The 56133-nt window shown below is 61.3% G+C and carries 54 protein-coding genes; 29 read left to right on the top strand and 25 right to left on the bottom strand.

Annotation, left to right across the window (positions count from 1 at the left end; translation table 11 throughout):
* Window position 1 precedes the first annotated feature (1 nt).
* A complete protein-coding gene (metE, locus tag BW43_RS07450) occupies window positions 2-2290 on the top strand; it encodes a 5-methyltetrahydropteroyltriglutamate--homocysteine S-methyltransferase (RefSeq protein ID WP_032889497.1) in 2289 nt (762 codons plus the stop codon).
* A gap of 708 nt (window positions 2291-2998) precedes the next feature.
* Here metE and BW43_RS07455 read toward each other — a convergent pair.
* On the bottom strand, window positions 2999-4153 hold the full coding sequence (locus BW43_RS07455) for a DUF1624 domain-containing protein (protein ID WP_032889495.1): 1155 nt from the start codon (window positions 4151-4153) through the stop codon (window positions 2999-3001).
* A 134-nt stretch (window positions 4154-4287) separates the two neighbouring features.
* Between BW43_RS07455 and BW43_RS07460 the strand changes: the two genes are divergently transcribed.
* The 4 genes from BW43_RS07460 (at window position 4288) to yfcF (ending at window position 9131) form a co-directional block, all read left to right on the top strand.
* A complete protein-coding gene (locus tag BW43_RS07460; protein WP_032890004.1) occupies window positions 4288-4791 on the top strand; it encodes a sigma-70 family RNA polymerase sigma factor in 504 nt (167 codons plus the stop codon).
* Window positions 4788-5741 (top strand): FecR domain-containing protein, encoded by a 954-nt coding sequence (locus BW43_RS07465; RefSeq protein ID WP_032889493.1) that lies wholly within the window; start codon window positions 4788-4790, stop codon window positions 5739-5741. The genes BW43_RS07460 and BW43_RS07465 overlap by 4 nt, the downstream gene beginning before the upstream one ends.
* 89 nt (window positions 5742-5830) lie before the next feature.
* Entirely contained in the window at window positions 5831-8266 is a 2436-nt protein-coding gene (locus BW43_RS07470) for a TonB-dependent receptor (RefSeq protein ID WP_032889491.1), read from the top strand.
* 232 nt (window positions 8267-8498) lie between these two features.
* Complete coding sequence (gene yfcF / locus BW43_RS07475) at window positions 8499-9131, top strand: glutathione transferase (protein ID WP_032889489.1); 633 nt, start codon at window positions 8499-8501, stop codon at window positions 9129-9131.
* Here yfcF and BW43_RS07480 read toward each other — a convergent pair.
* A complete protein-coding gene (locus tag BW43_RS07480; RefSeq protein ID WP_032889487.1) occupies window positions 9106-9378 on the bottom strand; it encodes a hypothetical protein in 273 nt (90 codons plus the stop codon). The genes yfcF and BW43_RS07480 overlap by 26 nt on opposite strands.
* Window positions 9379-9508: 130 nt before the next feature.
* On the opposite strand from BW43_RS07480, the gene BW43_RS07485 reads away from it, so the two are divergent.
* Window positions 9509-10153, top strand: coding sequence for a hypothetical protein (locus tag BW43_RS07485; RefSeq protein WP_032889485.1), 645 nt, complete (start codon window positions 9509-9511; stop codon window positions 10151-10153).
* A 34-nt stretch (window positions 10154-10187) separates the two neighbouring features.
* Entirely contained in the window at window positions 10188-10520 is a 333-nt protein-coding gene (locus BW43_RS07490) for a lipoprotein (protein WP_032890002.1), read from the top strand.
* 100 nt (window positions 10521-10620) lie between these two features.
* Here the strand turns inward: BW43_RS07490 and BW43_RS07495 are convergent, their stop codons facing one another.
* Both BW43_RS07495 and BW43_RS07500 read right to left on the bottom strand, forming a co-directional pair.
* Window positions 10621-11367, bottom strand: a complete 747-nt coding sequence (locus tag BW43_RS07495) for a creatininase family protein (protein ID WP_032889483.1) — start codon at window positions 11365-11367, stop codon at window positions 10621-10623.
* Between the two features lie 30 nt (window positions 11368-11397).
* Window positions 11398-12108: a murein L,D-transpeptidase catalytic domain family protein gene (locus tag BW43_RS07500; protein WP_032889480.1), complete on the bottom strand. Its 711-nt coding sequence runs from the start codon at window positions 12106-12108 to the stop codon at window positions 11398-11400.
* 40 nt (window positions 12109-12148) lie between these two features.
* Between BW43_RS07500 and BW43_RS07505 the strand changes: the two genes are divergently transcribed.
* Window positions 12149-13750, top strand: a complete 1602-nt coding sequence (locus BW43_RS07505; RefSeq protein ID WP_032889478.1) for a murein L,D-transpeptidase — start codon at window positions 12149-12151, stop codon at window positions 13748-13750.
* Window positions 13751-13757: 7 nt separating this feature from the next.
* Here the strand turns inward: BW43_RS07505 and BW43_RS07510 are convergent, their stop codons facing one another.
* The 6 genes from BW43_RS07510 to BW43_RS07535 form a co-directional block, all read right to left on the bottom strand.
* Entirely contained in the window at window positions 13758-15494 is a 1737-nt protein-coding gene (locus BW43_RS07510; RefSeq protein ID WP_081797793.1) for an ABC transporter ATP-binding protein/permease, read from the bottom strand.
* Window positions 15491-18247, bottom strand: a complete 2757-nt coding sequence (locus BW43_RS07515; RefSeq protein WP_032889475.1) for a M16 family metallopeptidase — start codon at window positions 18245-18247, stop codon at window positions 15491-15493. The genes BW43_RS07510 and BW43_RS07515 overlap by 4 nt, the downstream gene beginning before the upstream one ends.
* Window positions 18248-18276: 29 nt before the next feature.
* Window positions 18277-21096 carry a TonB-dependent receptor gene (locus tag BW43_RS07520; protein ID WP_081797791.1) on the bottom strand — a complete coding sequence of 940 codons (2820 nt, stop codon included), beginning with the start codon at window positions 21094-21096 and terminating at the stop codon, window positions 18277-18279.
* Window positions 21097-21235: 139 nt separating this feature from the next.
* Window positions 21236-22195, bottom strand: a complete 960-nt coding sequence (locus BW43_RS07525) for a FecR domain-containing protein (protein WP_032889996.1) — start codon at window positions 22193-22195, stop codon at window positions 21236-21238.
* 109 nt (window positions 22196-22304) lie between these two features.
* The gene (locus tag BW43_RS07530; protein WP_032889474.1) at window positions 22305-22808 is read right to left on the bottom strand and encodes a sigma-70 family RNA polymerase sigma factor; all 504 of its coding nucleotides are present in this window, start codon (window positions 22806-22808) and stop codon (window positions 22305-22307) included.
* Window positions 22809-22929: 121 nt separating this feature from the next.
* Window positions 22930-23421 (bottom strand): AAA family ATPase, encoded by a 492-nt coding sequence (locus BW43_RS07535; protein ID WP_032889472.1) that lies wholly within the window; start codon window positions 23419-23421, stop codon window positions 22930-22932.
* Window positions 23422-23500: 79 nt separating this feature from the next.
* On the opposite strand from BW43_RS07535, the gene dapF reads away from it, so the two are divergent.
* Complete coding sequence (gene dapF, locus BW43_RS07540) at window positions 23501-24304, top strand: diaminopimelate epimerase (RefSeq protein ID WP_032889470.1); 804 nt, start codon at window positions 23501-23503, stop codon at window positions 24302-24304.
* Here dapF and BW43_RS07545 read toward each other — a convergent pair.
* Window positions 24292-25434 (bottom strand): PAS domain-containing sensor histidine kinase, encoded by a 1143-nt coding sequence (locus BW43_RS07545; RefSeq protein ID WP_032889468.1) that lies wholly within the window; start codon window positions 25432-25434, stop codon window positions 24292-24294. The two genes, dapF and BW43_RS07545, sit on opposite strands and share 13 nt — an antisense overlap.
* Window positions 25424-26239, bottom strand: a complete 816-nt coding sequence (locus BW43_RS07550; RefSeq protein WP_032889467.1) for an alpha/beta fold hydrolase — start codon at window positions 26237-26239, stop codon at window positions 25424-25426. The genes BW43_RS07545 and BW43_RS07550 overlap by 11 nt, the downstream gene beginning before the upstream one ends.
* 128 nt (window positions 26240-26367) lie before the next feature.
* On the opposite strand from BW43_RS07550, the gene BW43_RS07555 reads away from it, so the two are divergent.
* Complete coding sequence (locus tag BW43_RS07555; RefSeq protein WP_032889465.1) at window positions 26368-27582, top strand: YgcG family protein; 1215 nt, start codon at window positions 26368-26370, stop codon at window positions 27580-27582.
* A 20-nt stretch (window positions 27583-27602) separates the two neighbouring features.
* Here BW43_RS07555 and BW43_RS07560 read toward each other — a convergent pair whose 3' ends face one another.
* From BW43_RS07560 to BW43_RS07570, 3 genes are all read right to left on the bottom strand, one after another.
* Complete coding sequence (locus tag BW43_RS07560; protein ID WP_032889463.1) at window positions 27603-28028, bottom strand: GNAT family N-acetyltransferase; 426 nt, start codon at window positions 28026-28028, stop codon at window positions 27603-27605.
* 46 nt (window positions 28029-28074) lie between these two features.
* Window positions 28075-29274 carry a hypothetical protein gene (locus tag BW43_RS07565; protein WP_032889461.1) on the bottom strand — a complete coding sequence of 400 codons (1200 nt, stop codon included), beginning with the start codon at window positions 29272-29274 and terminating at the stop codon, window positions 28075-28077.
* A 62-nt stretch (window positions 29275-29336) separates the two neighbouring features.
* The gene (locus tag BW43_RS07570) at window positions 29337-29828 is read right to left on the bottom strand and encodes a GNAT family N-acetyltransferase (protein ID WP_032889459.1); all 492 of its coding nucleotides are present in this window, start codon (window positions 29826-29828) and stop codon (window positions 29337-29339) included.
* A gap of 206 nt (window positions 29829-30034) precedes the next feature.
* Between BW43_RS07570 and BW43_RS07575 the strand changes: the two genes are divergently transcribed.
* Window positions 30035-30502, top strand: a complete 468-nt coding sequence (locus tag BW43_RS07575; protein ID WP_032889457.1) for a GNAT family N-acetyltransferase — start codon at window positions 30035-30037, stop codon at window positions 30500-30502.
* 80 nt (window positions 30503-30582) lie between these two features.
* Here BW43_RS07575 and BW43_RS07580 read toward each other — a convergent pair whose 3' ends face one another.
* The gene (locus BW43_RS07580; RefSeq protein WP_032889455.1) at window positions 30583-31068 is read right to left on the bottom strand and encodes a hydrolase; all 486 of its coding nucleotides are present in this window, start codon (window positions 31066-31068) and stop codon (window positions 30583-30585) included.
* Window positions 31069-31208: 140 nt separating this feature from the next.
* Between BW43_RS07580 and BW43_RS07585 the strand changes: the two genes are divergently transcribed.
* A complete protein-coding gene (locus tag BW43_RS07585) occupies window positions 31209-31538 on the top strand; it encodes a DHCW motif cupin fold protein (protein WP_032889453.1) in 330 nt (109 codons plus the stop codon).
* 10 nt (window positions 31539-31548) lie between these two features.
* Here the strand turns inward: BW43_RS07585 and BW43_RS07590 are convergent, their stop codons facing one another.
* Together BW43_RS07590 and BW43_RS07595 are read right to left on the bottom strand one after the other, a co-directional pair.
* Window positions 31549-32031, bottom strand: coding sequence for a copper chaperone PCu(A)C (locus BW43_RS07590; RefSeq protein WP_032889451.1), 483 nt, complete (start codon window positions 32029-32031; stop codon window positions 31549-31551).
* On the bottom strand, window positions 32031-32636 hold the full coding sequence (locus BW43_RS07595; RefSeq protein WP_032889449.1) for an SCO family protein: 606 nt from the start codon (window positions 32634-32636) through the stop codon (window positions 32031-32033). Before BW43_RS07595 ends, BW43_RS07590 begins: the two co-directional genes overlap by 1 nt.
* A gap of 181 nt (window positions 32637-32817) precedes the next feature.
* On the opposite strand from BW43_RS07595, the gene BW43_RS07600 reads away from it, so the two are divergent.
* Both BW43_RS07600 and BW43_RS07605 read left to right on the top strand, forming a co-directional pair.
* The gene (locus BW43_RS07600; protein ID WP_032889447.1) at window positions 32818-33201 is read left to right on the top strand and encodes a DUF2946 domain-containing protein; all 384 of its coding nucleotides are present in this window, start codon (window positions 32818-32820) and stop codon (window positions 33199-33201) included.
* 62 nt (window positions 33202-33263) lie between these two features.
* Entirely contained in the window at window positions 33264-33809 is a 546-nt protein-coding gene (locus BW43_RS07605) for a putative natural product biosynthesis protein (protein WP_032889445.1), read from the top strand.
* Between the two features lie 124 nt (window positions 33810-33933).
* Here the strand turns inward: BW43_RS07605 and BW43_RS07610 are convergent, their stop codons facing one another.
* Together BW43_RS07610 and BW43_RS07615 are read right to left on the bottom strand one after the other, a co-directional pair.
* Window positions 33934-34215 (bottom strand): hypothetical protein, encoded by a 282-nt coding sequence (locus tag BW43_RS07610; RefSeq protein ID WP_032889443.1) that lies wholly within the window; start codon window positions 34213-34215, stop codon window positions 33934-33936.
* A gap of 61 nt (window positions 34216-34276) precedes the next feature.
* Window positions 34277-34753, bottom strand: a complete 477-nt coding sequence (locus tag BW43_RS07615) for a hemerythrin domain-containing protein (protein WP_032889441.1) — start codon at window positions 34751-34753, stop codon at window positions 34277-34279.
* Window positions 34754-35077: 324 nt separating this feature from the next.
* Here BW43_RS07615 and BW43_RS07620 point away from each other — a divergent pair, with 324 nt between their 5' ends.
* Window positions 35078-35284 carry a PLDc N-terminal domain-containing protein gene (locus tag BW43_RS07620; RefSeq protein ID WP_032889439.1) on the top strand — a complete coding sequence of 69 codons (207 nt, stop codon included), beginning with the start codon at window positions 35078-35080 and terminating at the stop codon, window positions 35282-35284.
* A gap of 62 nt (window positions 35285-35346) precedes the next feature.
* Here BW43_RS07620 and BW43_RS07625 read toward each other — a convergent pair whose 3' ends face one another.
* Window positions 35347-35907 (bottom strand): type 1 glutamine amidotransferase domain-containing protein, encoded by a 561-nt coding sequence (locus BW43_RS07625; RefSeq protein WP_032889437.1) that lies wholly within the window; start codon window positions 35905-35907, stop codon window positions 35347-35349.
* 340 nt (window positions 35908-36247) lie between these two features.
* Between BW43_RS07625 and BW43_RS07630 the strand changes: the two genes are divergently transcribed.
* Entirely contained in the window at window positions 36248-36679 is a 432-nt protein-coding gene (locus BW43_RS07630; protein ID WP_032889435.1) for a hypothetical protein, read from the top strand.
* Entirely contained in the window at window positions 36676-37413 is a 738-nt protein-coding gene (locus BW43_RS07635) for a DUF72 domain-containing protein (RefSeq protein WP_032889434.1), read from the top strand. The genes BW43_RS07630 and BW43_RS07635 overlap by 4 nt, the downstream gene beginning before the upstream one ends.
* Here the strand turns inward: BW43_RS07635 and BW43_RS07640 are convergent.
* Window positions 37378-38163: a DeoR/GlpR family DNA-binding transcription regulator gene (locus tag BW43_RS07640; protein WP_032889432.1), complete on the bottom strand. Its 786-nt coding sequence runs from the start codon at window positions 38161-38163 to the stop codon at window positions 37378-37380. The genes BW43_RS07635 and BW43_RS07640 overlap by 36 nt on opposite strands.
* A gap of 121 nt (window positions 38164-38284) precedes the next feature.
* On the opposite strand from BW43_RS07640, the gene BW43_RS07645 reads away from it, so the two are divergent.
* The gene (locus BW43_RS07645) at window positions 38285-39445 is read left to right on the top strand and encodes an alpha-hydroxy acid oxidase (protein WP_032889430.1); all 1161 of its coding nucleotides are present in this window, start codon (window positions 38285-38287) and stop codon (window positions 39443-39445) included.
* 192 nt (window positions 39446-39637) lie between these two features.
* Here the strand turns inward: BW43_RS07645 and BW43_RS07650 are convergent, their stop codons facing one another.
* Complete coding sequence (locus BW43_RS07650; RefSeq protein WP_032889428.1) at window positions 39638-40564, bottom strand: alpha/beta hydrolase; 927 nt, start codon at window positions 40562-40564, stop codon at window positions 39638-39640.
* 162 nt (window positions 40565-40726) lie between these two features.
* Here BW43_RS07650 and BW43_RS07655 point away from each other — a divergent pair, with 162 nt between their 5' ends.
* From BW43_RS07655 to BW43_RS07680, 6 genes are all read left to right on the top strand, one after another.
* Entirely contained in the window at window positions 40727-41572 is an 846-nt protein-coding gene (locus tag BW43_RS07655; RefSeq protein WP_032889425.1) for an SDR family NAD(P)-dependent oxidoreductase, read from the top strand.
* Window positions 41573-41607: 35 nt separating this feature from the next.
* Complete coding sequence (locus BW43_RS07660) at window positions 41608-42195, top strand: NUDIX domain-containing protein (RefSeq protein WP_032889423.1); 588 nt, start codon at window positions 41608-41610, stop codon at window positions 42193-42195.
* A gap of 88 nt (window positions 42196-42283) precedes the next feature.
* Window positions 42284-42874, top strand: coding sequence for an antibiotic biosynthesis monooxygenase (locus BW43_RS07665; protein ID WP_032889421.1), 591 nt, complete (start codon window positions 42284-42286; stop codon window positions 42872-42874).
* Window positions 42871-44709, top strand: coding sequence for an amidohydrolase (locus BW43_RS07670; protein WP_032889419.1), 1839 nt, complete (start codon window positions 42871-42873; stop codon window positions 44707-44709). Before BW43_RS07665 ends, BW43_RS07670 begins: the two co-directional genes overlap by 4 nt.
* A gap of 20 nt (window positions 44710-44729) precedes the next feature.
* Window positions 44730-45347, top strand: a complete 618-nt coding sequence (gene ycaC, locus BW43_RS07675) for an isochorismate family cysteine hydrolase YcaC (protein WP_032889415.1) — start codon at window positions 44730-44732, stop codon at window positions 45345-45347.
* A 179-nt stretch (window positions 45348-45526) separates the two neighbouring features.
* Window positions 45527-46408, top strand: coding sequence for a LysR family transcriptional regulator (locus tag BW43_RS07680; protein ID WP_032889413.1), 882 nt, complete (start codon window positions 45527-45529; stop codon window positions 46406-46408).
* Here the strand turns inward: BW43_RS07680 and BW43_RS07685 are convergent.
* Both BW43_RS07685 and BW43_RS07690 read right to left on the bottom strand, forming a co-directional pair.
* The gene (locus BW43_RS07685; protein WP_032889410.1) at window positions 46395-47432 is read right to left on the bottom strand and encodes an AraC family transcriptional regulator; all 1038 of its coding nucleotides are present in this window, start codon (window positions 47430-47432) and stop codon (window positions 46395-46397) included. The genes BW43_RS07680 and BW43_RS07685 overlap by 14 nt on opposite strands.
* A 1-nt stretch (window position 47433) precedes the next feature.
* A complete protein-coding gene (locus BW43_RS07690; RefSeq protein WP_032889407.1) occupies window positions 47434-48348 on the bottom strand; it encodes a GGDEF domain-containing protein in 915 nt (304 codons plus the stop codon).
* A 382-nt stretch (window positions 48349-48730) separates the two neighbouring features.
* Here BW43_RS07690 and BW43_RS07695 point away from each other — a divergent pair, with 382 nt between their 5' ends.
* From BW43_RS07695 to BW43_RS07715, 5 genes are all read left to right on the top strand, one after another.
* Window positions 48731-51244, top strand: a complete 2514-nt coding sequence (locus tag BW43_RS07695; RefSeq protein ID WP_032889405.1) for a TonB-dependent receptor — start codon at window positions 48731-48733, stop codon at window positions 51242-51244.
* Window positions 51245-51388: 144 nt separating this feature from the next.
* Window positions 51389-53254, top strand: a complete 1866-nt coding sequence (locus BW43_RS07700) for a phytase (RefSeq protein WP_032889402.1) — start codon at window positions 51389-51391, stop codon at window positions 53252-53254.
* Between the two features lie 46 nt (window positions 53255-53300).
* A complete protein-coding gene (tolQ, locus tag BW43_RS07705) occupies window positions 53301-53993 on the top strand; it encodes a protein TolQ (protein WP_032889400.1) in 693 nt (230 codons plus the stop codon).
* A gap of 14 nt (window positions 53994-54007) precedes the next feature.
* Window positions 54008-54454 carry a protein TolR gene (gene tolR, locus BW43_RS07710; RefSeq protein WP_032889397.1) on the top strand — a complete coding sequence of 149 codons (447 nt, stop codon included), beginning with the start codon at window positions 54008-54010 and terminating at the stop codon, window positions 54452-54454.
* Window positions 54451-55224: an energy transducer TonB gene (locus tag BW43_RS07715; RefSeq protein ID WP_032889394.1), complete on the top strand. Its 774-nt coding sequence runs from the start codon at window positions 54451-54453 to the stop codon at window positions 55222-55224. Before tolR ends, BW43_RS07715 begins: the two co-directional genes overlap by 4 nt.
* Window positions 55225-56133: the final 909 nt, after the last annotated feature.

Here is a 56133-nt window from a genome sequence, read left to right as displayed (position 1 = left end):
CATGGCTGTCGCTCATTCCCTGGGATTTCCGCGCATTGGACGCGATCGTGAACTGAAAAAAGCGCAGGAAGCGTTCTGGAAGGGTGAGCTCGACGAGGACGGCCTGCGCGCCGTTGGCCGTGACCTGCGCAAGACCCATTGGGCGTTGCAGAAGCAGGCCGGTATTGAGTTGCTGCCCGCTGGCGATTTCGCCTGGTACGACCAGGTGCTGACTCACTCGCTGATGTTCGGCGTGATCCCTGAGCGCTTTCGCCCGGCGGATGGCAAGGCCACCCTGCAAACCCTGTTCGGTATGGCGCGGGGTGTCAGCGACAACTGCTGCGGCGGTGCCCACGCCCAGGAAATGACCAAGTGGTTCGATACCAACTACCACTACTTGGTGCCTGAATTCAGCGTCGACCAGCACTTCCATCTGGGCTGGGATCAACTCTTCGAAGAAGTGCAGGAAGCTCTCGAACTGGGCCACAACGTCAAGCCGGTGGTGATTGGCCCGTTGACGTACCTGTGGCTGGGCAAGGCCAAGGGCGGCGACTTCGACAAGCTTGATCTGCTGGAGCGCCTGCTGCCGTTGTATGGCCAAATCTTCCAACGCCTGGCGGACCTGGGCGTGGAATGGGTACAGATCGACGAGCCGATCCTGGTGCTCGACCTGCCACAAGAGTGGAAAAACGCTTTCGAACGCGCCTATAACCTGATCCAGCGCGACCCACTGAAAAAGTTGGTGGCGACCTACTTCGGTGGTCTGGAAGAGAACCTCGGCCTGGCCGCGAACCTGCCAGTGGATGGCCTGCACATCGACCTGATACGGGCGCCGGAACAGTACCCGACCATCCTCGACCGTCTGCCGGCGTACAAGGTGCTGTCCCTGGGGGTAGTGAACGGACGCAACGTCTGGCGCTGCGACCTGGAAAACGCCCTGGCGACCTTGCAGCATGCTCATGAAAAACTCGGTGATCGCCTTTGGGTGGCGCCGTCCTGCTCGCTGCTGCACAGCCCGGTGGACCTGGGCCGTGAAGACAAGCTGGATGCCGAGTTGAAAAGCTGGCTGGCCTTCGCTGTGCAGAAGTGCGCTGAAGTGGCGGTGCTGGCCCAGGCGGTCAACCAACCTGAAGCGCCCAACGTGCTTGCTGCTCTGACGCACAGCCGCACCGTGCAGGCCGCACGCGCTGCTTCGCCAAGAATCCACAAACCGGCCGTCCAGGCACGTGTTGCCGCTATTACTGCCAAGGACAGCCAGCGCCACTCGCTGTTTGCCCAGCGTATCGAGCAACAGCGCGCTGGCCTCAAACTGCCGTTGTTCCCGACCACCACCATCGGTTCGTTCCCGCAAACAGCCTCGATCCGCCTGGCGCGCCAGTCATACAAGGCCGGCAAGTTGAGCGAGGCTGAATACGTCGAAGCGATGCACAGCGAAATTAGGCACGCCGTCGAAGTGCAGGAAAACCTCGGCCTGGATGTGCTGGTGCATGGTGAAGCTGAACGTAACGACATGGTCGAGTACTTCGCCGAGCAACTGGATGGCTACGTGTTCACGCGCTTCGGCTGGGTCCAGAGCTACGGTTCGCGTTGCGTGAAACCAGCCGTAATTTTCGGCGACCTGAGCCGTCCGAAGGCGATGACCGTGGAGTGGATCCGCTATGCCCAAGGCCTGACCCACAAGGTCATGAAAGGCATGCTGACCGGTCCGGTGACCATGCTGATGTGGTCGTTCCCCCGCGAAGACGTGAGCCGTGAAGTGCAGGCCCGCCAATTGGCCTTGGCGATTCGTGATGAAGTGGTGGATTTGGAAACCGCTGGCATCAAGATCGTGCAGATCGACGAAGCCGCGTTTCGCGAAGGCCTGCCGTTGCGCCAGGCACAGTGGCAGCACTACCTGGATTGGGCCACCGAAGTGTTCCGCCTGTGCGCCTCTGGCGTGCGTGACGACACCCAGATCCATACCCACATGTGCTACAGCGAGTTCAACGATGTGATCGAGTCCATCGCAGCGATGGATGCCGATGTGATCACCATCGAAACCTCACGTTCGGACATGGAGTTGCTGGACGCGTTTGAAGCCTTCGCCTACCCGAATGACATCGGCCCGGGAGTCTACGACATCCACTCGCCACGGGTGCCCGATGCATCGGAAATGGCTAACCTGCTGCGCAAGGCAGCCAAGCGGATCCCGGCCGAGCGGTTGTGGGTGAACCCGGATTGCGGCTTGAAGACGCGTGGCTGGCCGGAGACTGAGGCGGCGCTGATTCATATGGTCACTGCGGCGCGTCAACTGCGAGCGGAATTGGCGTAACGCGGTTAAAAATGTGGGGCGAGGTTTGCTTTCGATGGCGGTTTGTTGGTGTGCGTATCCGTTTCTGCGGTCACGGCGGGTATTGGTTCCGCCCTTACGGCGGGTCACTTTGGACAAAGCCCCAAAGTAACCAAAGGGCTCTTGCCCCAACACTCGGCACCTCGCCTAGGCTCGGTGTGCCCTCACTCCGGCTTGAATCCGTGGGCCGCCGCGATGGGCCATCCATGGCCCAGCGCGGCTAACCCGGCGTCCTGCCGGGTTACCCACGGATTCAAGCCTGCGTTCGGCCAGCGTGTTTGACGGGGCGCCTGAGATCAAGATCAAAAGCGCAGATCAAAAGACCGCTGACTTCGTCAGCGAAAAGGATGTAAGGGCCAAATCAAAAGCAGATCTAAAGCAGAGCAAAAGCAGGACAGCAGGCTAGGACCTATCTGTCTGATCTATGGAGATCAAACTGTGGGAGGGGGCTTGCTCCCGATAGCAGTGGGTCAGTCACAGCTGCATCAACTGACACACCCTCATCGGGAGCAAGCCCCCTCCCACAGTTGGACGGAGTTCGGCTTAAGAATCTGGTCGCCGTAAGGGCGAAACCGTAAGCCGCCCTTATCGCAGCAACGGATATGTACTCAGCCAGCATCCTGACTCGGAGACATCGTAGTCAGGGCCTGTAGCATCGCCACAATGCCCCTCCCACAATTGAATCTACGCTCAGAGGTATTTGAGCCACGCCAGATCCCGTCGACGCGCCTTCAGCCCGGCAAACCAGCGCACTGGCACGTAAAGCACCAGCGGCAGCAACAGAGCCGCCAGCCATACGGCACCGATGCTGTCGAACCCGAAGTAGTTGCCATGGTTGAGGCCGAACGCCGCCACACACGCTACATACAGCACCTTCAGCACGTACAGGTGCAGCAGGTAAAAGAACATCGGCGCTGCACCAAACACGGCCAATACTCCGATCCAACGTTTATGCCCCGCGCGTTCAAACGCCAACAGCAACAACAGTCCAATCCCCAACGTCAACGCCAAGAACAACAACGAAGGCGGGTATTTGGTCACGTTGAAAAAGCTCATCACCGTTTGCACGCCGCTCTCGTACGTCTGCCAAGGCTTCTCGCCGTAGCCGTTGACCGCACGCAACATCACAAACCCCATCAACGAACCCGCACCGGCCAGCAACAGATGGCGCTGGCGCACTGCAGGCACGGTGGCATTGGCGAACCACGGACCGATGCTGTAGCCCAGTGCAATCACACCGATCCACGGCAACACCGGATAGGTAGTGCGCAAGCGCAGGTCGGCGGACACGTCGATCCAACTGCGTTCATGCAGGATTGCCCACAGATTCTGCAGCGCCGAACCTGGAGCAAAGTGCACGCCATCCAGCAGGTTGTGCCCGCCGATGATCACCAGCGCCACGATGATCAGCAGCGGGCGCGGCAGCCACACGAGGGCGGCGAGGGCGATCATGCTGATGCCAATCGCCCAGATTACTTGCATGTAGATCACGCTCGGTGGGAGCTGGAAGGTCCACGCGAAGTTGACCAGGGTGAATTCCAGCACCACCAGGAACAACCCGCGCTTGAACAGGAACGCCGACACATCGCGGCGGCCCTGGTATTTCTGGCCGTACAAAAACGCGGATAACCCCGTGAGTAAGACAAACACCGGCGCGCACAGGTGGGCGAGGGTGCGGCTGATAAACAGCGCAGGTTCGGTGTTGTCGATGCTCATCGGGTCGCCGACCTGACGGTGCAGAAGGAAGGTTTCGCGAACGTGGTCGAGCAGCATGAACAGGATCACCAGGCCGCGCAGGGCGTCGATGGAGAGCAGGCGTTGTCGGAGGGGAACAGCATCGGTCATGGGTGTGGTCGCAGGGCTGGGTGGAAAGTGGATGTTATCCTATAACATTAAATTGCACATTGCTGAGGTCCGTCGCCCAGACTAGAATGCGATCAATTCTTAATTACTCCGTGGCCTTGATGCCGGTGACTCGCATGTCGTCCCCCCTCAACCTGCCTATTCAGGCGCTGTACTGCGAACACCACGGATGGTTGTACCGCTGGCTCGACCGCAAACTGGGCAATGCCAGTGATGCGGCCGACCTGGCTCACGACACCTTCGTGCGGTTGCTGAGTCGCCAGAGCTGCGCCGGTTTTGGCAGCGAGCCACGGGCGTTGCTCACTCTCACTCATATTGCCAAGGGCCTGATGATCGACAGTTGGCGTCGTCAGGAGGTCGAACGCGCCTACCTGGAAACCATCGCCCACTTGCCCGAGCAGCAAGTGCCATCGCCGGAAACCCGCTGGCTGATTCTCGAAGCGCTGTACCGTATCGAAGCCATGCTGCGAGACTTGCCCGAGAAAACCCGCCAGGCGTTCCTGATGTCGCAGCTCGATGGCCTGACGTACCAGCAGATTGCCGATGAGTTGAAGGTGTCGCTGGTGTCGGTCAAACGCTATATGCGCGATGCTTTCCTCGCCTGCCTGAGCGTGGCATGAACCCGTCGATTGACCCGCTGATCCTGGGCGAAGCCGCCGACTGGATGGTGCAGTTGCAGTCCGGCAGCGCGACCGACGAAGACCACCGCGCCATCGCCCAATGGCAAGGCCGCAGCGCCCAGCACGCGCAGGCCTGGCAGCGTGCGCAGGCGATTCTGGGGGACTTCAACAGCGTGCCGAGTGCGATTGCCGGCGACACCCTCAAGCGTATCGGCCGCAAAAAATCCCTTGGCCGGCGCCAGGCATTGGGGTTGTTGCTGCTGGCAGGTCCGGCGACGTGGCTGGCCTTGCAGCAAAAGCCCTGGGAGTCGTGGGCGGCCGACCAGCGCACCGCCATCGGCGAGCAACGCAATTTGACCTTGCCTGACGGTACGCGGCTGCTGATCAACACCGCCAGCTCGTTGAATATCGGCTTCACCGATCAGGTACGGCGCATTGAACTGCTGCAAGGCGAAGTGATGATCACCACCGCCAAGGACCCTGCGCCAAGCCATCGTCCGTTTATCGTACAAACCCGCCACGGCACCGCCCGTGCGCTGGGCACGCACTTCAGCGTGCGTGTCGGTGAGCACAGCAGCCGCGTGGCCGTGATCGAAGGCGCGGTGGAGATGCTGCCGGCCCACGCCGACCGTGGGTTGATCCTCAAGGCCGGTGAGCAGAGCGCATTTGGCAACGACAGCGTGGCGGCGGTTGGGCCGCTGGATGTCAGCGCCATGACCTGGGAGAACGGCATGCTGCTGGCCCAGCATATGCGCCTGGCGGATTTGCTCGACGAACTGGGGCGCTACCGTGCCGGCGTGTTGCGTTGCCACTCAGGTGTGGCGGGGTTGACCGTTTCCGGGGCATTCCCCTTGCGTGATACCGATGCCAGCCTGCGCCTGTTGCAGGAAACCCTGCCGGTGACCGTCAGCCGCTTGACCGGCTACTGGGTCACCGTCGAGCCGCGTTGAAATTTCTTTCAGATTCGCTGATACCTTTTTCGTTGTCGTCCGGTGTAAGGGAGAACCCTCAACGTTGCACCGCGCCGACAGGAACGCCCATGAACGCCAGACTGCACCTCGTTTGCCCCCGTCCCCTCAAGGCGCTGAGCCTGGCTGTTGCGCTTGCCACTCTCGCACCGCTGCACAGCGCCATGGCAGCAGAGACAGTCGCGGGCGCCGCGCGCAGCTATGTCCTCGCGCCGGGGCCCTTGGGCAATGTGTTGGCGCAGTTCGCGGCGTTATCCGGTGTGCCGCTGTCGTTTGATTCCGCGCTGCTCAATGACCAACAGAGTCCGGGCCTGCAAGGCAGCTACACTGCGCAATCGGGTTTCATGCAACTGCTCCAGGGCAGCGGCTACACCGTGCAAAGCACCGGCAGCGGCGGCTACACCGTGGTGCCCGAGGCCACTGGCGACGTGCTGCAACTGGGCGCCACCACCATCAGCGCCGAAACGAGTGGGGCAGAGGTGGACACCTATGGCGGTGGCCAGGTAGCGCGTTCGGCGCGCCTGGGGGTGTTGGGCAATCGCTCGATCAATGACGTGCCGTTCAGCGTGGTCAGCTACACCTCCAAAACCATCGCCGACCAGCAGGCGCGCACCGTGGGTGACGTGTTGCTCAACGACGCGTCGGTGCGCCAGTCCTCCGGGTTCGGTAACTTCTCCCAAGTGTTTACCATCCGCGGCCTGCCACTGAACACCGATGACATTGCTTTCAACGGCCTCTATGGCGTGCTGCCCCGGCAGATCGTCACCACCGAGGCCCTGGAGCGTGTGGAGTTGTTCAAAGGCCCCAACGCCTTCGTCAACGGCGTATCGCCGGCGGGCAGCGGGATCGGCGGCAGCGTCAACCTGGTGCCCAAGCGCGCCGAAGACACCGCGACCCGCAGCATCAGCCTCGACACCACCACCGACGGCCAGGCCGGTGGGCACCTCGACCTGGGCCAGCGCTTTGGCGAAGACAACCGTTTCGGTGCGCGGGTCAACCTGGCCAAACACGGCGGTGACACGGCCATCGAGGATGAATTCAAAAGCTCACAACTGATCGCCATCGCCCTGGATTACCGTGGCGAGCGCCTGCGCATGTCCACCGATTTCGGCTACCAGAAAGAGCGCATCAACAGCGGCCGCTCGGTGGTCTACCCCACAGGTACCCAAGTGCCGAAGGCGCCATCGGCGAAGCATAACTACGCCCAGGACTGGAGCTGGTCGGAGTTGGAAGACACCTACGGCATGTTCAATGCCGAGTACGACCTCAATGACAACTGGACGGCTTACGTGGGCGGCGGCGCCAAGCACACGCGGGAGAATGGTCAGTATTCGTCGTTGTATGTGGGCAACAACGGTGCCGGGCAAGTGGGCTTTTTGTATTCGCCCCATGATGAGGACAACAAGAGTGCCATGGCCGGTTTGAACGGGCACTTCAGCACTGGGCCGGTGACCCATCAGATGAACGTCGGTTTGTCGGGAGTCTGGGGCGAACAGCGTTCGGCGTTTGAAGCGATCCTGCGGGGCAATCGCAAGCCCGGCGATCTGTACAACCCGACCCAGATAGCGCGCCCGACCGTCACCTATTTCGGCAGCGATGTGCACGACCCACGCATCGTTGGCAAAAACCGCATCAAGAGTGCTGCGGTGTCCGACACCTTGGGCTTTATCGACGATCGCGTATTGCTGACGTTGGGCGTGCGCCGCCAGATCATCGAAGTGGACGCCTGGAACACCACCACCGGCGTGCGCAGTGCCAACTATGCCGAGTCGATCACCACGCCGGTTTATGGCCTGGTGGTCAAGCCTTGGGAGCATGTGGCGTTCTACGCCAACCGAATCGAAGGCTTGGCCCAAGGTCCGACGGCGCCGCTGACCAACGTGACCAACCCCGGCGAAGTCTTTGCGCCCAACCGCAGCAAACAGACCGAAGCCGGGGTCAAGTTCGATTGGGACAGCTATGGCGCTACCCTCGGCGTCTACCGCATCGAACAGCCGAACAGTGCGACCAACACCAACGCCAATGGCACCAATACCTTCAGCGTCGACGGTGAGCAGATCAACAAAGGTGTGGAACTCAACGTCTTCGGCGAACCCCTCGACGGCCTGCGCGTGCTGGCCGGTGCGACCTGGATGAACACCGAGTTGAAGAACACCGCCAACGGCCTCACCGACGGCAACCGCGCCGCCGGTGTGCCGCGTTTTCAGTTCAACGTGGGCGCCGATTGGGACATTCCGGGCATCCAGGGCGCTGCGGTTAACGCACGGCTGCTGCGCACCGGCGGCGAGTACGTCAACGCTGACAACACACTCAGCATTCCGGCCTGGACCCGTGTTGACCTCGGTGCGCGTTATGGCTTCAAGGCCGACGACAAGTTCATCACCTTGCGCGCCAACGTCGAGAATGTCGCGAACAAGGCGTACTGGGCGTCGGCGTCGACCGCCAATAACTACCTGACCCAGGGCGAGCCACGGACGGTGAAGCTATCGGCAACGGTGGACTTCTAAAGGGTAAACACGGTCCCCTGTCGAACGTGTTTGGGGGGCGCCAGACGCCAGACGCCCACCCAAAACCGATCTATAAATGACGTGTAGGCACCCAACGGCAGCCCTACACGGGCGAGGTCGATATTCAGGCGTTTTAAGCAGTATTCCCGCCAGGAATGCCCCCATAAAAACCCTGCATTGTCTTTATCCGCGCACATCTCGTAGCGTGAGGGCTCATTCAAGGAGATTGCCCATGAGCCAGAGCCCGTTGCGCCTTTACGTTGATTCGCTGTTCACCAGCCCCTACGCGATGTCGGTGTTCGTCACCCTGCGGGAAAAGGGCCTGGCCTTCGAACTGGTTACCCTGGACCTGGATGCCGCGCAAAACCAGACCGCCGATTTCGCCCGGGTGTCTGTGACCCAACGGGTGCCAACCCTGGTGGAAGGTGACTTTGCGTTGTCGGAATCTTCGGCGATCACCGAGTATCTGGAAGAGGCCTACCCCGAGACAGCGGTGTACCCCGCCGATCCAAAGCAGCGGGCGAGGGCGCGGCAGGTACAGGCGTGGTTGCGCAGTGATTTGCTGCCAATTCGTCAGGAGCGTTCCACGCTGGTGGTGTTCTACGGCCAGCAGATGCCGCCGTTGTCACCCGTGGCCGAAGCGGCCGCCAAGCGGTTGATCACTGGGGCGCAGGCGTTGTTGGCGGGTAACCCGACGAACCTGTTCGGTGAGTGGTCGATTGCTGATGTGGATCTGGCGATCATGCTCAACCGCCTGATCCTCAACGGCGACCGCGTACCGGCTGAGTTGGTGGCGTATGCCCAGCGTCAGTGGCAGCGGCCGTCGGTGCAGGAATGGGTCAATCAGCAACGTCCTGCGCTGTAGCGTTTGCGGTGATGTGTTCCACACGCCGATCCAGGTCTTCCCAATCGGCCATGCCCAGCACCCGCGTGGTGTTCAAGCCGCGCAGGTAACCGCGCAGTTGTTGGGCGCTGGCACAGACTTGGTCGGCGTCGGCGTTGATGTCCTGCAGCACGGTTTCATAGTCGACCAGGTAATCGGCGACCCGCTCGCGAAATTCCGGCAAGACGGCTTCACGGATGCGGTCGAAGGTTTTCTGGTGGGGCTTCATGGCGGCTCCTTATCGGTTTTATCGCAACACTATCGCTTCAGATAATAGTCACCATCACGCAACGCAAGTTCTGTTTTCGCACGGAAAGCGCAAAATCCCTTCATCGAGACGCTGTTCAAGGAAATGCGCGATGAGGACGATTATTCAGCTTGGTCTAATGATTCTGATGCTGGGTACGGTGGCAGTGAGCAACGCGGCCATCGCCGGCGAACTGCGTACAGGCCATTTGCTACCCATCGCCGGTAGCGTAAACTCCCTGCAGCACACGCAGTCAGTAGGTGTGTTGTTGAGCGACAATACTCGCGACAACCTCAGCTATCTGGAACGCTACCACGATATGGCCTTGAATGGCGCCAAGGATGCCCTCGACGGGCGTATACGCCAGGCGTTCGTCAACAGCTCCGACCCGGAGTTGGCCATTGATTGGTTGATGAGTTCGCTGCAGGGCGCCTTTTTGTCGGTGACCGTCTACGACAACCTGGATGCCTTGGTGCAGGCTCATCCCGATGTAGTGGTGATGCTCGATACCCATAATCAACTGCTCACCCAGCGTAACGATCAGGTCGAGGCGCGCTTTATTGCGCGGTTCTATGACGCCGACCTGCAATACATCGCCAAGGCCGAAGGCTCGGTGCACAAACAGGTGCCGTCGGTGTGGGTCCGTGACAAGGACGCGCCGGAAATTGCCGCGCAGATCGAGCAGCAGCGGGATGTGCAGTTGGATGCTTTGAAGCAGTTTGATGCGTCGCTCAAGGCGCTGGTACGTGCCGGTTGATGTGAACGTTTATATTCAATATCAGGATTTTTTCATGCGCTCTTTTTTTGTACCGGCTACGGCTCTGTTGATGGCCGGCTGTGTCTCTGCCCCAAACACTCCAACCTTGACCCTACAAACCAGCAAAGGCACTGACGCCTATTTCCAATGCGTCTTGCCCAAGCTGGAAAAACACGGGATTACGTCGACCGTGACCCAGAACTCGCGCCACGCCCGCGCGGTGTTGACCAGCAAGATTGCGGCCGACGATGTGCTGGAAGCCTACAAGGCTGGAGAGGGCGCCAAGGTGTTCCTGTATGAGCGCAAGCCGCTGGCATCGGCGTTAACGCCGTCGCGACTGGAGTTGGCGGCGCAGGAATGTAAGTAGCACACACATCCAATGTGGGAGGAGGCTTGCTGTGGTGAGCAGGCTTGCCCTGCGCTGGGCTGCGAAGCCGCCCCTCCCCACAGGTTGATGTGTACTCGACCTAGGCTTTGGCTTCGTTGCTGAAACTGTTGACGGTCTTGACCAGCCCTTGAGCCGCCAACTCCACCAATTCACCGCCTTTCTCCACCGTCGCCAGCGCCGGGTCCGAGCCCATGCGTCCATCGGGGAAGCGTGCACGGAAGTCCAGGGCTTCGCGGATCGGACCAGTGTTGGCGATCTGCGGCGAATAGTCGGCCGACTTGATCGAGTCCGGATACGCCCACTGCGTCACCGCGATCTCTGACGGCGTGGCATGACTGCCGTGGCCTACCGGGAATTGGCGGTGGGCCAGGTCACTGACGCCTTCCAGGTCCCACCAGTTCACCAGCTTCAGGGCGAAGCCGGCGGGTCGACGGGCAAAACTGGCTTCGGCGTACAGCTCGGAAAACGCCGCCTCGATGGTTGCGATATTCCCGCCATGGCCGTTGAGGAACAGGATCTTGTCGAAACCATGCCCGGCCAGCGAACGCACCCAATCGCCAATCGCGGCGATAAAGGTGGAAGGGCGCAAGGAAATGGTGCCGGGGAAACCCAGGTGATGCTGGGCCATACCGATATTGAAGGTCGGCCCGATCAGGATGTCGGCGTTTTTTTGCGCCTCAACGGCGATGATTTCCGGACACATCCAGTCGGTGCCCAGCAGACCGGTCGGGCCGTGCTGCTCGTTGGAGCCGATGGGGATCACCACCGTGCGACTGCGCTCCAGAAACTGCCCGATCTCGATCCAGGTCGATTGGTGTAGAAGCATTGAACGCTCTCTTTTATCTGTGGGGACAGGCTAACCGCCACGGATTGTACGACTACTTGCCACCTGTTGGGGTTTGCAATTGAGGTACGTCGAGGACTTCAACCAGCGCTGGTCGGGGTACCACGAAAACATAAACTGCCCGTCCTTGAGTTTATCCACCACCTGGCGCGCCACCTGCGGGCGCACCGCCGGGCAACCCTGGCTGCGGCCGATACGGCCTTCGCGCTTGCTCCACAGCGGGCTTACGTAGTCGGCGGCGTGAATCACGATGGCGCGATCACGGGCCTGGTCATTGAACCCCGGCTCCAAGCCATCCATGCGCAGCGAGTAACCGTGGGTGCCCAGGTAACTTTCCTGGGTGCGGAACAGGCCCAGGCTGGATTGATGGCTACCTTCGGTGTTGGAGAACTGGGTGGCGAAGTTCTCCCCGGACTTTGCGCCGTGGGCCACCAGATCGCGCAGCACCAGGGTTTTCTTGCGCAGGTCGAAGATCCACAGCCGACGGGCGGTCGACGGCTGAGAATAGTCAATCACGGCCAGGCGCTCGGAGCGTTCCTCGCCATTGCTGACTGCGCACTGCATCGCGCTCAGGGCACTTTTCAGCACAGTGGGATTGAGTTCTGGAGCCGAGCGCGCCAGGCTGCTATACAAGGAAGGAGGGTTGCCATTGGCGGCGAGCGCAGAATTGCTCAATACAGCCAAACTCAAGGCGATCCCCAGGCGATACATAAAAGTCAGCATCTACAGTACATCTCCCCCACTGTGGATTGGAGCCAAGCCATTGTTCAAAAAACACGCATGTTACTTGAGCATTTGCCTGCTCGTTGCACCATTGGTCGCCACAGCGGATGCGCTGCCGGTGGAACCGCTGCCGGTCACGACCCCCGCGCCGGTGGACCTGGCCCCGTTGCAACAAGCCCTGGCGCAGTTGCCCAGTGTTTGCCCAGGCCTGGCGCCGCAGATCGACGCGCCAGCCCTTGCGCGCCTGCAAGCGTTCTATCAGCAGCAAGGCGACGCACCGTTATGGTCGGACGAGACGCGCCGCCAAGCACTCCAAACGCAATTGCTGATGCTCGCCGACGATGGCCTGGATCCCAACCACTATAGTCTGCCCGCGCCGCACGCCACGCAAAACGTACTGTGCAGCGATATCGACAGCAGCCAACACTACCTGCAAGCCCTCCAGGACTTGCACTTCGGCCGGCTGCAGCAATCGCGCTTCGAACCGCTGTGGCATTCCCAGCCTCCCACCCGCGATCCCAACACCGACGTGCTGGCCTTTGCCGCCGTCGGCTTGAATGACATGGCGCAAGCGTTCGACCAGGCCCGCCCCAGCGCAGATTTGTACCGCAGCCTGCGCAATGCCTATTCCACGGTGCGCCAGCAGCCATTGCCCCATTGGGAGGCGGTTGGCAGCGGCCCGTTGTTGCGTCCCGGCATGGAAGATCCACGCGTTCCGGAACTGGCGCGGCGGCTCTACAGCGGTGGTTATCTGCCCAGCGAACCGAAGGGCGCCGGCAAGCAATACCGTCCTGAGTTAGTCACGGCGGTGAAGGCTTTCCAGGTCAGCCACTCCTTGCAATCGGACGGTGTGATCGGCGCCGGCACCGTGGCCGAACTCAACATCAGCCCGGCCATGCGCCGCGAGCAACTGCGCATCAACCTTGAACGCTTCCGCTGGCTGGCCCAGGACCTGGAGCCCGAAGGCGTGCTGGTCAACGTCGCCGCCGCGCAATTGAGCGTGTACCAGAGCGGCATCCCGGTGTGGCAAACCCGCCTGCAAGTGGGCCGCGCCGAACGCCAGACGCCGCTGCTCAAATCCCGCATTACCCGGCTGACGCTCAACCCCACCTGGACGATCCCGCCGACCATCATGCGCGAGGATAAACTCCCGGCCATCCGCCTGAACCCTGAATACCTGCGCCAGCAAAACCTGCAAGTGCTCGACGCCGAAGGCCACCCGCTGGCGCCCGAGCAGATCGACTGGGCGCGCCCCGGCAATATCCTGCTGCGCCAGGAAGCTGGGCCGCGCAACCCGTTGGGCAAGATCGTGATGCGCTTTCCCAACCCGTACTCGGTATACCTGCACGACACCCCGAGCCAGCCGCTGTTCACCAAAGGCCCTCGCGCATTCAGCTCCGGTTGCGTGCGGGTGGAACAACCGTTGTTGCTGCGCGATCTGCTGGTCAGCCCGGCCGAACGCGCGCGCACCGATGAACTACTGGCCACTGGCGTGACCCATGAATTCAGGCTGTCCACACCGGTGCCGGTGTTGCTCGGTTACTGGACGGTCGAAGTCGACCGCCAGGGTGGGTTGGTCTACGCGCCGGATATTTACGCGCGGGACCTGGTGTTGATGAAGGCGATGGGCAGCGTGCTCTAGTCCCCGGTCAGTGCTCTTTCTGTGGTGAGCGGGCTTGTCCCGCGCTGGGCTGCGCAGCAGCCCCAAAACCTGCCACAACCCCAGCGTTTTGTGCCGTTTCAGGGGACCAGGTGCGATCAAACAGTGGCGCCAGCGCCACCTGATGACTGATGCCAATCACTGTGCATTCAGGCAATTGCTCACGCACCAGCACCAATAGGGCATGCGCACTGGCCTCGTCGAGCTGATTGGTCGCTTCATCCAGGTACAACGTATCCGGCGCATACAGCAGCGCGCGCGCCAGACCGATGCGCTGTTGTTCACCGCCCGACAGTTCCCGCGCCCATTCACGTTGTTCGTCCAGGCGATTTACCAACCCTGGCAACCCCACCTGTAGCAGCACGGCAACCAAGCGCACGCCACTCGGCACTTCAACCGCAGGGTAAGCCAGCAACTGACGCAGCGGCATGCTTGGCAGATAAGGCTTCTGCGGCAGCAAAAGGCTGCGCCCTGGCGGCAATTGCCAGCCGCCCCGGCAATACGGCCAGATGCCCTGCAAGGTGCGCAGCAACGTGGATTTGCCGATACCGCTGCGGCCGGCAATCAACAGCCACTCCCCCTGAGCCACTTGTACTGACACATCGCCCAGCAGCAGGCCCGCGTCAGGGCGCAGTACATCCAGGCCGCTGACGCACAGGCAGTCGCCAATCACCGGTGCCTGGGCCTGGCAGCGGCTGGCGGCGATGGCGTGTTCAAACTGCCCCAGCCGTTCCACCGCCGAACTCCAGCGCATCAACTTCGGGTACAGCTTGATAAACCAACTGAGGGAGCCTTGCACCGCGCCAAACGCGCTGCGGATCTGCATCAACCCGCCTAACGTGATGGTCTTGGCCAGAAACGCGGGCAGGGCGGCAAACACCGGAATGATCAGGCTGACCCGTTCATAGCTGACGGTAAACAGGCTGAGGTTACGCTCGCGGCCCATCAGTTGCCGCCAGTTGTGCGCAATCGCCTGGAAACGCTCAGCCAGGTGCGCGCGCTCCACCGCCTCGCCCCGGTACAGGGCGATCTGTTCGGCGTGTTCACGCTTGCGCAGCAGGCTGGCACGAAAGTCAGCTTCATAGTGCTGGCGGTCCACGTTCAGGCGGTGCAGCGGACGGCCGACCCAGTGGGTGATCAAGCTGCCGGCCAGGGTGTAGAGCACCACAATCCACACCAGGTAGCCCGACAGTGTGATGCTGTATTCGCCGACGCTGAACGTCTGCACCCCCGACAGTTGCCAGAGAATGCTCATGAAAGCACCGACCTGGGCCATGTTGATGATGAACGATGCCACCAACTCCACACTCAGGTCGGCAACGATATCCACGTCTTCGCTGATGCGCTGGTCGGGGTTGTCCGGCTCGCCGTTCAGGCCCAGGCGGTAGAAGGCCTGGTCAGCGAGCCAGGCATGGGTGAACTGCTCGGTCATGGCCTGGCGCCAACGCAGCACCAAGGCTTTGCGCACCCAATCCAGGGCGACGACGATCAGCACATAGGCGCCGAGGTAAATCACGTAGCGGCCCATCAGCGCGTACAGCGCAGGCGTGTCGAATGCGCCGAGGGTGTCGTAGAAGCTTTTGCTCCAGGCGTTGATCAAGACATTGATCTGTACGATCAACAGGCCCATGCCGATGATGCTGACCAGCATCAGCCAGCCCAGCCACTGCGAGCCCTGGCGCCAGAACGGCGCGGCCAGGCGGTAGAACGTACGCAGGCTCTTCAAGGGGCATCCACCTTTGGCAGGACGCGCAGCAGCACTTGGTTATTCGCCGGGAACAACTGGCTGGCCAAGGGTTTGAGCAATTCCAGGCGCAGGCCGTCCGGCAAACGGGTCTGGCGGCTCAGGTAGCGCGGGTCTTGCCATTGGCGTTCGCTGAGCAACAGGCGGCGCCATTGGGTGGTGGGATCGAGCAAGCGCTTTCGCTCCTGACGGCGCAGTTCCACGCGTTCGTCAGCGACCCATTTCGCCTCCACCGAACGGCCTAACTGCGCCAGAGTCTGCTGGGCCAGCGCCCACAGCTCGTCGGCGCGTTGGGGGTCGCAGGTGAAGCTCAACTGGCTTTCGATGCGCTGGGTGTCGGGGTTCAGTTCGCTGTCGAAGCGCAGGCGGTAGACGCCGGACGCCTCGCCACGCAGGCGTTGCTTGAGCTGCTGGTTGGCCAGTTCACGCAGGGCTGCGACACGGGCCGCCGCTTCGGGCGTCCATGGCTGTTCGCTGAAGCTGTTGGCTTCGAGTACCACGCGTGGTTCCAGGGCTACGGCGATGTCGGCGCGGCGTTGACCGGGTTTTTGCAGGGCAGGGCGGCTGGGTTGGGCAACGCCGCGCGGGATATTGGCCAGTTGCTCGACCACGGCTTTTGCCAGGTGCGCCGGATCCATGTCCGCCATCAGGTAGTAGGTGACCGGGGCCTGCGTGAGCTGCTGCCAGTCCTCATTCAGGGTGCTTGATTGCAATGCCTCCAAGGCGTGTTGATCCGGGGCTTGCCAGGTGTCGACGCCGTAGCGCAGTTCACGTCGGGCGGCGGCGATGGCGTCGGGTCGGGTGCTCACACGGGTCAGCAGATCATCGCGGGCAGCGCTGAACAGTTCGTCATCGATCGGCGCGCCCACCTGGCTCTGGCGATAGCTTTGCAGCAGTGTGGTCAGGGCGACAATCGAGGCGTTTGAGCGGGCGCTTAATTGCAGGCGCGTAGCACTTTGTTCAAGGCTCAAGGTTGCCTTGTGCTGTTTACGCCACGCCTCCAATCCTGGCGCGCCACTCTGGTTGCCCAGTTGCGCCGCCATTTGCAGGCGCCAGGCGGGTACGTCGCGGCGCTCGTAACCGGCGGACGATTCGGCTTGCAGTCGCCATTGGCCGTCTTCGGCATTGCGGCGCAGCCAGACCAGGCGATCACCGTTGCTCAGTTGCCAGTGCTCGACCTGTTCAGCGGTAAAGCTGCGTTTGCCCAGCACCGAACCGGGTGCACCAGCCGATGGCAGTGTGAAGGTGGCAGCAGGCGGTGCCACCGGCGGGGCCGACTGCGGCGCTGCCAGTGATGAGTGGGCAATGGACGCGCGCAACCGTTGCACATCGTCCACCGTCGGCAGGCGCACCACACGGTTGCCCGGCGCGGTGAATTGCAGCACTTGGTCGGGGCTGTTCAGCCAACGGTTCAGGCGGGCATTGAGGGCTGCGAGGTCGATGGTGTCCAGCGCGTTAAGCGTGCGCTGGGCGATCTGATGCGGCGCGACGACGGGGCGGTTCTGCACGGCGGCATCGTTGAGCGAGGTCACCCATTGCTCGAAGGTGCGCGACTCATCCTTGGCCAGCATGGCGTCTGCCAATAAGCGGATTTTGCTCCGTTCCCGGTCCAGATCCTGCGCAGTCAACCCGTGTTGGCGCACACGCTCCAACTCGGTCAGCAGCTGCCTCAGGGCATCGTCATGATGAGCACCGTCAACACCGGCCGCGACGCCCAGTACGCTGGAATACTCGCCGATCAAGGTCTTCTGCGCCGTAAGGCTGCGCACGCCGGTTGGCAGGGGTTGGCGGCGTAACTGGGCCAACAGCGCCGACAGGGCCATGCGGTCGACCAAACGCTCGCGGCTGGCTTCGGCCGTGATGCCACGGCTGTCCGGTTCGTGCAGGCGAAACAGCAGGGACACTTGGTTGCTGCCGGTTTGCGGGTCTTGCAGGCGGAAGATTTTGAGCTGGTTATCGAGAGGCAGTTCGCGGTGTTCACGTTCCGGTAGTGCCTTGGCGGCCGGGGCGCCGAAGGCCTGCTGGATCTGCTGCGTCAACTGCTGTGGCTCGAAGTCGCCGACCACCGACAACACCATGTTATTGGGTACGTACCAACGCTGTTGAAAGCGCTGCAAGGCACCGAGCGACGCTTCGCGGATCGCCGTTTCATTGCCGATGGTGCGGTGTTGTGGGTAACGCGAACCCACCCGTTGAGTGGCCGCGCGTTGGTCATTCATGCGTTGGGCCACGCCAAGGCCGCCGCGCCATTCTTCGATGACGATGGGGCGTTCGCGCTCAAGGTCTGCGGTGTTGTAATCACCCGCGAACACCAGTTGCGCAAGCTTTTCCAAGGCTATGGGTGTTTGCGTGGTACCGGCCATGGGGCTGAGCAGGTACTGGGTGCGGTCATAGCTGGTCATGGCGTTGTAGTTGCGGCCCTGCACCCAACCCAACGCGGTCATCTGCGCACGCAGGTCGCTGGCTTGGCCCGCACGGCTGCGGAAGGTCAGGTGTTCGAGCATATGGGCCACGCCCACCTGGTCGTCGTCTTCATCCACCGAGCCTGCGCGCACGGTCAGGCGCAGGTCCAGGCGGCCGGTTTGGGTGCTGTCCTGCACCAAGCGGTATTCCAAGCCATTGGCCAGTTGGCCGCGCACCACCTGGGGCGCCCACGGCAGCGGTTCTTGGGTGACGGGCGATGCGCAGGCGCACAGCAGCAGTGGGCCGAGCAGGCCTGCAAGTAACTTATTCATCAAGGGTTCCAGGCTAATCAGGTGGCTGGTTAGAAGCGGTAGCCGACTTCGAGCCAATATTGGCGGCCGACTTCATAGGTGACGGTCGAGCTGCCACTGCCGACGATCTCGTTGACGTGGTCGGTGACGTTGGTGATGTCCACCGCGGCGAACAGCGCCTGCTCCTTGCCTGTGGGGATTTCCCAACTGATGCGCATGTCCCACGTGGGGGCGGCCTTTACAGTCGCGGCGTCGTACACCGCCAGGTCATCGCCGTCGACGGTCACGGTTTTACTGGTGCTGACGATCTGTTCGTAGGGGCCGCGATAGCGCAGGAAGTTACTGACGGTGAGGTTCCACTGCGGGATCTCGGTGATGGTGGTCAGGCGGGCTGTCCAGGGGCGATTGAAGTCGCTGGCAGGCAGGTCGCTATAGGCCATGCGCTTGCCGTCGTAGATCACGTCAGCATCGGCGAATTCATCGGCGTCGATACCTGACTCGTAAGTGCCGTAGGCGTCTTTGGTGCGTGACCAGTCAAAGGCTGCTTGCACGCTGGTGCGGGTGCCTTGCCAATTGAATTCCCCTTTGGGGGTGATGGTCAGGCTGATGTTATCGCTCTCGCTGGAAGCTTGGTTGGTGTAGGTGTAGTAGATGCTGTCATAGCCGGCTTGTGCTCCAAGGCCCAGCACGCGAGAGGAGGCCTTGACGATTTTGTCCTTGCCTTCGCGGTGCACGTACTTGAGGCGAAAGTCGGTGTCGAGCCAAACCTGATCAAGCCCCAGGGTCCATTCGTCATCGTAGGGCACCTTGAGGTCGGTCAGCTTGTTCAGGTTTTCCACTTGAGTGGAACGCCACGCGCCGTCTTGGGTGGTGCGGGTGTAGAGCGTGTTAAAACCCTGGCGACCGTCGGCCAGGCGGTATTTGAAGAGGTTGCGGCCGTAGTAGCGGTTGACGCCGAATACCAGCACGGTACTGCGGTCACCGAAGAAGTCGTAGTCACCGGTAAAACGTGGGGCCAGGTTCTGTTGTTGCATGTAGTCGTCGCCTTCCAGGCGTAACCCCGGACGCAGGCCGAGCTTGCCGATCTGCATCGCGTCTTCGACGAACACTGCGTATTTGTTTTCCGTCAGGTCGATCTTGCCGGCGCCGTACTCCAGGCGCGTACCCGCCCACTGGCGGGTGGACCCGTTGAGCAGCGTACCGATGGAACACAGGTTGTCGTTGTTGGCGCAGGTGGCAATGCTGTCGCGCTTGTTGATGGTGGCGGAGGTGGCCATTTTTTCCCGCTCCCAGGTCGCTTGGGTGCGGGTCAGTTGCAGACCGGTGACCACTTTGTGTTCGGTGCCCGCCCAGTTGAAGGCCTGCCAGTCAGCCTTGAGTTTGTAGTCGATGCTGCTCTGGGTCTGGTCCAGGTTGCCATAGGCACCCTCGCCACTACGGGAGTTGGTAGTTTCCGGGCGACCCCAGTCTTTGGTCGTGGAGTAGAACCAGGCGATCGCGTCATTGGATTCGGAGCGGCGCGAGCTGTTGAGGTCGCTGACCGCCAGCGTGTGCGACCAGCGCGCCGTGTCGCCTTCCCATACGGCTTTGACCGAGCCCTGCCAGCCGCCGTTGATGTTGGTGAAATCAGCGTTGCGGTAGTTTTCGCGGAAATAGGTGTTTTCCTGGGGCGCCTGGATAAATGAACCGTCGAGGCTGAGCCTGTCGTTGACGTTCCAGTAGGACTTGACCATGTAGTTGTCGAGTTGACGCGTCTGGTCCCGAGTGTTCTCGCCGGTGGGGCTGTTGTAGCCCCCGGTGTAGGTGTTCAACGGAATGACCGAGCGCTTTTGCGAGAAGCTCAGGATGCCGCCGAAGTCTTCGGTCAGGTGGCCTTCGAGTCTGCCGCGCAGCGTCGTCTTCTCGAACTCGGGCTGGTATTGCTCGTTGGATGCGTTGTCGAAGTTAGCTTGGTCTTTTTCGGTGATGTGGTAACTCGTCCATGCCGACCGGCTCATGGAATAGGAGAATTTACCGTGCAGCGCCTGCGTGGGCCGACGGGTGATAGCGTCGACTACACCACCGTTGAATCCCCCATATTCGGCGGGCACGTTGCTGTCGTAGACCGTCACTTCCTGCAGCAGGTCGGCGTCCAGGGCGATGCCGTGGGAGCGACTCGGTGCTGCATCGAACTGACGGGTTTCGCCGTAGCCGTGGGCGCCGGGGTCGAGGTCGTTGTTGATCGAGATACCGTCGATCATGAAGTTGTTCTGGTAGAACTTGGCACCGTTGATGCTGATGTCCGCCGGGTCGATTTCTCCGGGGGTCTTGGAACTCTGCTGCGCACCGCTGAACTGCACGCTGGGGTGCATTTGCAGCAGCGTGGTGATGTCGCCATTGGCGCCGGGGAAGGCCTGGATCGCCTTTTGATCAATAACGGTGGCGCCCTGGAACGAGTTTTCCTGGGTGAAACCCAGCACCACCGTGCTGTCCAGCATTAAGGGTTCACCGGCAGCGGCATTGGGCAGGCGATGGAATACCAGCGCGCCATCCTGATAGCCCCAGCCGATGCCGGTCCCTTGCAACAGGTAAGCGAGGGCAGCGTCGTTGCTCATGTCGCCATTCACACCGGGGGAACTCACGCCCTTGAGCAGTTGCGGGTCAACGCTCACTTGCTTGCCGCTCTGTAGGCCGAAGGCGATCAAGGCGCCGGCCAGCGGCTGCGGCGGGATGTTGAACACGTGGCCCGAGGCGGGCGCATCGGGTTGCGCCAGGGCCAGCGGCAGCGGGCCAAACGCGCAGCAAAGCCCGAGCACGCTGGCGGCAGCACCTTTTTTCAGGCGCAGCGGCCACGTGCCCGGCGTACCGAACGGGTGAAGGGTGTGTGTCATGCAAAGATCCCCGCGCCGGCACAAAAAACCGGCCAGTCAATGAATACGAATAAATCTCAATTGCTGCGCGCGGGACAGAAGACGGGACAGCGCGGGGGATTTTCAGAAAAAAGCTGAATTATTTTTAAATGCCGGGAAATTACTTGCTCAACACCAGCAGCCACGGGCTGTAGGCGCTGACTTTTGCGCCGTAGGGTTGCAGCACGGCCTGCAGCGCCGCCTTGGGTTTGCGCAGGTCGTAAACCCCCGTGACCCGCTGCGCACCCAGTTGCTTATCGCGCAGCACAATGATGGCGGGTGTATAGCGGCGCAGTTGTTCCAGTACCTCGTTGATCGGCAGGTCATCGGCAATCAACTGGCCCTGACGCCAGGAAGCAGCCTGGCTGGGGGAAAAACTGCCGAGTTCGGCGCGCCCGGCGCGCAAGGTGAGGCGTTGCCCCGGCACCAGGCTGGCGAGGGTGCGGCGGGCTTGCGCATCGGTGACATTGACCGAGCCTTGTTGCACGGCGACGCTCGGATCATCCGGCGTAGCATTGACGTTGAACGCGGTGCCGGTCACGGTCACGCGCAATGTCGTGGTCAATACATGAAAGGGTTTGCTCTTGTCCGGCGTCACCTTGAAAAACGCCTGGCCGGTCAGCAATCGCACATCGCGGTGATTGTCGGCGATGTCCACGGCAATCGCCGAATGGCTGTCGAGTTGCACCACGCTGCCGTCACTGAGGGTGATGTCGCGGGTTTCCCCAGCGCCGGTGCGGTAATCGGCTTGCCAGCGCAGCAGCAGGCTCGGCGCCAACGCCACCACCAGACACGCCGCGATGGCAGCGGCGACCCAGCGTCGAACCCGGCGCGGGCGGGCGGTGTAACGCTGCAGTGGCGCTGCGGGCTGTGGCCAATGTTCTGCGCTGACCGGCGCTACATGCCCAGTCAACTGCCATACGCGTTCAGCCTTGCGATAGGCCTTGGCATTGGCCTCGCTGGCTGCGCACCAATCGGCCACTTGCCCACGCAGGTCCGCATCCAGCGGGGCCTGTTGCACGCGCATCAGCCAGTCGAGGGCCTGGTCGCGGCGGGCGTTGGCGCTATCCTCGGTGGGCATGAATGGCGTATCTCCGCAGGCAAAAAACGGCGGGCAGGATCCCATGGATTCGCCCTTCACCGCAAAAGACGCATCAGCAGAGTTTTTTTTCAGAAAAGTTTTGGTGCGCTCAGTCATCGTCCACCTCCAGGCAGTCCATGCAGTGGCGCAGCGCGTCGTGAACCAGTTGATGCACCAATGCAGTCGACACCCCCAAAGCGGCGGCTACCTGTTGCAACGTGAACCCGCCCAGCCGATGCATTTCAAAAGCGCGGCGGGTGCGCTCGGGCAATTGGGCCAAGGCGCGGGAGATGGCTTCCAGTTCATTCTGGCTGCTCACTTCACGCTCAGGGGAGGCGCTGCTGGAGGGCAAGTCGTTGAGCAATTCGTCGCCACCGGGCTGCACCCGCTCGGTGGCGGTGCGGCGCGTCAAGTCCAGGGCAAGGTTGCGCACGATGCGGTACAGGTAGCTGGCCGGGTGGCGGATATCGGCCTGCTCATCCTGGCCGCTGAAACGCAACCAGGCTTCCTGCACCACGTCCTCGGCGCGCGCGCGGCAGCCCACGATGGGCGTGGCATAGTCCAGCAGCGCGGCCCGGTGGGTCAGGTAAAGCTGGAGTTTTTCATCCGCCAAGAGAGTCAGCTGCCTGCGCGCGACTGTGCCGCGTGGCACAGACTGGGAAGTGAGAGGGCGCGGAGTTTAGCGGTGGTTGATAATGGTTATCAACAACTTGATCGCTTTTGTTGCGCGGCAATCAACGGCGCAAGTGCTTGAGGAGCTTTTCAACAGCCTGCGCCGCATCGATCTGGGCGGTGTCGACCGTCAATGGCGCGTCATTCCAAGGTTCGTATTCATGAACCAAGACCGACTGCCAGCTCGGCGCAATTAGCCCTGGAATATCGCTCTCACGGCTTTCGACGCGGCGTTGGTGCTCGCGCGTATCAGAGCAAACGATTTGGATATCGACCAACGCCACCCCCGCCGTTGCGGCAGTTGCTCGCCACGCCGCGCGGCTTTCCTGCACCGGGTTCACGCAGTCGGCGACCACCGTATGCCCCAACTGCAAGTTGCTCAAGCCCAGAGCGTTCGCCACGCCATAGCCGCTGGCGCCCGGCACCACAGCTGCATCGCGAAGCGCTTGCTCGATGACATCGATGCGCAAGTAAACCGCATTGAACCGGCGTGCCAGTTCGCGGGCAATCGTGGTCTTGCCGGTGCCGGGCAAGCCGCTGAAGACGATAAGCATGGTTCGGTCCTTCGATAGGTCACAGGGGCGTGTTCAGGGTATCCTCCACTTCCTCCACAGGTCGACCCCAGGACACTCCATGCCCTTGCAGTTCGTAAAAATGCACGCCCATGGCGATGACTTCATCATCGTCGACCGCCGTGGCCTGGACGACCCGATCACCCCACAGATCGCCCGCCGCCTGGGCAATCGCCACACTGGCATCGGCTTCAATCAACTGGCCGTGGTGCTTGATTGCGAAGATGCCGTCGCACGTATCAAGTTCTGGAACCCCAACGGCACAGCGCTGCAAACCTGCGGGAGCGCCACCCGAGGCGTGGCCGACCGTTTGATGCATGAAATCGGCGGCGATTCGGTTGTGCTGCGCACTGACCGTGGCCTGCTGACCTGCGTGCGCGAGTCGGGGCGGCGGGTGTCGGTGAACATGGGCGAGCCGTCGTTGGACTGGGCATCAGTGCCGCTGGCCGAGGCCATGGACACGGGCACCTTGCCGATCGACGGCAGCCCGGCGGCGTGCAGCATGGGCAATCCCCATTGCACGTTTTTTGTCGACGACATCAACGCCATCGATGTGGCCGCAGTAGGCCCGGCGCTGGAACTTCATCCGTTGTTCCCGGCCAGGACCAATGTGCATTTTGTGCAGGTGCTGGACCGTGGGCATATCCGCCTGCGCATCTGGGAGCGTGGCGGTGGCGTGCCGTTGGGTTCCGGTTCGTGCTGTTGCGGGGCGGTGGTCAATGGCATCCGGCGCGGCTTGCTGGATGCCACGGTGCAGGTGCAGTGCGATGGCGGCACGGTCACCGTGCACTGGGCGGGCGAGGGCGGCGTGGTGTTGACCGGCAGTGTCGAGCCGATCATGCAGGGCAGTGTCTATCTGTCCTGAAACTTCACCGTAAACGTGGTGCCGGCGTTGGCGCAGGAACTCACCGCCACATCGCCGCCATGCACTTTGGCCAGCTCGCGCACGATATACAGCCCCAGGCCCACACTGCGTACGTCACTGCCCTGGTCGGTGCCGCGGGTCATGGGCTCGAACAGCCCGGTCAGCAAGGCTTCGGGAATTGCCGGGCCGTGGTTGTGCACGGCGACTTCACACGCGCCATCACCCAGGTTCGAGGTGATGGTGATGGGTTGCAGCGGGTCGCCATAAGCCACGCTGTTGGCCACCAGGTTACCGATGATCTGCTGCACGCGGTCTGCGTCCAGACACGCGCCGCCACTGCCTTTGGCCTGATGCTCCAACGTCGCTTTGGGGAATGCCACACGCAGCTCATCCACCGTGCGATGAATCACGTCATGCAGGTCCAGCGGCGCCGCCTTGATGCTGATGCCCTGGCCGACCCGGGCCTGGGTGAAGTCCAACAGGTCGGCAATCATGCGTTGGGCGCGTTCGGATGATTGGCTGATATGCCCAAGTAGCTGGCGTTCTTTGGCGGTGCGCTCGCCACGGTTGAGAAAGTCCGACGCCATGCGGATCGCCGTAAGGGGGTTTTTCAGGTCATGGCTGACAATCGCAACCATCTGCTCGGCAAACAGTGCGCGGCGCTGGGCAATGGCGTAGGCCTCGCTCAGTTCGGCCTGTGCCTGGTGCAGCGCCAGTTCGGTAGCGGTCTTTTCCTGCAGCAGCGCTTCGGCCAGGTTGCGTGCGTTGAGCAACTCGCGCTCGTACTTGTCCCGGTCGGTGGTGCCGAACAACGCCAGGTCGTGCACTACAGCGCCGGCCTGTTCGCGTTTGTTGCCGTTGAGCAGCACGGTCACCTTGTGCCCGTCGTGGTGCAGCATGTCCAACTTCACTTCGGTGACGCTGCCGTGCATGCGCAGCATCGGCGCCAGGTGGGTCTGGTGGAAGATCCGCCCGCCTATGGTCAGCAGGTCCTGGAAGCGATGGCCGCACAACTCGGCATTGCTGAACCCCAACCAATCACTGAAGCGCGCGTTGGCTTGCAGGATCGTGCCGTCTTCCGAGGTGACGGCCAGGGCGCAGGCGGCGCTGTCGAACAGCTCAGTGGGCACGGGAAACCGCCCAAGGCGCGAGGAATGTGTCCATGGCCGCCGCGCAGGCTTGCGGCGCGCTCATGTGCGGGCAGTGGCCGACGTTAGCCACCAGGCAATAGGTGCTGTTGGGCAACACGCGGTGCAGGTATTCGCCCACGGCCACGGGGGCAATCAGGTCGTCGCTCGATTGCAGGATCAACACCGGGGTGGTCAGGCCGATCACGTCCTGGCGGTTGTCGGACATGAAGGTGACGCGCGCGAATTGCTTGGCGATGTCCGGTTCGGTGCGGCAGAAACTGTCGGTCAGTTCGTCACTCAGCGCTGGTTGCCCAGGCGCGCCCATGATCACCGGGGCCATGGCGCTGGACCAACCGAGGTAGTTGCTGTCGAGGGTGTCGAGCAGGTCGTCGATATCGCTGCGCTTGAAGCCGCCTACGTAGTCATCGATATCGATATAGCGCGGTGAGGGACCGATCATCACATGGGCAGCGACACGGCCGGGGCTCAGGCGATCGGCGAGGGTGCCGATCATCGCGCTGACCGAGTGCCCCACCAGAATCACCGGGCCTTCGGCATAGGCGTCGATGATCTCGTTGAGGTCGCGGGCGTAGCCTTCCAGCACGTTGTATTTGGTCTTGTCGAAGGCGCTCAGGTCAGACAGACCGGCGCCCACCAAGTCATACATCACCACGCGAAAGCGTTCTTCAAACTGCGGTGCCAAGTATTTCCACATGGCCTGGTTGCAGCCGAATCCATGGGAAAACACCAGGGTCGAAGCCCCGCGGCCCATCACAGTAACGTTGTTGCGGTGGCGTAGGTCCATGTGGGTCCCGAAATTATGGCGTATTGCTATATACGCGGCAGTTTAGATAGTCATCGGCGTGGGGTCACGCGTTATAGCGCTGATAAGGTAAAGTCGGCGCCTTCAGGAAGAAACTTCAGGTAACAAACATGATGCGGTGGTTACGGCAATCTCTCTCGATTCTGCTGGTAGTGGTGTTCACCAGCCCGTTAATCAGCGCCCAGGCTGACACCTCGCCGATTGGCATCGCCCTTGACCAGCGGGTGATAGACCTCACCAACACCCTCGACACCAGCACCACCACTCGTCTGAAAGAGCAGCTCGCCGCCCTCGAACAACGCAAAGGCGCCCAGGTGGCGGTGTTGCTGGTGCCCTCAACTGGCGAGGCGAGCATCGAGGATTACGCCAACCAACTGTTCCGCGCCTGGAAACTGGGGCGCAAGGACGTCAACGACGGCATCCTGCTGCTGGTGGCCAAGGCTGATCGCAAGGTGCGTATCGAAGTGGGCTACGGCCTGGAAGGCACCGTCACCGACCTGTTGGCCCACCGCATCATTGAGGAGCACATCACGCCGGCGTTTCGTCGGGGCGATTACGCGGGCGGCATCAGCCAAGGCGTGGATGATCTGGTCGTGCTGGTGGACGGCGGAGAGTTGCCTCAGGTGACAGGCCCCGGCGTTGCGCCCGAGGCCATCGCGGTGTTGCTCGCGTTTATCGTTGGTGCGATTGGCGGCGTGCTGATGGCCGCGCGCAAGCTGGGTTGGCGTGGGGCGTTAATCGCCACGGCTGCCGTCACTGTGTTGCTGGTGGTGTTCGCCGGTGGCCGGGAATGGCCGGTTTATCTGCTGGTATTGCCGCTGAGCATCCTGATTGGCGGCGCCACCTTCGGCGCATTGTGGCTGGCGCGCACGGCGTTCTACTGCGTGATGGGGGTGCTGGCCTATGTCGTCGGTGTGGTGATAGCCAACCGGTTTGTAGAGGTCAGTTATGTCCATTGGCTGGTCTGGCCGTTTGGCGGGGCGTTAGTGCTGGGCTTATACCTTGGGTTGTACTTCGTCATCAAAGCATCCTGGAAAAAGAGCCCGCGCTTTTTCCTCCTGCGTGCGTTGGCGGTCACGGCTGTCTACGTTGCCGCAGGGATGCTGCTGGGGCACGGTTACCAGGGCTGGATCGTGGCGATCCCCGTGGCCTCCTTCGTGGCGTTTATTGTGTTTGTGCAGAGCATTGCCAGTTCCGGGGCGGGTTCGAGCCGGAGCTCCGGTTCAAGCTCCAGCTCTAGCTCCAGCTCCAGTGGCTCCAGCTCCAGCAGTTCCTCGGGTGGCGGCGGTTCCAGTGGCGGCGGCGGGGCTTCGGGGAGTTGGTAAGCCTGACGAGGCCCTGACCGTTACAGCTGTTTAGAGAGAAAAACGCGGCTGCTGCCTTGGGGCGCGCAGGGTATTTCTCCAAACCGCACCCATCCATTTTTCTCGTAAAACCCCGGCGCCTGAAAGCTGATGGTGTACAGCACCGCATTCAGGCAGCCCCGACGCCGAGCTTCGTCTTCAAAAGCTTTCAGCAACTGGCTGCCGAGGCCCGTGCCACGCAGGGAGTCGGGCAGGTGAAACAGGTCAAGGAAGGCCATGCCGAACGCTGTTCTACCCGTAATGCCTCCCAAGACTTCCTGGGTGTGCGGGTCTCTGATCAACACCGTCAAAGGGCGCCGGTCATGGTAACCGGCGGCCTGTTCGTTGAAGGCGGCCAGGCCGCTACTCAGGATACGCTCTGCGTCGGGGTTGGGTTGGTCGCTGATTTCAATCTGAGCATGCTGCATCGCGATGGCGTCCGTGTTGTGCCTGACCTTGGCGCTGGCCCGTGGTTCAGTGGGGCGAGGCGTCTGATGAGTGTTCGGGTGATGCTTGTCCTGTTTTGTTTCCAGAGGGCGTTGCAGCGTCTGTTGCCGGCGCCGACTTCCTGGGTGTGCGAATCGCGTTGCTGCTTTGAGTGAGCACACAGTAGTCGGAATGTTCCGGCCACTCCTTGAGCGTTTTGTTGATCAGGCGGGTTGGGCACAAAAGCAGCACATCGCCGAAGGAAAACAGTGGGAATGCGCGTACCACGGGATGACCACGCAATTCTTCGACCTCGCCCCAGATTTGCGTATCGAAATCTTCCGTGGCCCAGGTTTTTGTCAGCCAGAACCTGGCCTCCACCGGGTCACGCGCCTTCATTGCAAGCGCCGCCGAATAAACGATGGAGGCAGAACTTCCCGGTGCAACAACAATGACCATTGCCGCGCAGGCGACCACTGCCAGCAGGCTAAAGAACAGGCGCTTGAACAGGTCCCCCTTGCAGACATAGAACACCACCACGGGCAGTAGGGGGACGGTGGTGGCGAACATCGAGATAAACATCAAGCGGTTCATGCCGTCGAGCGTGTCTTTGTCGGCATAGGCGCTGTAGATCAAGCTGGCGGGAAATACCGCAGAGAACACCGTTGCAATCAGCAACAATGCAAGCATGAGGATGAACAAGCCCCGTACCGGCCAGCTGCGAGGTTTTGCGGTACTCGCAAAGGTTGCACAGATGTCGACGGCAACGCGGAATCCGGGTAACGCCACCAGGCCAAACAAGGTGGCGGCAAGACCAACCAGGGTATAGAGCAGCGTGTCGTCACCGCTCAACGAAGGCCCCTTGAAGCTGTGCCACAGCATTGCAAGGATACCGCTCAATACCGGCACAAACAGGATGCCCACCAATTTGCGCTGTTGGGACGCCGCATCACTGAACAAGGACATCGTTAGCCCGAACAGGAATGTGGTCGATAACAGAATGAACAGGTACACCCCCAGCATGCCGGCCACGGCGGCGAGCCAGGGAATCAGCGCCGACTTGGCCTCCAGCGCAGCGGCCATCAGGTCCGGGCGGCCTATCGCAGTCGCGTAGGTGGACAGCGTATAAAACCCCAGCAATGTGCCCAGCCCCGCGAAAATAACGCTGAGGGGCGCCCAATAGATGGCCATTCGTTTGAGGTTTTTCTTAACAGCTTGTTGAAAGGTGGGCGGTGTTGCGTTGAGCACGAGGTGATTCCTTCCCTGGACAAAAATAGCGGTGATGTACCCGGAGCATGTTGGGCTGAGCGTTAAAGCGCCATCACCATCTCATGCCACGCCATTCCGCCGTGATCCGAAGGCGAAGGCCGAACATAGGTGTAACCCAGCCGCGCATACAACGGCACATGCCGCTCCTTGCACATCAGGTGAATGGTTCGCTTGCCTAGCGTCTTCATGCGCTGCACAAACTCGCTCATCAACACCGTGGAATAGCCGTTGCCCTGATGCGCGGGGTCGACCACCACCGACATGATCACCACATTCGGCGCCTCGGGTGCATGCCCCACCAACTCCTTGAATGCCTCGTCCGACATCACCACTTCATGGGCGCAGCCACTGTTGATAAATCCCACCACCTCGCCATCGGCTTCAAGAATCAGGAAGCCTTGCGGGTACAACGCAATGCGCGTGGCGATCTTCTCCAGGGTCGCGGCTTCGTCGCCTTCGTAGGCAGTGATTTCTATCTCAAAGCAACGGGCAGCGTCGGCGGGGAGGGCGTTGCGCAGGGTGAGGGCGGGCATGCAGGTTCCTGGGGCATTGATTGAAAGGGCACATGATAGATACAAACCCGCCAAGTGGCACAGTCTACGGTGTATGTCGCGACATCCTGACTGTTGCACTGCCCCCAGCATCGCGCCACTTGATCGCGCTAATATAAAAAACCAGGTCTGGCTCCAAGGTATCGATCAGGCCTTGAAGTCACCAACACGCATAAAGGAAGGACCCTGTGCTGGAAATAAAACGCGCCACCCCCGAAGACGCCAACGCCGCTTTTGACATCCGCCGCGAAGCCATCCGCCGCCAATGCATCGGTGCCTACACCGCTGAGCAAATGGCGCTCTGGACTCGCGGCAGTGCCGACGATGGTTACAGCACGTTGATGGAAAAACCGTTTTACCTCGGCTGGGTAAACGATGAACCGGTCGCCACCGGCATGCTCGACCTCGACAACAATGAAGTGGGCGCGTTGTTTGTACTGCCGCAGTTCACCGGACGTGGGTACGGCAAGGCGATGCTGGATCATCTTGAGGCGCTTGCGCGGGAACTGGAGTTAGCAGAGGTGGTGCTGGATGCGACGTTGAATGCGGCGAGTTTCTATCGGGCATGCGGCTATGTGGGGGAGCAGCAGGCGATCTACCACTCGCCGTCGGGGCTGGAGTTGGCGTGTATACCGATGACTAAGCGGATTGAGTGAGCAGCGCTACCCAATGAGGGGCTTACTGGCGATAGCGGTGGTTCAGGCAACAAGGCTCTCGACGCTGTCCTTGCCCCTCATCAGGTACGGAAAGCCGCGCGCAGCCGCTCTATAACCGCGTCAACCGAATCCCCATGAACCTGCGGCGGCACCCGACTTTCCCCAAATTCGCGCCACACAAACAGCGTCAACTCGGCGCCGTCGGTCTGCGCCTGCGCATGGCCGGGCGCGGCAAAGCTATGCAGCAATCGATAACGCTCATCCCGCCAGAACGCATCTTCCACCCAGTCATACACCGGGATGAAATGAAAATGCAGCGGGAACCCTGGCATATGCCCGTAGCGGCTGATGTACAGCCACTTGGGTTCGAGTTGCGCCTCCATGACCCGCTGGGTCCTGGCCAGTAACCCACCCAGTTCGGCCAGTGCGGCTTCCGGCATGTCGGCCAGGGAATGAATACGCGCCTTGGCGCCCAGCATCAGGTAGCCCGGCAGTTTTGACGCCAGGTGATGGTTGAGCTGCCAGTGCTCGGTCTCAAGCAGGATGTAAGCAGGGTCGATCTGCATCAGCGTGCATCCACGGGAACAAGACCGGCAGGATAACAAGCGTCGCCGCCTGTATCCCACAAAAGCATGGGATCTGTGTCTGTCGCCTACCGTTGCAGGCCGATAGCCTCCCTCCACCATCACTCACGACTGAGCCCCCCATGAACCTCACCGCTGTCCCCTTTGGCACCACCGACTGGTCCGCCATCGACCCCGTCGTTTACCCCGGCGTTACCGGCCATGCGCTGTGGCGCACCTGCCATTTCGGAAACACTCGTGTACGCATGGTGGAGTACACCCCCGGCTACCTGGCCGATCACTGGTGCAAACGCGGGCATGTGTTGTTGTGCCTGGAAGGCGAGTTGGACACGGAGTTGGAAGACGGCCGTCAGTTCACGCTGACGGCCGGGATGAGTTACCAGGTAGGTAATGACATGGAAGCGCATCGCTCATCGACGAGCGTTGGGGCGAAGCTGTTTATCGTGGATTGATGCAGCACGGTCAGTGCATCTTGCTGTGGTCCATATGGCTATGGTCCACACCATCCAAACCACGTGCTGGCGCGGTCACTTCGACGGTCTGCTGTTCACCCTTGGCGTTTTCCACCGTCAGGGTCAGCGGTACTTGGTCGCCTTCCTTAATATGCCCGGTCAGGCCCATCAGCATCACGTGGTAGCCATTCGGGTCGAGTGTGACGGCCTTGCCTGCGGGCAAGGCCACTGCGTCTACCGGGCCCATGCGCATGACGTCGTCTTTCATGCTCATTTCATGGATCTGCACGTCCTTTGCCACCGGCGATGCCACACGCAGTAACTTGCTGTCGCTGTCGGCCGTGACGGTCATGAACGCGCCGCTGGACGGCTGGCCCTGCACCGTGGCGCGCACCCAGGCGTCGGTCACTTGCACCTGGGCGCTGGCGTGGGCGGCGAAACCCAAGAGGGCGAGGCCGAAGGTGAAGCGCTTGAGGTGTTGAACGGCAGTCATTAGCAGACCTCCATGACGGTGAGCAGATCTTCTGCGCACTCTTTTGCGGTAAGGGATGCTTGCAGGCCCAGGCGCAGGTTGCCGCGCGTGTCGAAGACGAAACTGGTGGCCGTGTGGGACAGCGTGTAGGTGTCGCCGGCGGGGATCTTTTCATAAAAGATCCCGAACTCCTTGGCGGCCACGGCGATTTCTTCGGGGGTGCCGTACAGCGCTTCGAAGCTCGGATCGAAGGCCTTGACGTACTTGTCGAGAATCTCCGGTGTGTCGCGTTCCGGGTCGAGGGTGATAAAGATCACCTGCATGATCTCGCCGTCGCGGCCCATCAGCTTCTTGGCTTGGGCGGCGCGGGCGAGGGTGGTCGGGCACACGGCCGGGCACTGGGTGAAGCCGAAGAACACCACCGGCATCAGCCCACGGTAGGAGCTGAGGGTGACGGTGTCGCCCTCGGTGTTCTTGAGCTTGAAGGTGCGGCCCATGATCTTGTCGCTCAAGTCCTTGCCGTACTTGAAGTTCAACCTGGGGCTGTTGTCACAACCGGTCAGCAGGCCCAGACCCAGCAGGCCCATGCCGGTCAGGACCTTGCGGCGGGTGAATAACGTACTCATCAACTGTGCATCCTGTGAAACGCCTGCATTGCTCTGGATCTACACATCAGGCTTTGAAAAGGAGTAAACGAGGAGGGCGCCAAGTCTACCAACCCTGGCGATGGCACGTAATCTGCGACGTTCTGCCACAGGGGGCCGCCGTATTTCATCCCTTTGCGGCTTCGGTGGTAGAGTCGCCGCCATGAAATCGAGCCACCCCGACCGTTCGCCAATCGTCTGGACCCTGTACTTCTGCGTACTGATGAACCTGTTCGTGTGCGGTTTGGGCCATGGCCAGATGATGGGCCAGGAGCTCAATGGGATCGGCGGCGCGTTCTGTTCGGTGGACGGTAAGCAGGCGCCACTTTCCGACAAAGGGTTGGGCAGCCCGTCTTCCAGCAACATCTCGAACTACTTTGCCTGCCCGGTGTGCGCCTCGCTGACGGTCGCCCTCGTGTTCCTGATTGGACTGGCGTGGCTGTTGGGCCTCGGACAAACCCCGCGCCCGGCCCATGAACAACGCAACAAGGCGCCGCCGCGCCATGCCTGGCCCTCGGCCAATCCCCGCGCTTCCCCCGCATTCTGACGTGTGCCTTGGGCCTCCTGTGACCAGGAGGCGTTCTATCGTCACGACTGTGAGTGCATTTCATGAACCAACAATTGCCTGCAGGCGCGAGTCGCCTGGTCAGCAAGGCGTCCCGTCGCCTGCGCGCGGAACCGGCGCGGGCTGAATACCCGAGTAACTCCCGCTGCTTCGTGCACCTGGATGCACGCCTTTTGCCCTACTGGCACACCCTGTTCGATATCTGCCCAGCCCTGCTCAAGCTCGACCCGCCCGAGGGCTTGAACCTGTTCCGCAGCTTTATGACCTGGGCCTATCGCAACCAGCCCGCGCAGGATTGGACCTACCACCTGAATGTGTGCCGCTGGTTGCTGAGCTCGACGTATCGCCAGCACATCGACGATGAGCCCATCGAAGCGTTCATGGCGGCCGCCGCAGCGTGTTGGGTCAACACCGATACCAGCCACGCGCAGGGGGTAGTCCTGGCCTGGCAATCGATGACGGTGTTCGATTGCAAGCAAGCGATGTTCGCCGACGCTGCACCCTCAGCCTTGCCACCCTCGCCATGGGATTTCGCCTGGTGCCCGTTGAACGCCCAAGGACGCTTCAACGGCTGGTTGCCTGTGCCTTGATCGGTATCAAGACGCGTGCGTATTGCGTTGGCACTAAATGGTGCAGCACATCGCAGCGTCGGTGGCGTGGCCCGGAACAGCGCGCGCTGACTGACAGGCTGCGCTGCCGATTACGGTTGAGCTGTCAGCTGCCGGTGCGCGGTTTTTGCTGACGGTCTTTGTCTCTATCGTCGCGGTCATCAGCCTTGGGAGTTTTGTCCGGCTGTTTGACGGTGTCCTGGCTTTTTTTGCCGCTGTCGGCCGGGCTGCTCGGGTACGTGCCGGGTGGCAGCGCGGAGCCTGCAGCCCCATCACCTGCAACAGCATTGGCTGCAGGTGTCGGGTTGTCGCCGAAAGCGGCGAGGGCGGGTTGGCCTGAAAGAGCCGTCAGGCAGAGTGCAAGCACGATCCTTTGTCTATTCGTCATGATTCAATCCTCTTGATTCATCGAACACACCCGTGGACTTGTCCACGGGTCGACGGGTGCGTCACGCAGCCATTGGCTTGTCCGCCATCGCCTTCTTATGCGCGGCCTTCATGGCTTGCATTTGTTCACCCAGTTCTTCCAGTAGAGCTTTGCCCAGCAGTTTCTTCGCTTGAGGAAACATCTCGGTTTCCTCTTCTTCAATGTGGTGTTCCAGCAGTTCCTTGACCACCTTCACCCGACCGGAAAACTCGGTGGTGGACGGCTCCGTCTGCTTCAGGTCAGGCAGCACCAGCGAGTCGACGGTGCGATGCTCTTCCTTGGCTTCGTGGTACATGATGTCCTGCTCCTTGCCGCCGGCTTTTCGGAACGCCGGGTACAGAATCTCTTCTTCAAGCTTGGTGTGCAGGCTGATTTCCATTTCGAGTTTAGCCAGCAACTCGGTGCGCTTTTTAACCCCGCGTTCGGTGGATTCGCTCAGTTGGGTCAACAATGCTTTAACACGTTCATGGTCGGCTTTGAGCAGGTCGATGGCATTCATGATGAAACCTCACAGTCAGGGTATGGGCGCGTCGAGGTGCGCGCGTTGTCTGGTAGGAAATTGCATAAGTCAGACCATCATGGATGATCGGTTAAACGTCATTCGAATCAATAAGTTGAGATTGATTTTAGAAAACCTGTGTCGTGCAGCTTGCATGGTCGGTCCCCAACCAGGTTGCATTAAACCCGCTTCTACCTGCGCACTGGACAGACGGAGGTGGCTCGGCATGTGCCGCAACCATTGGGCGAGAGCGCCCTGGCGTAATTTCGATGGAACCCTTGGGGGGAATGCTTGACCTAACCCATAGACCTCAGGAGGTGAATCATGGAAATAAATTATGTCTGGATCGGTTTGGCGGTGGTTCTGCTGCTCTTGGAATTGTGGGCAATTAACGTCGTATTGCGCAGTACCGGTGGCTGGGAGACCAAGGGGCTGTGGCTGGTGATCCTGATCTTTGTGCCGTTGCTGGGCCTGATTGCGTGGGCGATGTTCGGGCCCAAACGCGAGATGCCGGAACACCGCAAGAGCTGACGCCTAAGGCCGTTAGCAAACAGGCGCCCTATGGGCGCCTGTTTACGTTCAGGTGCCGGATATCAGCCAGCCAGCGCCTTGGCAATCGCCTCATTGAATGCCGGCAAATCGTCGGGTGTACGGGAGGTGATCAAGGTCCAGCCATTGGCGTTGCATTGCTTGACCTCGGCGTCGACCCAACCGGCAGCGCCGGCGTTTTCCAGGTCGATGCGGACGCTTTTGTAGGAGGTCAACGTCTTGCCTTTGATTACGCCCGCGTCGATCAGCGTCCACGGCCCATGACAAATGGCCGCAATGGTTTTGCCGTCGGCGGCGAAGTCCTTGATCAAGCGCAGCGCCGCTGCGTCCTGGCGCAGGGTGTCGGCGTTCACGGTACCGCCGGGGATCACCAGCGCATCAAAATCGCTGCTCTGCACATCCGACAGTTGCACCTCGGATTCCACGGTCCTGTCCTTTTCGGTATCACCGACAAACGTTTGGGTGCTGCCGCCCTTGCTGGAAGCGTGGGTCACCGTCGCGCCAAAACCGCGCAGCGCTTCCAGGGGCTTGAGCAACTCGTCGCGCTCGATGCCGGTGTTGGAGGTGATGATGAGGATTTTCTTTCCGTTGAGTTGCGAGGTCATGGTCGAGTGTCTCCTGGGTGAAGGGGGTTAATGGTCGTGTCTGGCCTGTCGCTTCCTGGCCATTTCAGCTTCGCCGATACCTGACTGTTGAGGGCGCGCGTGGGCAAAAGGTTTAAATTTTTTTGCGCCGATTTCTACGCTGAAATTTCCTTGAACTATCGAAATACCCAGGGCTCTGCTTCACACAGGACGCGATTTTTTGTGCTCCCTTAATTGCTTGGAGAGATACCGTGGCCGCTCCCATAACTGCCGTTAAAACACCTGACCGTATGAGCTCGCAAGAGGCACGGAAAAGTGCAGACTCAGCCGCCACGGCTGATCGCAAGCGGGGTCAATAAGCATGGCGCGCGCGATTACCGCTGCTGAATTGGGGATCGAACTCAAGCCTGAGGACGACAGCGGTTTGTTCAAGTGGTTTATCGCCAGTTTCCTGATGGGCAAGCGAATCCAGGCACCCATTGCCGCACAGGCATACAGGGTGATTGTGGAGCAGCAGGGGCGCGACACTGCCCGCAAGTTGCAGCACTGTACGTCGCGAGAGTTGGTGGCAATGCTGGGGCGTGCCCATTACGTTCGCTACGACGAATCTACTGCGCAGCGGCTGCTGGACCTCAGCGCGAAGCTGAACGCCGATTACGGGGGAAAGATCACTCACGTACGTCGCGCCAGTGCAGACCGCAAGGCGTTTGAGAACCGCTTGGCCGAGTTCGATGGCGTAGGCCCCAAGACCATCGAGATTTTCATGCGCGATGCGGCGGCGGTGCTTTTTTGACGGGATTGTTGTACGTCGGCTGTGCGGGCTGGAGCTTGCCGCGTGAGCACTGGCCGGCGTTCAGCGACGCGGGCACGCATTTGCAGCGCTACGCGTCGCGCTTTAACGCGGTGGAGATCAACAGCTCGTTCTATCGTCCATACCTGCCGAAAACGTACGCACGTTGGGGCCAATCCGTGCCGTCTGCGTTTCGTTTTTCGGTGAAAGTGCCCAAGCGTATTACCCACGAGTTGGGCCTGCAGCGTTGTGAAGCTGCGCTGGATGAGTTTCTCGAACAGTGCGCGCCACTGCGTGAACACTTGGGCTGCCTGCTGGTGCAACTGCCTCCCTCATTGAGCTATGAGCCCTCCAGTGCCAGCGCCTTTTTCATGGCTGTTCGCCGATGTTTTGCCGGCAATGTGGTGCTTGAGCCGCGCCACGCCAGTTGGCTGGCAGCTGAGGCGATGTTGCAGGATTTGCACATAGGACGGGTGGCAGTCGACCCACCCGTGATCGACGCCACGCCCACCTGCGCGGGATGGCAAGGCGTGCGCTATTGGCGCCTGCACGGATCACCGCGCATCTATCACAGCGCCTATGGCCCGGAGCGTGTACTCGGGTTCGCAAGGCACCTGAGCCGGTCTGCTGCAGATGGCATTCCTACCTGGTGCATTTTCGACAACACCGCCAGCGGCCATGCGGTGGCTGATGCCTTGTACCTACTCGACCTCAACCCGCAACACTTCCAACCCTAGCTGCTCGTACGCCTCCACACTCGGCACATGCCACTCGGTAATCAACGTGTGAATCCGGCTGCACGGCGCCACCACAAACGGCTCCACCGCGCCGAGTTTGTCCGCCATGGTCACCGCGACCACCTGGGAAGCGCTGTCGAGCAAGGCTTGCTTGACCGCGACTTCATCAAAGTGCAGCGAGCTGATGCCTACTTGCGGATGCAATGCGCATACGCCGGTAAACAACAGGTCGGCCTTGATGCTCTGGATCAGGCGTACGGCTTCGTGGCCGCCGGTGGACAGCGTGGCCGGGTTGAGTTGGCCGCCGGCCAGAATCACGGTCACATTGGGATGGTCGGCCAAGGCAATGGCGATCATCGGTGAGGTTGTGACCACCGTCAGCCGGATTGCGCGCGGCAATGACTGGGCGATCTGCAGCGTGGTCGAGCCGGAATCGAACAGCACAATCTGGCCGTCTTCCACCCTCTGTGCGGCCAACTGCGCGAGTTGGCGTTTGGCGTCATTGGTCTCGCCGACCCGGGTGAAAAAATCTTTGCCTGTGTCCTTGGGCCGAGGCAGGGCGCCCCCGTGTACGCGCTGCAACAGGCCGGCGGCGGCGAGTTCGCCGAGGTCACGACGGATGGTGTCCTGAGACACCGCAAAGTGTTCCACCAGTTCCGAGGCGGTGACTTTGCCGTCGCGCTCCAGCAGCAACAGAATCTTCTGTTTGCGAAGGGAAGGCAGGTCGATGGCTTGATGAGTGTCGTGCATGTTTTTGCGCTTTTTTGCGGGTTTGTGCGAGATTAGTCTCCCGTAGATATAAACGCAATCACTGGTTGAGCGACCGTGGTGCGGCTACTCTCTGCGCTCAGTTCAGGGAGAGGTGACCTAGATGTCGTTGATCACAACCATCGAAGATTTACGCAAGCTGGCGCAAAAACGTGTCCCAAGGATGTTCTACGATTATGCCGATTCCGGCTCCTGGACTGAGAGCACCTACCGGGCGAATGAAAGCGATTTTGCCCGGATCAAATTCCGCCAGCGGGTGGCGCGCAACATTGATGAGCGCTCGATCCGCACCGCTATGATCGGCCAGGACATGGCCATGCCCGTGGCCCTGGCTCCCACCGGCCTGGCGGGTATGCAGCATGCCGATGGCGAGATTCTCACCGCCCGCGCTGCCGCCAGGTTCGGCCTGCGCTACACCTTGTCGACCATGAGCATCTGCTCCCTTGAAGACATCGCCGAACAGGTGGGCCAGCCGTTCTGGTTCCAACTGTATGTGATGCGTGACCGTGGCTTCGTCGAGCAACTGATCGAACGCGCCAAGGCCGCTGGCGTGGATGCGCTGGTGCTGACCCTGGACTTGCAGATCCTGGGGCAACGGCACAAGGACCTGATCAACGGCCTGTCTGCGCCGCCCAAACTGACCCTGCCGAATATCCTCAATATGGCGACCAAACCGCGTTGGGTGATGGGCATGCTCGGCACCCAGCGTCGTGGGTTCGGCAACATTGTCGGGCACGTGAAAGGCGTGGCGGACATGAGTTCGCTGTCGTCGTGGACCGCCCAGCAATTCGACCCGCGCCTGAGCTGGGACGATGTGGCGTGGATCAAGAAATGCTGGGGCGGCAAGTTGATCATCAAGGGCATCCTCGATGTCGAAGACGCGCGCCTGGCGGCTGATTCCGGTGCGGATGCCTTGGTGGTGAGCAACCACGGTGGCCGTCAGTTGGACGGCGCGCCGTCGAGCATCAGCCAGTTGCCGGCGATTGTCGACGCGGTAGGCGAGCGTATCGAGGTGTGGCTCGATGGCGGTATTCGTTCCGGCCAGGACGTACTCAAGGCGATGGCGCTCGGCGCTAAAGGCACCATGATCGGTCGTGCGCATTTGTATGGTTTGGGTGCGATGGGTGAGGCGGGCGTGACCAAGGCACTTGACATCATCGCCCGTGAATTGGACGTGTCGATGGCGCTGTGTGGCTATAACGATATACGCGATGTGAACCGTGAGATTTTGCTGCCGGGGACCTTTCCCGAAAGCATTGTTTGAGCAAAAAAATCGTAAAAATACGAAAAGAGTTGTCCACGAAAACCGTGGGTATCTCTGTGGATAACTTTGCAAGACCCCGGCGGGTATGGCGATTTAGCCCGCGGTCAATATTTGATCAACTTTCAGCGAGGCCCAGTATGGGCAGGGTTTGCGCTTGACAGCCAAGCGCGAACCCAGTGCCGAAAAGCTGTTTTATGACTCGCCCTTGCGCTCCGCGGAGTGCGTGACAACGTGGGCGGGCATCTTGGCCTGCATCAAGTTGTCGAGAGCCTGGCGATAACTGCGACCGGCCAGACTCATGCTGTTGTTATGGCTGGCGCCGGGCACCAGCAACAGCCGCTTGGGTTCCTGGGCAGCTTCAAACAATTGCTGGCTGAAGCGTGGCGGCACGTAGCGGTCGTCGAGGCCATGCACCACCAGCAACGGCATATGGATGTCGGCAATCTTGTCGATGGAATCAAACTTTTGCGACAGCAACCAGCGCACCGGCAACGACGTGTTGGCCACCGCCGTCGCTACGTCTGCCAGGGAGGTAAAGGTGGATTCGATCACCAGGCCGCGCACCGGCCGAGGCGTTTGCTTGCCCAGTTCGGCAGCCAGGTCGATGGCGACCGCGCCACCGAGGGAATGCCCGTAGATCAGGCGCTTGCTCGGGTCGGGTTGCAGCACTTGGAAACGTTCCCAGGCGATACGCGCATCTTCGTACACGGTGGTTTCCGACGGCAGCTCGCCGCGGCTTTGGCCAAAGCCGCGATAGTCGATGGCCAGAACCGAATAGCCGAGGGCATGCAATTGCTCGATGCGGAACAATTGCCCGGTGAGGTTCCAGCGTACGCCATGCAGGTAGAGGATCGCTGGCGCGTCCTTTTTGTCCGCCGGGTACCACCAACCATGAATGTTCTGCCCCGACTTAAAACTGGCGGGCTTGAGTTCAAACTCCTGTACCGCCTTGGGCAAGCCGCTGTACCAACTGGCGGTGCCCGGTTCGATGCGAAACACCAGTTCGCGCTCCTTGTGTTGCAGCACGCTGCACCCCACCGGCAGGCCGACGATCAACAACGCCATGCACAGCAGGGGCAACCAGCGCAGGCTTAGGCGCGATAGAAAACGAGAGGGCATGAAGATTCCTGAACAAAGGTGAAGCTGGGGTTTTACCAGATGGCCTACACAGGCAGGTATAAATTCGACGGCCGCCCACGGCGATTGCTTGCAAAGTGTTACAGCATTGAACAACCCGTACACCGGTTGTTAGGGTAGGCGGCCGAACAGGAGAGCAAGCACATGGATTTCACAGGTAAAACCGCCATCGTCACCGGCGGTGCGCGGGGGTTGGGACTCAGTTATGCACGGGCACTGGCCCTGGGCGGTGCCCGGGTGGTGATCAGCGATATCGGCGCCGACAAGGTGGGCGCCGGCAACGATGCCTCGGTGGTCCAGGCGGCGGCAGAAGCCTTGCAGGCCGAAGGGCTCGCGGTGATCGGACATGGCGGTGACTTGTCCACCAACGAGGGCTGTCAGCAACTGGTTGCGTACGCCATCGAGGCATTCGGTCAACTCGATATCCTTATTCACAACGCCGGTTGGGTGGGTTACCAGAACATCCAAGACCTGGATGCCGCGTTCCTGCAGCGGGCCATGGACATCAACCTCTACGCGCCACTTTGGCTGTGCAAGCACGCGTGGCCGCACCTTCTGCGCTCAACCGCGCCACGGATTATCCTCACCACGTCCGACCGCGCCATGTACGCACAATACGAGCAGACCGGCCTGGTGGCCTACAGCGCTGGCAAGATGGCGCAACTGGGGATCATGAACGCGCTGAGCCATGAGGGCGCCGAGGCCGGCATCCGGGTCAATGCAATCTCGCCGGTGGCCAAGACGCGGATGTGGGGCGTGACCGAGGAACCTGACGAACTCAAGCCGGATTGGGTAACCCCGGGGGTATTGTTTCTCGCCTCCACGCTGTGCGAGGACACGGGCTACATCCTGCGGGCCAGCAACGGTCAATTCACCGCAACGCGCTTCACTGAGAATCCCGGGGTGGACTACCCGCGCAACCTGGCGCGGATCAACGCCGGCAGTGCTGAAGAAGTCGCGGCCGCGTGGCCTCGCATCAAACAAGCGTGAACCCCCGATTACTCCTTGGAACAAAGAGCCCGACCATGGACAACAGCCCCGTTCGCATCACCGCCGAAGAGACCCTCTCGGACAACTGGTACCTGCTGAAAAAATACAGCTTCGACCTGCGTCGTCGCGACGGCAGTTGGCAAGCTCAGACCCGCGAGGTGTACGACCGAGGCAATGGCGCGACCATCCTGCTGTACAACCGCGCGCAACGCACCGTGTTGCTGATTCGCCAGTTCCGCATGCCCACCTTCGTCAATGACTACCACGGTTACCTGATCGAAGCGGCGGCGGGCTTGCTGGACAATGCCAGCCCCGAGGAGCGCATTCGCCTGGAAGCCGAGGAAGAGACCGGTTATCGCGTGGGGCAGGTTGAGAAGGTCTACGCGGCGTTCATGAGCCCAGGCTCGGTCACTGAGCGGATTCACTTTTTTATCGGCGAATACCAGCCGGGGGATCGGGTCAGTGGTGGCGGTGGCCTGGAAGAGGAGGGCGAGGACATTGAGGTGCTGGAACTGGGCTTCGAGCAGGCCCTGGCGATGGTGCAGAGCGGCGAGATCGCCGACGGCAAGACCATCATGCTGCTGCAGCACCTGGAGTTGCGTATGTTGAAAGAAGGCTGGTGACTTAAACAGCACGTACATCCAATTTTCCCACCCCCCATCCGCGGCAAACTCCCCTCATCGCTGACATTTCAAGGCAGAGGGGCACACCATGGACCCAGCACCACAGACGGGACCCGACGAAGTCGTCACCCTGGTCGTCAAACACTTGATCAAGCAAGGCCAGGAAGCCAACTACGAAGCCTGGCTGCGCCGCATCGTGCGCATCGCCGGCGAGCGCCCAGGGCACTTGGGTGTCGACGTGGTGCGCAGCAAACAGAACAACCTGGCGCTATTCACTTGCGTATTGCGCTACCGCTCCACCGACGACCTGGAAACCTGGCTCGACTCCCCCGAGCGTAAAACCCTGATTGTCGAAGCCTCGCCGATGCTGGCCGATGGCGACAAGACCGAGATCGGTGCGGTCAACGAATTCTGGTTCGCGCCCCTGGCCGACAGCGCCGCCAAGCCGCCGCGCTGGAAACAGGCGGTCGTCAGCCTGTTTGTGATTTTGCCGCAGACCTTGCTGTTGCCGTTTATCTGGGGGCCCATCCTGCGTCTGCACCCGTTCCTGTCCAACTACGTGGTCTCCACCTTCCTGGTCACTCTGACCATCGTGCTGCTGGTGGTGTACCTGCTGATGCCGGCGGCTACCCGCCTGTTCGCACCCTGGCTTGAAGCCTCTGTAAAGGAAACCCTATGAACGCCGATCTGATTCTGTTCAATGGCCAGTTCCACACCGTGGACCGTGAAAACCCGCGCGCAACCGCCGTCGCCATCAGCCAGGGTCGCTTTGTCGCCGTCGGCACCGATGGCGAGGCCATGGCCCTGCGTGGCAGCGGCACCCAGGTCATCGACCTCAAGGGCCGCACCGTGATTCCCGGCCTCAATGACTCCCACCTGCACCTGATCCGTGGCGGGCTGAACTACAACCTCGAACTACGCTGGGAAGGCGTGCCGTCCCTGGCCGATGCACTGCGCATGCTCAAGGACCAGGCCGACCGCACGCCCACGCCGCAATGGGTGCGCGTGGTGGGCGGCTGGAACGAATTCCAGTTCGCCGAAAAACGCATGCCGACCCTGGAAGAACTCAACCAGGCCGCGCCGGACACGCCGGTGTTTGTGCTGCACCTGTATGACCGCGCCTTGCTCAACCGCGCCGCGTTGCGCGTGGCCGGCTACACCAAAGACACGCCGAACCCGCCGGGCGGCGAGATCGTGCGCGACAGCAACGGCAACCCCACCGGCATGCTGGTGGCGCGGCCCAACGCGATGATTCTGTATTCGACCCTGGCCAAGGGCCCGAAACTGCCGCTGGAATACCAAGTCAACTCCACGCGCCAGTTCATGCGTGAACTCAATCGCCTGGGCCTCACCAGCGCCATCGACGCCGGCGGTGGTTTCCAGAACTACCCCGATGACTACGCGGTGATCGAGCAACTGGCCAAGGACGAACAGCTGACGGTACGCATCGCCTACAACCTGTTCACCCAGAAGCCCAAGGAAGAACTCAGCGACTTCAAGAACTGGACCGGCAGCGTCACCCTGCACCAGGGCGATGACTACCTGCGCCATAATGGCGCCGGCGAGATGCTGGTGTTCTCGGCGGCGGACTTTGAAGACTTCCTGGAGCCGCGCCCGGATCTGCCCCTGACCATGGAGCAGGAGCTGGAACCGGTGGTGCGCCACCTGGTGGAACAACGCTGGCCGTTCCGCTTGCATGCCACCTATGACGAGTCCATCTCGCGCATGCTCGACGTGTTCGAAAAGGTCAACCGCGAAATCCCGTTCAATGGGCTGCCGTGGTTCTTCGACCACGCCGAGACCATCACCCCGAAAAATATCGAGCGCGTTCGAGCCCTCGGCGGCGGCATTGCGATCCAGGACCGCATGGCGTTCCAGGGTGAGTATTTTGTCGAGCGCTACGGTGCCAAGGCTGCCGAAGCCACGCCGCCGATCAAGCGCATGCTCGCCGAAGGCGTGCCAGTAGGGGCGGGCACCGACGCCACGCGGGTGTCGAGCTACAACCCTTGGACCTCGCTGTACTGGATGGTCAGCGGCCGTACCGTCGGCGGCCTGGAACTGCACGCCGAAGGTCTGCCGCGCCTCACCGCGCTGGAGCTGTTCACCCATGGCAGCGCCTGGTTCTCGTCCGAGCAGGGCAAGAAAGGCCAGATCAAGGTCGGCCAATTGGCGGACGTCGCCGCGCTGTCAGCGGACTTCTTCAGTGTCGATGAAGAAGCCATCAAGTGGATCGAGTCAGTGCTCACCGTGGTGGGCGGCAAGGTCGTGTACGGCGCCGGCGACTTCGAAGACTACGCACCGCCGCGCGTGCCGGTGCTGCCGGACTGGTCGCCGGTGGTCAAGGTGCCGGGTCACTGGCGTCCAAATTCGCCTTTGCAAGCTCAAGTACACCAATGCAGCGGCCCGTGCGGCGTGCATTCCCACAGCCATGAGAAAGCCCGTCTTTCCAGCGTGCCGGTTAGCGACTTCCAGGGTTTCTGGGGTGCGTTCGGCTGCTCGTGTTTTGCCTTTTAAACCCCCAAAGGAGTTAACCCATGACTTACAAGCGCTTGAACAAAGATGACGCCGTCGTACTGTTGGTCGACCACCAGACGGGCCTGATCTCCCTGGTACAGGATTTCTCCCCCAACGAATTCAAGAACAACGTGCTGGCCCTGGCCGACGTGGCGAAGTTCTTCAACCTGCCGACCATCCTGACCACCAGTTTTGAAGGCGGTCCTAACGGCCCACTGGTGCCAGAACTCAAGGCACTGTTCCCGGACGCGCCGTACATCGCCCGTCCTGGCCAGATCAACGCCTGGGACAACGAAGATTTCGTCAAGGCGGTCAAGGCCACCGGCCGCAAGCAGATCATCATTGCCGGTGTAGTGACGGACGTGTGCGTAGCGTTCCCGACCCTGTGTGCCCTCGCTGAAGGCTTCGAAGTGTTCGTCGTCACCGATGCTTCCGGGACCTTCAATGAAACCGTGCAACAAGCCGCCTGGGCGCGCATGACCGCCGCCGGCGCCCAGCTGGTGAACTGGTTCTCCGTGGCCTGCGAGCTGCAAGTGGACTGGCGCAACGACATGGAAGGCCTAGCCAACCTGCTGTCGCCGCGCATCCCCAACTACCGCAACCTGATGAACAGCTACTCGGCGTTTACTGCCAAGTAACCGGTTTTCAAGCCTGTAGGTGATCAATGTGGGAGGGGGCTTGCTCCCGATAGCGGTGCCTCAGTCAAAGCTATTGAGACTGACACACCGCAATCGGGGGCAAGCCCCCTCCCACATTTGATTTGTGGTGTTGCGACCATCCAGTTATAAATCAGCCCATCGTCCACCGAGAAGCGACAATGAACCCCTTCGAAGACATGCGCCTGTTTTGCCAGGTCATGGAATCCGGCAGCTTCACCGCTGCCGCCGAACAATTGGGCCTGTCCAAGCAATTCGTCAGCCGCCGCCTGATCCAGCTGGAAGATCGCCTCGGCGTGCGCCTGCTCAACCGCTCGACGCGCCGGCTGGATGTCACGCCCCTGGGCCAGAGCTACTACGAATCCGCCTTGCGCCTGCTCGGTGAAGTCGAGCAAGTGGAGCAGGGCATCGCCGGCCAGAACAGCGAACCGCGCGGCACCATTCGCCTCAGCGCGCCGTTGTCGTTTGCCATGGCGCACCTGGGTTGCCTGTTACCGCAGTTTTTGCAGCGCCATCCCCAAGTGTCGGTGGAAGTCGACCTCAGCGATCGCCCCGTGGACCTGATCGGCGAAGGCTACGACCTGGTGTTGCGCATCGGCACCCTGGAAGACTCCACCCTGATCGCCCGCCGTATCGCCAGCATCCAGCGGGTGTATTGCGCCAGCCCCGACTACCTGGCTCTGCGCGGCACACCCTTGCAACCCGATGATCTGGCTCAACACGACTGCCTGCCTTACGGCCATGGCCGTCAAGTTCAATGGCGCTTCAAGGGCAAGGTGCAGGCGCTGAATGTCAGCGGTCGCATGCGCGTGAATAACGGTGAGCTGTTGCGTGACACCGCCATCGCCGGGCTGGGCGTCACTTATCTGCCGACCTTTATCGTTGGCGACGCGTTGAAGGACGGTCGCCTGATCACCATTCTCGACGACTTCGCCCCCGAAGCCCTGACCTTGTCGGCGGTCTATCCCCAACATCGGCAAAGCTCGCGGCCGGTGCAGGCGTTGGTGGAGTTCCTGCGCGAGCGCCTGGCTAGCGGCTGTTGAACAACTGGCGGATCAGGTTCGGGGTGCTGCCAGTCCAGCGCTTGAATGAGCGTCTAAAGTTTGCCGCATCATTGAAGTTCAGGTACGCCGCCACTTCATCATTGCTGTAGCCCTTGACCTGGTACAGGTGCAGCGCCACCTGTTTGCGTACCCGGTCCACTTGCTGCTGAAAGCCGGTGTGGTGTTTGTGCAGTTTGCGCTTGAGGGTCGCTGGACTCATGGCGAAGGCCTGGGCCGCCTGTTCCAGGCTCGGCGGTTGGCGCACCTGCTCGCGCAAATAGTCGTAGAGGCAATCGAGAAAACTGCCGGCAAAGCCCAAATGTTCGATCTGTTCGCGAGCCTGCTGGCGCGCGACCTGGCCGGCGGTAGCCGAAGCCCCGGGCCAGGCGCGGGTGAGGTGTTCGCGGGGGATGCACATCATGTCCAGCGGACGCTCGAAGCGCGTCTCTTCGCCCAGATGTACCCAATACTGCTCGACATAACGCGGCTCGGCATGGCTGAAACTGCACACCCACGGCAGACGCTCGCCGCTGAGCCATTGGCTCATGGCAACCAGCGACGTCATGCTCGCTTCCAGCAGAAACCGCCACTGCTCGCCAGCGCCGCAACTGTCCAGCCAATACAGGTAGGCGTGGCGCTCATCCAGCTCCACTTGCAGGGTGACCAACGGGCTGAGCAGCACCTGTTGCTGAATAAGGATCTCCAGCGCCTGATGCAGATTCTGTGCATGGCCCAAGGCATGGCTGGCTGCGCCGTAATAGCCGGGCAGCAAGCGCTGGCCCAACAGAAAACTGCTGTCGTCGGCATCCAGCAGCTTTCGACTGTTACCGATCAGTGCCAGGAACTGCTGCGGGCTCAAGCGCGCCGTTCCCGCCAGGATGTCCTCGTGGAACAGCCCGGTGCCGCGCAGCAAACGATGGCTGTCGATGTCACGGGACAAGGCCAGGTCAATCAGCGTGGCGGGTTGGTTGTGCCCTGGGATGAAGCGGCTGTCGGCCTCATACCAGTTGGTTTTCACCGCCATCTCAGGCGCTTTTCGCGAGAGGTTGCTTGGCCCTGGCCAACGCCAGGTTCAGGCGCTTGAGCAAGTCCTGGGGCGGCTCGTCCAGGGCCATTACTACCGCTGTGGTCGCCGCCAGTTGCAGGCGTTCGCCCTGTTGCCGGGTTTTGTGGGCCAGGCCATGTACCGCTTGCTGCAACTCCAGCGCGAGCTCTTTGGCCTGGCGCTCGCCGGTGTTGGGCAGCAGCACCACAAAGCGGTCACCGGCCAGTCGACAAAGCAAGTCCTGGCGGCGCAGATTGAGCAATAACAAATGGCTGAGGGCCTGGAGCACGGCGTCACCTTCGGCATGCCCGTAGGCCTGGTTAATGGCGGCGAAGTTGTCCAGGTCCAGGGCCAGCAGTGACAGCGGTTGTTGCTGTTCGCGGCTGTCGTGCAGGCTGTCGGCCAATTGGCGCTTGAGGTAGTCGGCACCGGCCAGGGGCGTGAGTTTGTCGAACAGGCGGTGCTCGCGAAACAGCCGTTCGCGCTTTTCCATCTGCGCGCTGATCGCCAGTTGTTCGCGGTGCCAGTGGTAGATGCCGATGGTCAGCAGAATCATGCCCACCGGCATCGGGCCGGATTCCAGCCAGTGGTCCCAGGTGATGCTGTCGGGCAGGCGGATAAACTCATCGAGGCTGTCGATCCACCACGAAAAGAAGATGCACGACAGCCCCAGCGCCAGGTAATTGGTGACGCGCCCGGCGGGGCGGCTTTTGAGCACCAGGCCCAGCCACACCAGGGCGAGCAGGGCGGAACCGCCTTCGCCGAAAATATCCAGCCAGACCCACTCGCTGACGCTCTTCAACTCGCCGCAGGCCAGGTGCAGGATCAGCCCGGCGTTGGCGGCAATGAGCAAGAGCGCGAGTTTCCAGCGATGAGGTTTGAGCACGGAAAACATGGCCGCGGGTCCTTGGGCGAATGAGCGATGGGCGCCAGCACAGCAGATGGATGTGACGGTTGGATGACGGCGTGGGAGGGTCGAATCAGCTCACCTCAAACACACTGGAGATCAAGAAATGTGGGAGGGGGCTTGCTCCCGATGGCGGTGTATCAGTCAACAGATAGGCCAGCTGACCCACCGCTATCGGGGGCAAGCCCCCTCCCACAGGGGATCTCCACAGGTCATATCAGCTCATTCCACGTCCCGGTTCGGGCAAAACCCCCGGTTTACGGGGCTTCGCGCCGACCCCTGTCACAGAACCGTCATCCCCCACCCCTAGCTTGCCCTCCCAGTTGCCGGGCCATTTGCCTGGCGCCAACGGATTCTTGGGGAGGATTTCATGTACAAGCGCACCGGGCTCGTCAGCTTCACGCTCACCGCCTTGGCCCTGGCGATTGCCAGCGAACGGTTGAGCGCCGCCGAGGCCACCACCACCGAGCATGTCGAAGTGGTCGGCCAGGCCGCTGCCATCGATCAAGCGCTTAAAGAGCAGCGCAGCTCTGACAGCATCAAAAGCGTGGTGCATGCCGACGGCGTGGCCCAGTTGCCGGATGAAAACGTCGCAGAAGCGGTGCAGCGTTTGCCCGGCATCAGCGTCGAGCGCGATCAGGGCGAAGGGCGATTTGTCAGCGTGCGTGGCCTCGGTCCGGACCTCAACAGCGTAACCATCAACGGCACCCTGGTGCCCGCCCCGGAAAGCGCGCGCCGCGCCGTGGCCCTTGATGTGCTGCCGTCAGAATTGGTGCAGTCGCTGTCGGTGATCAAGACCCTCACCCCGGACATGGACGCTAACTCCCTCGGTGGCACCGTCGACGTGCAGAGCCTGTCGGCCTTCGACCACAAAGGCCTGTTCTACACCGGCAGCACCGAAGCCAGTTACGACAAGAATACGAGTCAGACCAGCCCCAAATTCTCCGGCGCGGCGAGCAACCGTTTCAGCCTCGGCGATGGCATCGACAACTTTGGCGTAGCCGCAGCCCTAAGCTGGCAGAAGCGTGATTTTGGCTCGGACAACGTCGAAACCGGCGGTGCCTGGGACTTCACCGACGGCGCCAAACTCAACGAATTCGAACAGCGTGATTACGACATCAGCCGCGAACGCGCCGGCGGTGGACTGAACTTCGACTACAAGCCCGATGACCTCAGCAGCTACTACCTGCGCACCCTCTACAGCCGCTACAAAGACACCGAAACCCGCAACTCCACCAGCATTGAATTTGCCGACCCCCAAGCCGCCGGTGAACTGGGCGACGCTGAAGCCAAGCGCAAGCTGAAGAACCGTGAGGAAACCCAGGAAATCCAGTCCTACGTGTTCGGCGGTGAGCGCATGCTTGGCCTGTGGACCCTCAGCGGTCAGGCCGGCTACAGCCAATCGAGCGAAGACAGCCCGGCGCACATCGCCGGAGCCACCTTCGACGGCGGCGACTTTGCCAACAGCGGTTTCTACGACAAGGACAAGCCACGGCCAATCATCGGTGCCGGTTTCTACGACCCAAGCAACTTCACGCTCGACAAAGTTGATTGGGAAAAACAGAACACCAAGGACACCGAGAAAAACCTGCGCCTGGACCTGGCCCGCGACTACGACCTGAGCGGCTATGCGTCCCAGGTCAAATTCGGTGGCAAGGTGAGTCGCCGTAATAAGGACAATGACCTGGAGGCCTGGGTCTACAAGGACTTCGACACCCTTGGCTACACCGCCGACCAGCTCAACCTGACCCAGTTCCAGAAGGGCAGTGTCGACTATCGCCTGGGCAACTACGGGCCAGGCATCAACGCCAGCGGCATCAAGCAACTGATCGGCAGCCTCAATGCAGCGGACTTTTATGACGAGACCGAGTCCCGGGTCAACGACTTCACCATTCGCGAAGACATCAACGCCGGCTACCTGATGAACACCATCGACATCGACGACTGGCGCTTTATCGCCGGCCTGCGCTACGAAGGCACCGAGTTCGAAGCCAAGGGTACCGGCGCCACCGATGGCGTGTTCACTGCCACCGAGACCAAGCGCCAGTATCACCACTGGCTGCCGGGCCTGCATGCGCGCTACCAGATCGACAAAAACACCCAGGTGCGCGCGGCCTGGACCAAGTCCGTGGTGCGCCCGACCTTCGGCCAACTGGCGCCGGGTTTTGTGATCGACGATGACGAAGCCACCTTTGGCAACCCGGACCTCAAGCCCCTGGAATCGAGCAACCTCGACCTTGGCATCGAGCACTTCATGGGCCGCGCCGGCACCGTCTCGGCGTTCGTGTTTTACAAAGACATCAAGAACTTCGTCTACAACACCGACGTGGCCGGCACCGGCGCCTGGACCAACTTCTCCGAGGCCCACACCTACGCCAACGGCGACAGCGCCAAGCTCTATGGCCTGGAACTGGCCTACTCGCAGAAATTCGACTGGCTGCCCGCGCCCTGGAACGGTCTGCTGATCGGCGCCAACAGCACCTTCAGCCGCTCCAGCGCGGATATCGAAGGCTTCGACGCCGCCAGCGGCACGAACCGCAAACGCAACATCAGCCTGCCGAACCAGTCAGACACCGTCGGCAACCTGATGCTCGGTTGGGAAGACGACAAGCTCAGCCTGCGCCTGTCGGCCAACTACAAATCGGCTTACCTGTATGAACTGGCCTCGATCAACGACAAGGCCCACGACCTCCATGTGGACGCGCAGACCTTCGTCGATTTCAGCGCGCGCTACTCGCTGACCAAGAACCTGCAAGTCAGCTTCGAGGCCCAGAACCTCACCGATGAGTCGTACTTCGTCTACACCGGCCACCGCAGCTACAACGGCCAATACGAAGAGTACGGCCCGACCTACAAGCTCGGCCTGACCTTCACCCATTTCTAACTCACACCTCGATTCCAATGTAGGAGGGCGCTTGCTCCCGATAGCGGTGGTTCAGTGAATACATCTGCTGACTGACACACCCTCATCGGGAGCAAGACCCCTCCCACATGGGAACTCCATTGTTTTCGAAGGATTTGTTCGTACATGAGAATCTCCACGTTGTACTTGCTGATATCGGTGTTGACCTGCACTCATGCACTGGCTGCCGACCTGACCCTGACGCCTTGGGCGACATCCCTGAACGCCGAAGCAGTGGCTTTCCTCCCCAGCACCCCCGAGCGCCTGGCCGCCAGCACCCGCGACGGCCTGCAACTGCTCGACGCCAAAGGCACTGAACTGACCCGGTTCAAAGGCAACTTCAGCAGCCTCGACACCCGCACCGCAGGCGCCCAGGTACTGGTCGCCAGCCTCGACAATGATCGTCAACAAGCGCTGTTGATCACCCTCGACGCCGCCAGCAAAACCTGGGGCAAACCGCTGTACCTGCCGGCCCGCGATTACCCGGTGAACGGCCTGTGCCTGTACCGCGATTCAGCGGCCAACCTGTTTGTGTTTTTGGTGGGTGAGGAGGGCAAGGGCGAGCAATGGTTGGTGGGCAATGGCGCGACGCTGCTGACTGAACCCCAGCGTGTGCGCGGTTTGCCGCTGCCACCATCGGCGCAGTTCTGCCAGGTGGACGACGGGACGAATCAACTGATAGTCAATGAAGAAAATGTCGGCTGGTGGGCCTACCCGGCGCACCCGGAAGCGGACGTGAAACGCACCCCGGTGGCGGTGTTCGATAATCCCAAACGTGAAGCCGGTGCCGTCGCCCTGGTGCCGGGTGGCGTGGTCGCGCTCGATCCAAAGACTGCGCAACTTCACCTGTTCCAAAGGACGGGCGAGCGCTGGGTGGAACAGCCGAGCCTGAGCTTGCCTGGCCTGAAAGAACCCGAGCAATTGAGCGTCAACGGCCAACAGCTGCTGGTACGCGACGACGACAGCGGCACGCTCTACCAGGGCAAGCTCAACTGGCAGGCCAAGCCTGTAGCGGCCGATCCTGTACTGCCGGAAGTCGCCGCCGTGCGCCAAACCGACCCAGTCGGCCGCCAGGGTGATGCGGCGGATGATCCGGCGATCTGGATTCACCCCGACACCCCGGCCAAAAGCCGCGTGCTTGGCACCAACAAAAAACAAGGCCTGTTGGCCTATGACCTTGACGGCAAGCTGTTGCAGGAACTGGCGGTCGGACGCCTGAACAACGTCGACGTCCGCCCCAACTTCAAGCTGGGCGCCCAGACCGTGGATCTGGCCGTCGCCAGCAATCGTGATCACAACAGCCTCAGCGTATTCAGCATCGACCGTCAGAGCGGCGAGTTGCGCGAAGCCGGTGAAGTGCCTACGCCGCTCAAGGAAATCTATGGCATCTGCCTGTATCAGCCCGCCAGCGGCGAGATCTATGCCATCGCCAACGGCAAGGACGGCACCTTCCTGCAATACCGCCTGAGCGCCCCGGATGGCCGTGTGCAAGGTGAGCTGGTGCGCCAGTTCAAGGTCGACAGCCAGCCTGAAGGCTGCGTGGCCGACGACCAGCGCCAGCGCTTGTTTATCGGCGAAGAAGACGTGGGGGTGTGGGCGGTGGACGCTCGTGCTGATCAACCGGCCACCCTCACTAGCGTGATCAAGGTCGGTCCGCAGTTGCACGCGGACGTCGAGGGCCTGGCGCTGTATCAGAGCGACAAGCGCGACTATCTGGTGATCTCCAGCCAAGGCAACGACAGCTACCTGGTGGTGGATGCCGAGCCGCCGTTTGCGATTCACGGTGGGTTTCGCGTCGGCCTTAATGCCGCCGCCGGTATCGACGGCGCCTCGGAAACCGATGGCTTGGAGGTCACCGCCATCAACCTGGGCGGGCCTTGGAGCCAAGGCATGCTGGTGGTGCAGGACGGCCGCAAGCGCATGCCCGAGCAAACCCAGAATTTTAAATTCGTACCGTGGGCTGACGTGACCCGTGCGCTGAAATTGCCGTGAACCGTCATCACCCCGTCATCACTTTTTAATCGAATAGGACATCACCATGCACGCGACGATGGAACATATGACGATCTGGGGCCTTATCAGTGACGCCAGCCTGTTGGTCAAGGCGGTCATGATCACCTTGCTGCTGGCGTCGTTGCTCAGCTGGTACCTGATCATCCAGCGCGGCAGCGTACTGCGCCGCCTGGAGCGCCAGTTGAATGGCTTCGTGCAGCGCTTTCGCGCAGCGTCGGACTTGCAACCGCTGTACCGCGAAACCGTGCAGGCGGGCGAGGGCGGGATTGCGCCGATCTTTATTGCCGGCGTCCAGGAATACCAGCACCTGCACAGCCATGACCCTGCGGTGCTCGAAGGTGTTGAGCGGGCCTTGCAGGTGGCGATCACCGAGCAGGAAATCGAACTGGAAAAGGGCCTGCAATTTCTCGCGACCGTGGGTTCAGTCAGCCCGTACATCGGTTTGTTTGGCACGGTGTGGGGGATCATGAATTCCTTTATCGGTTTGTCCCAAGTGCAACAGGCCACGTTGTCGACAGTGGCGCCGGGCATTGCCGAAGCGCTGATCGCCACAGCCATCGGCCTGTTTGCAGCCATCCCGGCGGTGATCGCCTATAACCGCTTCGCGGCGCGTGGCCAGACGCTGCTCACCCGTTACTACGCGTTTGGCAATGAGCTGCAAGTGCGCCTGCACCGCACCCTGCGCGGTGCGCCGATCAACCTGGCCGTGGCCGCCTGAAAGGAGCAACTCCCATGTTAGTCAGGCCGCAACGCAAGCACGGGCCCAAGGCCGAAATGAACGTGGTGCCGTATATCGACGTGATGCTGGTGCTGCTGGTGATCTTCATGGTCACCGCGCCAATGCTGACCCAGGGCGTGAAGATCGAGCTGCCCAAGGTCGCCGCCGAGGCGCTGGCCACCGATACCCGCCAGCAGATCCTGACGCTGTCGGTAAAGGCCGATGGCGGCTACTACTGGAACCTCGGCGGCGAGCTCGACACCCAGCACCAGACCGACAGTGCCGTGAGCCTGGACGAAATGGGCGCCAAGGTCATGCAGGTGGTAGCGGCACGCAGCGACACCCAGGTGTACATCCGCGCCGATGACAACGCCGGCTACGGACGTGTGGTTGCAGCCATGGCGGTGTTGCAAAAAGGCGGTGTCAGCAACCTGGGGCTGGTGACCGAGGCCCCGCAATGACGGCGATGATCATGCACAGTCCGACGCTTGTGATGGAACCCAGGGATACCTCCGGCGTGTGGCGAAACAGCTTCGCCGCCAGCCTGGCGGTGGCGCTGCACGTGGGCGTGTTGGCGGCGTTGATGGTGGGCTGGTCGACGGAAAAACCGATCGTGGAGGCACCTCGGGTGATGCACACGCAGTTGGTCATGCTGCCGCCTGCGCCGGTGGCAGTACCAGAGCCGGTGGTTGCTGCACCGTCACCTGCGCCGCCGGAGCCGGTGGTGATTCCGGTACCAGTGAAACCTGCGGTCGACCCCCGAATCCAGGCGCAAAAACTGGAGAAAGCCGCCCTGGCGCGTAAACGCGTCGAAGAAAAGAAAATCGAGCAACAACAGGAACGCCTGGCCACCGAACAACGCACCCGCGAGCTGGAACTACAGCGCCAGGCCCAGGAGCGATTGGCTGCGGAAAAAGCCCGCGTCGCCACACCTGCGCCTGCAGCGGCACCGGCCTTTGACAGCCGCCAATACCAGCCTCTGAGCAAGGAAGCGCCGGATTACCCAGAGCGTGCTTTGGACAAGAACATCGAAGGCGATTGCACCCTGGAGTACAGCGTCAACACCCAAGGCCGCGTGGAAAATCCCAAGGTGTTGGACGGCTGCCACCCGTTGTTCATGCGTCCTTCACTGGCGGCGGCGAACACCTTCCGCTATCAGCCAAGGATCGTTGATGGCAAGGCTGTTGTGGTGCCGGCTGTACGGAATACCTTTCACTACCGCATCAAATGATCCGTTCGGTTGGCAATGCTGCTGTTGTGGTGAGCTTGGTTTACCAGAGGTGGTGTTTCCGATGGCGGCCTTAAAGCCGACCAGGATGTTGGATGGGATCGAGTGTATATCCGTTGCTGCGGTAACGGCCGCCTGTGGTTCCGCTCTTACAGCGGGTCACTTTTGTAAAGGCACAAAAGTAACCAAAAGGCCTTCGCCCCACCACTCGGTGCCTCGCCTAGGCTCGGCATGCCCGTAATCCGACATTGATTTGGGGGGCCGCCGCCACGCGCCATCCATGGCGCAGGGCGGCTAAACCGGCATCCCTGCCGGTTTACCCCCCAAATCAATGTCGAATTCCGGCCATCGTGGTTGACGGGGCGATTTCAGATCAAAAGCAAGAGCGCGGCGGCCTTAGAGCCGACCGGGTTCTCAGCTCCAACTCCGTCCAAATGTGGGAGGGGGCTTGCTCCCGATGAGGGTGTGTCAGTTGATGCAGTTGTGACTGACCCACTGCTATCGGGAGCAAGCCCCCTCCCACAGTTTGATCTCCATAGATCAGACAGAAAGGTCCTAGCCTGCTGTCCTGCTTTTGCTCTGCTTTTGCTCTGCTTTTGCTCTGCTTTTGCTCTGCTTTTGCTCTGCTTTTGCTCTGCTTTTGCTCTGGTTTTGCTCTGCTTTTGATGTGCTTTTGATTTGGCTCTTACATCCTTTTCGCTGACGAAGTCAGCGGTCTGTTGATCTGCGCTTTTGATTTTGATTTTGATCCTAGGCGCCCCGTTAAACACGCTGGCCGAACGCAGGCTTGAATCCGTGGGTAACCCGGCAGGACGCCGGGTTAGCCGCGCTGGGCCATGGATGGCCCATCGCGGCGGCCCACGGATTCAAGCCGGAGTGCGGGCACACCGAGCCTAGGCGAGGTGCCGAGTG

The organism is Pseudomonas sp. RIT357, from assembly GCF_000632245.1.
Taxonomy (GTDB): domain Bacteria; phylum Pseudomonadota; class Gammaproteobacteria; order Pseudomonadales; family Pseudomonadaceae; genus Aquipseudomonas; species Aquipseudomonas sivasensis.
This window is presented reverse-complemented; position numbering and strand designations above follow the sequence as displayed.

Excerpts from the sequence above, each read along its gene's own strand:
- metE (WP_032889497.1), top strand. The coding sequence starts at position 2 with ATGGCTGTCGCTCATTCCCTGGGATTTCCGCGCATTGGACGCGATCGT.
- BW43_RS07455 (WP_032889495.1), bottom strand. The coding sequence starts at position 4,153 with ATGACCGATGCTGTTCCCCTCCGACAACGCCTGCTCTCCATCGACGCC.
- BW43_RS07460 (WP_032890004.1), top strand. The coding sequence starts at position 4,288 with ATGTCGTCCCCCCTCAACCTGCCTATTCAGGCGCTGTACTGCGAACAC.
- BW43_RS07465 (WP_032889493.1), top strand. The coding sequence starts at position 4,788 with ATGAACCCGTCGATTGACCCGCTGATCCTGGGCGAAGCCGCCGACTGG.
- BW43_RS07470 (WP_032889491.1), top strand. The coding sequence starts at position 5,831 with ATGAACGCCAGACTGCACCTCGTTTGCCCCCGTCCCCTCAAGGCGCTG.
- yfcF (WP_032889489.1), top strand. The coding sequence starts at position 8,499 with ATGAGCCAGAGCCCGTTGCGCCTTTACGTTGATTCGCTGTTCACCAGC.
- BW43_RS07480 (WP_032889487.1), bottom strand. The coding sequence starts at position 9,378 with ATGAAGCCCCACCAGAAAACCTTCGACCGCATCCGTGAAGCCGTCTTG.
- BW43_RS07485 (WP_032889485.1), top strand. The coding sequence starts at position 9,509 with ATGAGGACGATTATTCAGCTTGGTCTAATGATTCTGATGCTGGGTACG.
- BW43_RS07490 (WP_032890002.1), top strand. The coding sequence starts at position 10,188 with ATGCGCTCTTTTTTTGTACCGGCTACGGCTCTGTTGATGGCCGGCTGT.
- BW43_RS07495 (WP_032889483.1), bottom strand. The coding sequence starts at position 11,367 with ATGCTTCTACACCAATCGACCTGGATCGAGATCGGGCAGTTTCTGGAG.
- BW43_RS07500 (WP_032889480.1), bottom strand. The coding sequence starts at position 12,108 with ATGCTGACTTTTATGTATCGCCTGGGGATCGCCTTGAGTTTGGCTGTA.
- BW43_RS07515 (WP_032889475.1), bottom strand. The coding sequence starts at position 18,247 with ATGAATAAGTTACTTGCAGGCCTGCTCGGCCCACTGCTGCTGTGCGCC.
- BW43_RS07520 (WP_081797791.1), bottom strand. The coding sequence starts at position 21,096 with ATGACACACACCCTTCACCCGTTCGGTACGCCGGGCACGTGGCCGCTG.
- BW43_RS07525 (WP_032889996.1), bottom strand. The coding sequence starts at position 22,195 with ATGCCCACCGAGGATAGCGCCAACGCCCGCCGCGACCAGGCCCTCGAC.
- BW43_RS07535 (WP_032889472.1), bottom strand. The coding sequence starts at position 23,421 with ATGCTTATCGTCTTCAGCGGCTTGCCCGGCACCGGCAAGACCACGATT.
- dapF (WP_032889470.1), top strand. The coding sequence starts at position 23,501 with ATGCCCTTGCAGTTCGTAAAAATGCACGCCCATGGCGATGACTTCATC.
- BW43_RS07550 (WP_032889467.1), bottom strand. The coding sequence starts at position 26,239 with ATGGACCTACGCCACCGCAACAACGTTACTGTGATGGGCCGCGGGGCT.
- BW43_RS07555 (WP_032889465.1), top strand. The coding sequence starts at position 26,368 with ATGATGCGGTGGTTACGGCAATCTCTCTCGATTCTGCTGGTAGTGGTG.
- BW43_RS07560 (WP_032889463.1), bottom strand. The coding sequence starts at position 28,028 with ATGCAGCATGCTCAGATTGAAATCAGCGACCAACCCAACCCCGACGCA.
- BW43_RS07570 (WP_032889459.1), bottom strand. The coding sequence starts at position 29,828 with ATGCCCGCCCTCACCCTGCGCAACGCCCTCCCCGCCGACGCTGCCCGT.
- BW43_RS07580 (WP_032889455.1), bottom strand. The coding sequence starts at position 31,068 with ATGCAGATCGACCCTGCTTACATCCTGCTTGAGACCGAGCACTGGCAG.
- BW43_RS07585 (WP_032889453.1), top strand. The coding sequence starts at position 31,209 with ATGAACCTCACCGCTGTCCCCTTTGGCACCACCGACTGGTCCGCCATC.
- BW43_RS07590 (WP_032889451.1), bottom strand. The coding sequence starts at position 32,031 with ATGACTGCCGTTCAACACCTCAAGCGCTTCACCTTCGGCCTCGCCCTC.
- BW43_RS07595 (WP_032889449.1), bottom strand. The coding sequence starts at position 32,636 with ATGAGTACGTTATTCACCCGCCGCAAGGTCCTGACCGGCATGGGCCTG.
- BW43_RS07600 (WP_032889447.1), top strand. The coding sequence starts at position 32,818 with ATGAAATCGAGCCACCCCGACCGTTCGCCAATCGTCTGGACCCTGTAC.
- BW43_RS07605 (WP_032889445.1), top strand. The coding sequence starts at position 33,264 with ATGAACCAACAATTGCCTGCAGGCGCGAGTCGCCTGGTCAGCAAGGCG.
- BW43_RS07610 (WP_032889443.1), bottom strand. The coding sequence starts at position 34,215 with ATGACGAATAGACAAAGGATCGTGCTTGCACTCTGCCTGACGGCTCTT.
- BW43_RS07615 (WP_032889441.1), bottom strand. The coding sequence starts at position 34,753 with ATGAATGCCATCGACCTGCTCAAAGCCGACCATGAACGTGTTAAAGCA.
- BW43_RS07620 (WP_032889439.1), top strand. The coding sequence starts at position 35,078 with ATGGAAATAAATTATGTCTGGATCGGTTTGGCGGTGGTTCTGCTGCTC.
- BW43_RS07625 (WP_032889437.1), bottom strand. The coding sequence starts at position 35,907 with ATGACCTCGCAACTCAACGGAAAGAAAATCCTCATCATCACCTCCAAC.
- BW43_RS07630 (WP_032889435.1), top strand. The coding sequence starts at position 36,248 with ATGGCGCGCGCGATTACCGCTGCTGAATTGGGGATCGAACTCAAGCCT.
- BW43_RS07640 (WP_032889432.1), bottom strand. The coding sequence starts at position 38,163 with ATGCACGACACTCATCAAGCCATCGACCTGCCTTCCCTTCGCAAACAG.
- BW43_RS07645 (WP_032889430.1), top strand. The coding sequence starts at position 38,285 with ATGTCGTTGATCACAACCATCGAAGATTTACGCAAGCTGGCGCAAAAA.
- BW43_RS07650 (WP_032889428.1), bottom strand. The coding sequence starts at position 40,564 with ATGCCCTCTCGTTTTCTATCGCGCCTAAGCCTGCGCTGGTTGCCCCTG.
- BW43_RS07655 (WP_032889425.1), top strand. The coding sequence starts at position 40,727 with ATGGATTTCACAGGTAAAACCGCCATCGTCACCGGCGGTGCGCGGGGG.
- BW43_RS07660 (WP_032889423.1), top strand. The coding sequence starts at position 41,608 with ATGGACAACAGCCCCGTTCGCATCACCGCCGAAGAGACCCTCTCGGAC.
- BW43_RS07665 (WP_032889421.1), top strand. The coding sequence starts at position 42,284 with ATGGACCCAGCACCACAGACGGGACCCGACGAAGTCGTCACCCTGGTC.
- BW43_RS07670 (WP_032889419.1), top strand. The coding sequence starts at position 42,871 with ATGAACGCCGATCTGATTCTGTTCAATGGCCAGTTCCACACCGTGGAC.
- ycaC (WP_032889415.1), top strand. The coding sequence starts at position 44,730 with ATGACTTACAAGCGCTTGAACAAAGATGACGCCGTCGTACTGTTGGTC.
- BW43_RS07680 (WP_032889413.1), top strand. The coding sequence starts at position 45,527 with ATGAACCCCTTCGAAGACATGCGCCTGTTTTGCCAGGTCATGGAATCC.
- BW43_RS07685 (WP_032889410.1), bottom strand. The coding sequence starts at position 47,432 with ATGGCGGTGAAAACCAACTGGTATGAGGCCGACAGCCGCTTCATCCCA.
- BW43_RS07690 (WP_032889407.1), bottom strand. The coding sequence starts at position 48,348 with ATGTTTTCCGTGCTCAAACCTCATCGCTGGAAACTCGCGCTCTTGCTC.
- BW43_RS07695 (WP_032889405.1), top strand. The coding sequence starts at position 48,731 with ATGTACAAGCGCACCGGGCTCGTCAGCTTCACGCTCACCGCCTTGGCC.
- BW43_RS07700 (WP_032889402.1), top strand. The coding sequence starts at position 51,389 with ATGAGAATCTCCACGTTGTACTTGCTGATATCGGTGTTGACCTGCACT.
- tolQ (WP_032889400.1), top strand. The coding sequence starts at position 53,301 with ATGCACGCGACGATGGAACATATGACGATCTGGGGCCTTATCAGTGAC.
- tolR (WP_032889397.1), top strand. The coding sequence starts at position 54,008 with ATGTTAGTCAGGCCGCAACGCAAGCACGGGCCCAAGGCCGAAATGAAC.
- BW43_RS07715 (WP_032889394.1), top strand. The coding sequence starts at position 54,451 with ATGACGGCGATGATCATGCACAGTCCGACGCTTGTGATGGAACCCAGG.